Source organism: Corynebacterium sp. J010B-136 (genome assembly GCF_002967075.1).
Taxonomy (GTDB): Bacteria; Actinomycetota; Actinomycetes; order Mycobacteriales; family Mycobacteriaceae; genus Corynebacterium.
On sequence record NZ_PUGE01000011.1, the window covers coordinates 1 to 46,289 of the forward strand.

40 protein-coding genes, 1 other RNA gene and 1 pseudogene are annotated in these 46,289 nt (G+C 54.6%); 21 read left to right on the plus strand and 21 right to left on the minus strand.

From position 1 onward, the window contains the following. Positions 1-62 precede the first annotated feature (62 nt). Both C5Y44_RS13525 and C5Y44_RS13530 read right to left on the minus strand, forming a co-directional pair. Positions 63-218 carry a hypothetical protein gene (locus C5Y44_RS13525; RefSeq protein ID WP_233189989.1) on the minus strand — a complete coding sequence of 52 codons (156 nt, stop codon included), beginning with the start codon at positions 216-218 and terminating at the stop codon, positions 63-65. Between the two features lie 86 nt (positions 219-304). Then, a pseudogene (locus tag C5Y44_RS13530) lies at positions 305-466 on the minus strand (hypothetical protein); the annotation flags it as partial. A gap of 268 nt (positions 467-734) precedes the next feature. On the opposite strand from C5Y44_RS13530, the gene C5Y44_RS12780 reads away from it, so the two are divergent. Together C5Y44_RS12780 and C5Y44_RS12785 are read left to right on the plus strand one after the other, a co-directional pair. Further along, complete coding sequence (locus C5Y44_RS12780) at positions 735-1,544, plus strand: PTS sugar transporter subunit IIA (RefSeq protein ID WP_105325282.1); 810 nt, start codon at positions 735-737, stop codon at positions 1,542-1,544. Positions 1,545-1,567: 23 nt separating this feature from the next. Beyond that, positions 1,568-3,169 carry a PTS ascorbate transporter subunit IIC gene (locus C5Y44_RS12785; protein ID WP_105325283.1) on the plus strand — a complete coding sequence of 534 codons (1,602 nt, stop codon included), beginning with the start codon at positions 1,568-1,570 and terminating at the stop codon, positions 3,167-3,169. Between the two features lie 79 nt (positions 3,170-3,248). On the opposite strand, the gene C5Y44_RS12790 is transcribed toward C5Y44_RS12785, so the two are convergent. The 3 genes from C5Y44_RS12790 to C5Y44_RS12800 form a co-directional block, all read right to left on the minus strand. Continuing rightward, positions 3,249-3,968: a DUF4352 domain-containing protein gene (locus tag C5Y44_RS12790; RefSeq protein ID WP_105325284.1), complete on the minus strand. Its 720-nt coding sequence runs from the start codon at positions 3,966-3,968 to the stop codon at positions 3,249-3,251. A 455-nt stretch (positions 3,969-4,423) separates the two neighbouring features. Continuing rightward, complete coding sequence (locus C5Y44_RS12795) at positions 4,424-5,470, minus strand: SURF1 family protein (RefSeq protein WP_105325285.1); 1,047 nt, start codon at positions 5,468-5,470, stop codon at positions 4,424-4,426. 12 nt (positions 5,471-5,482) lie between these two features. Then, positions 5,483-5,995 carry a low molecular weight protein-tyrosine-phosphatase gene (locus C5Y44_RS12800; RefSeq protein WP_105325286.1) on the minus strand — a complete coding sequence of 171 codons (513 nt, stop codon included), beginning with the start codon at positions 5,993-5,995 and terminating at the stop codon, positions 5,483-5,485. Between the two features lie 65 nt (positions 5,996-6,060). On the opposite strand from C5Y44_RS12800, the gene C5Y44_RS12805 reads away from it, so the two are divergent. The 5 genes from C5Y44_RS12805 to C5Y44_RS12825 all read left to right on the plus strand — a co-directional run bounded on the left by C5Y44_RS12805 (position 6,061) and on the right by C5Y44_RS12825 (position 11,217). Beyond that, positions 6,061-7,218 carry a Nif3-like dinuclear metal center hexameric protein gene (locus tag C5Y44_RS12805; RefSeq protein ID WP_105325287.1) on the plus strand — a complete coding sequence of 386 codons (1,158 nt, stop codon included), beginning with the start codon at positions 6,061-6,063 and terminating at the stop codon, positions 7,216-7,218. Positions 7,219-7,308: 90 nt separating this feature from the next. After that, positions 7,309-8,034, plus strand: a complete 726-nt coding sequence (locus C5Y44_RS12810; RefSeq protein WP_105325288.1) for a zinc ribbon domain-containing protein — start codon at positions 7,309-7,311, stop codon at positions 8,032-8,034. 65 nt (positions 8,035-8,099) lie between these two features. Then, a complete protein-coding gene (locus C5Y44_RS12815; protein WP_105325289.1) occupies positions 8,100-9,326 on the plus strand; it encodes a bifunctional RNase H/acid phosphatase in 1,227 nt (408 codons plus the stop codon). Between the two features lie 9 nt (positions 9,327-9,335). Continuing rightward, positions 9,336-9,750: RNase P RNA component class A (gene rnpB / locus C5Y44_RS12820), an RNA gene on the plus strand. Positions 9,751-9,816: 66 nt separating this feature from the next. Further along, positions 9,817-11,217, plus strand: coding sequence for an RNB domain-containing ribonuclease (locus C5Y44_RS12825; protein WP_105325290.1), 1,401 nt, complete (start codon positions 9,817-9,819; stop codon positions 11,215-11,217). 26 nt (positions 11,218-11,243) lie between these two features. On the opposite strand, the gene C5Y44_RS12830 is transcribed toward C5Y44_RS12825, so the two are convergent. Next, complete coding sequence (locus tag C5Y44_RS12830) at positions 11,244-12,527, minus strand: galactokinase family protein (RefSeq protein WP_105325291.1); 1,284 nt, start codon at positions 12,525-12,527, stop codon at positions 11,244-11,246. Positions 12,528-12,698: 171 nt separating this feature from the next. Between C5Y44_RS12830 and C5Y44_RS12835 the strand changes: the two genes are divergently transcribed. Next, positions 12,699-12,911, plus strand: coding sequence for a hypothetical protein (locus C5Y44_RS12835; RefSeq protein ID WP_105325292.1), 213 nt, complete (start codon positions 12,699-12,701; stop codon positions 12,909-12,911). Between the two features lie 8 nt (positions 12,912-12,919). Here C5Y44_RS12835 and C5Y44_RS12840 read toward each other — a convergent pair whose 3' ends face one another. Both C5Y44_RS12840 and C5Y44_RS12845 read right to left on the minus strand, forming a co-directional pair. Then, complete coding sequence (locus C5Y44_RS12840; protein ID WP_105325293.1) at positions 12,920-14,773, minus strand: CYTH and CHAD domain-containing protein; 1,854 nt, start codon at positions 14,771-14,773, stop codon at positions 12,920-12,922. Positions 14,774-14,881: 108 nt separating this feature from the next. Next, on the minus strand, positions 14,882-15,991 hold the full coding sequence (locus C5Y44_RS12845; RefSeq protein WP_105325294.1) for a DUF2786 domain-containing protein: 1,110 nt from the start codon (positions 15,989-15,991) through the stop codon (positions 14,882-14,884). 129 nt (positions 15,992-16,120) lie between these two features. Between C5Y44_RS12845 and C5Y44_RS12850 the strand changes: the two genes are divergently transcribed. The 5 genes from C5Y44_RS12850 (at position 16,121) to C5Y44_RS12870 (ending at position 23,773) form a co-directional block, all read left to right on the plus strand. Next, positions 16,121-17,458, plus strand: a complete 1,338-nt coding sequence (locus C5Y44_RS12850; RefSeq protein ID WP_105325295.1) for a glutamine synthetase family protein — start codon at positions 16,121-16,123, stop codon at positions 17,456-17,458. Between the two features lie 15 nt (positions 17,459-17,473). Continuing rightward, a complete protein-coding gene (locus C5Y44_RS12855; protein ID WP_105325296.1) occupies positions 17,474-20,629 on the plus strand; it encodes a bifunctional [glutamine synthetase] adenylyltransferase/[glutamine synthetase]-adenylyl-L-tyrosine phosphorylase in 3,156 nt (1,051 codons plus the stop codon). A 314-nt stretch (positions 20,630-20,943) separates the two neighbouring features. Then, positions 20,944-22,050 carry a hypothetical protein gene (locus C5Y44_RS13535; RefSeq protein ID WP_233189987.1) on the plus strand — a complete coding sequence of 369 codons (1,107 nt, stop codon included), beginning with the start codon at positions 20,944-20,946 and terminating at the stop codon, positions 22,048-22,050. A 152-nt stretch (positions 22,051-22,202) separates the two neighbouring features. Further along, positions 22,203-22,769: a hypothetical protein gene (locus C5Y44_RS12865; RefSeq protein ID WP_105325297.1), complete on the plus strand. Its 567-nt coding sequence runs from the start codon at positions 22,203-22,205 to the stop codon at positions 22,767-22,769. A 26-nt stretch (positions 22,770-22,795) separates the two neighbouring features. Continuing rightward, the gene (locus C5Y44_RS12870; RefSeq protein ID WP_105325298.1) at positions 22,796-23,773 is read left to right on the plus strand and encodes an AAA family ATPase; all 978 of its coding nucleotides are present in this window, start codon (positions 22,796-22,798) and stop codon (positions 23,771-23,773) included. Here the strand turns inward: C5Y44_RS12870 and C5Y44_RS12875 are convergent. Beyond that, entirely contained in the window at positions 23,669-24,991 is a 1,323-nt protein-coding gene (locus C5Y44_RS12875) for a nitrate/nitrite transporter (RefSeq protein ID WP_105325299.1), read from the minus strand. The two genes, C5Y44_RS12870 and C5Y44_RS12875, sit on opposite strands and share 105 nt — an antisense overlap. Before the next feature lie 38 nt (positions 24,992-25,029). Between C5Y44_RS12875 and thrC the strand changes: the two genes are divergently transcribed. From thrC to C5Y44_RS12900, 5 genes are read left to right on the plus strand one after another with little or no spacing between them, the layout of a single operon-like run. Next, complete coding sequence (thrC, locus tag C5Y44_RS12880; RefSeq protein ID WP_105325300.1) at positions 25,030-26,484, plus strand: threonine synthase; 1,455 nt, start codon at positions 25,030-25,032, stop codon at positions 26,482-26,484. 9 nt (positions 26,485-26,493) lie between these two features. Continuing rightward, positions 26,494-26,628 carry a cell division protein gene (locus C5Y44_RS12885; RefSeq protein WP_066838079.1) on the plus strand — a complete coding sequence of 45 codons (135 nt, stop codon included), beginning with the start codon at positions 26,494-26,496 and terminating at the stop codon, positions 26,626-26,628. Positions 26,629-26,673: 45 nt separating this feature from the next. Beyond that, positions 26,674-27,627 (plus strand): trypsin-like serine protease, encoded by a 954-nt coding sequence (locus C5Y44_RS12890; protein WP_233189988.1) that lies wholly within the window; start codon positions 26,674-26,676, stop codon positions 27,625-27,627. A gap of 3 nt (positions 27,628-27,630) precedes the next feature. Further along, entirely contained in the window at positions 27,631-28,164 is a 534-nt protein-coding gene (locus C5Y44_RS12895; RefSeq protein WP_105325302.1) for an NUDIX domain-containing protein, read from the plus strand. Between the two features lie 51 nt (positions 28,165-28,215). Then, entirely contained in the window at positions 28,216-29,124 is a 909-nt protein-coding gene (locus C5Y44_RS12900) for a cation diffusion facilitator family transporter (RefSeq protein WP_105325303.1), read from the plus strand. 26 nt (positions 29,125-29,150) lie between these two features. Here the strand turns inward: C5Y44_RS12900 and C5Y44_RS12905 are convergent, their stop codons facing one another. Next, positions 29,151-30,659: an MFS transporter gene (locus tag C5Y44_RS12905; RefSeq protein ID WP_105325304.1), complete on the minus strand. Its 1,509-nt coding sequence runs from the start codon at positions 30,657-30,659 to the stop codon at positions 29,151-29,153. 90 nt (positions 30,660-30,749) lie between these two features. Between C5Y44_RS12905 and C5Y44_RS13635 the strand changes: the two genes are divergently transcribed. Both C5Y44_RS13635 and C5Y44_RS13640 read left to right on the plus strand, forming a co-directional pair. Beyond that, on the plus strand, positions 30,750-31,013 hold the full coding sequence (locus C5Y44_RS13635; protein ID WP_369831099.1) for a LysR family transcriptional regulator: 264 nt from the start codon (positions 30,750-30,752) through the stop codon (positions 31,011-31,013). A 92-nt stretch (positions 31,014-31,105) separates the two neighbouring features. Then, positions 31,106-31,678, plus strand: coding sequence for a LysR family transcriptional regulator substrate-binding protein (locus C5Y44_RS13640; protein ID WP_369831098.1), 573 nt, complete (start codon positions 31,106-31,108; stop codon positions 31,676-31,678). Here C5Y44_RS13640 and C5Y44_RS12920 read toward each other — a convergent pair. Both C5Y44_RS12920 and glnA read right to left on the minus strand, forming a co-directional pair. Continuing rightward, complete coding sequence (locus C5Y44_RS12920) at positions 31,566-32,702, minus strand: 2-keto-3-deoxygluconate permease (RefSeq protein ID WP_105325307.1); 1,137 nt, start codon at positions 32,700-32,702, stop codon at positions 31,566-31,568. The genes C5Y44_RS13640 and C5Y44_RS12920 overlap by 113 nt on opposite strands. Before the next feature lie 244 nt (positions 32,703-32,946). Continuing rightward, complete coding sequence (glnA, locus tag C5Y44_RS12925; protein WP_105325308.1) at positions 32,947-34,383, minus strand: type I glutamate--ammonia ligase; 1,437 nt, start codon at positions 34,381-34,383, stop codon at positions 32,947-32,949. 271 nt (positions 34,384-34,654) lie between these two features. Between glnA and C5Y44_RS12930 the strand changes: the two genes are divergently transcribed. After that, positions 34,655-35,125: an RDD family protein gene (locus C5Y44_RS12930; protein ID WP_105325309.1), complete on the plus strand. Its 471-nt coding sequence runs from the start codon at positions 34,655-34,657 to the stop codon at positions 35,123-35,125. A 154-nt stretch (positions 35,126-35,279) separates the two neighbouring features. Here C5Y44_RS12930 and C5Y44_RS12935 read toward each other — a convergent pair whose 3' ends face one another. The 9 genes from C5Y44_RS12935 to sucB all read right to left on the minus strand — a co-directional run. Next, on the minus strand, positions 35,280-36,065 hold the full coding sequence (locus C5Y44_RS12935; RefSeq protein WP_105325310.1) for a DUF4191 domain-containing protein: 786 nt from the start codon (positions 36,063-36,065) through the stop codon (positions 35,280-35,282). A 104-nt stretch (positions 36,066-36,169) separates the two neighbouring features. Continuing rightward, entirely contained in the window at positions 36,170-37,231 is a 1,062-nt protein-coding gene (gene lipA / locus C5Y44_RS12940) for a lipoyl synthase (protein ID WP_105325317.1), read from the minus strand. A 191-nt stretch (positions 37,232-37,422) separates the two neighbouring features. Further along, positions 37,423-38,244 carry a lipoyl(octanoyl) transferase LipB gene (gene lipB / locus C5Y44_RS12945; protein WP_105325311.1) on the minus strand — a complete coding sequence of 274 codons (822 nt, stop codon included), beginning with the start codon at positions 38,242-38,244 and terminating at the stop codon, positions 37,423-37,425. Positions 38,245-38,308: 64 nt separating this feature from the next. Continuing rightward, a complete protein-coding gene (gene gcvH / locus C5Y44_RS12950; RefSeq protein ID WP_105325312.1) occupies positions 38,309-38,698 on the minus strand; it encodes a glycine cleavage system protein GcvH in 390 nt (129 codons plus the stop codon). A 174-nt stretch (positions 38,699-38,872) separates the two neighbouring features. Further along, complete coding sequence (locus tag C5Y44_RS12955; protein WP_105325313.1) at positions 38,873-40,015, minus strand: FAD-dependent oxidoreductase; 1,143 nt, start codon at positions 40,013-40,015, stop codon at positions 38,873-38,875. Positions 40,016-40,104: 89 nt separating this feature from the next. Then, complete coding sequence (locus C5Y44_RS12960) at positions 40,105-40,425, minus strand: antibiotic biosynthesis monooxygenase (protein ID WP_066838107.1); 321 nt, start codon at positions 40,423-40,425, stop codon at positions 40,105-40,107. 194 nt (positions 40,426-40,619) lie between these two features. Beyond that, entirely contained in the window at positions 40,620-41,723 is a 1,104-nt protein-coding gene (gene gcvT, locus C5Y44_RS12965) for a glycine cleavage system aminomethyltransferase GcvT (RefSeq protein WP_105325314.1), read from the minus strand. A gap of 4 nt (positions 41,724-41,727) precedes the next feature. Further along, positions 41,728-44,586 carry an aminomethyl-transferring glycine dehydrogenase gene (gene gcvP / locus C5Y44_RS12970; RefSeq protein ID WP_105325315.1) on the minus strand — a complete coding sequence of 953 codons (2,859 nt, stop codon included), beginning with the start codon at positions 44,584-44,586 and terminating at the stop codon, positions 41,728-41,730. A gap of 353 nt (positions 44,587-44,939) precedes the next feature. Then, on the minus strand, positions 44,940-46,289 hold a 1,350-nt coding region (gene sucB / locus C5Y44_RS12975; protein ID WP_105325318.1), incomplete at its 5' end, for a 2-oxoglutarate dehydrogenase, E2 component, dihydrolipoamide succinyltransferase.

Sequence of the window (46,289 nt, forward strand, 5' to 3'; positions counted from 1 at the left end):
CTTCGAAGCGCAATCCGATACACTATCTAAGGCAGCATAACCGCCCCCAACCTGTCTACTTTTCAGGGGTCACGCCCGGCATCGGAAAGCGCGGAATGCGGACGGAAATTAATGATGCCGGCAGCGTCTAAAGCTTCCTGAAACTTGGACTTGCCCAAAACCTGCGTGCTGAGTTCTTGGGTATCAATAATCCAATCGCCATATGCCGGCCAGACCACCCCAAGGCGCGCGAATTCCTGGCGTAAAAACGCTGCTCAAAAGAAGCATCGTGCGCCACCATCGTCCGACCTGCCAAAAGCGACGCAACCGTGTTGGCGATATCTGCAAAAGTAGGAGCTTGCGCAACATCCGCATCCGTGAGCTTGTGGACGAAAGAATTGGCAATAGCGCACTCAGGATTAACAAGGGTGTCCCACGTCTTTTCCACCTGGAACTTATGATCTAAAAGCACCACACCGATTTCCACGACGCGGTCGGAGGAGCTTAAGCCCGTGGTCTCAAAATCGATGACCGCGTAACTTGTATGGGCTGACGTTTAAACCTCCGAGGCGGGGACAGTCGGACAGGGGACGGCTATTTACTATCAGCCTAGTCTGATGATGCGTCACCGAAGCGGCGAGATTTATAACGATTGCTTAACCTATCAATCGTGAAGGGGATTAATCACATTACATAGGGCTGCGGAAAGCGTAAGTTTATGCTGGGAGTAACTGTATTTATAGGAAGGACTGTTCATGTCACAGTTAAATGCTCTACTGGGTGATGAATCGATTGATTTACACGCCCGCGCGGCTAATTGGCGTGACGCCATCACCATAGCCGGAAATCTTCTAGAAAGCAGCGGGGCGATTAACCCTGCCTACACTCAGGACATGATCGAGTCCCTCGAAGTCAACGGCCCATACATCGTGGTAGCCCCTGGCTTTGCCTTTGCGCATGCTCGTCCGTCGGAGGCTGTGAAGCGCACTGCCATTTCCTGGGTGCGCTTGGAAACCCCGGTCGCTTTTGGCCACGGCACTAATGACCCAGTCAACCTTGTCGTCGCACTCGCTGCGCAAGACGATAAGGCGCACACCCAATCCATGAAAGAGCTAGCGAAGCTTTTGGGCAAGAAAGATACCCGCGCCAAGCTAGACACTGTCGCTACTGCCGATGAACTCCGGGAGGTACTAGAAGGAACGGGAGCAGCGTCGAAACCGACTGCATCGGCAAGCAGTGCATCTCTGAGCGATGCACCGCAGATCGCAACTGTCGAATCAAAAGGCAAAGTGCTCACCGTATGCGGCAATGGGCTGGGCACCTCGCTGTTTTTGAAAAACTCCCTGGACGAAGTCTTAAACGATTGGGGCTGGGCGAAACTCATCAACGTCGAAGCCACCGACACCATCTCGGCGAAAGGCCGCGCGAAAGAAGCCGACTTCATCTTGACCTCCGGGGAAATCGCCGCCACCTTGGGCGATGTCGGCGTTCCGGTATGGGTGATTAAAGACTTCACCTCTTTAAGCGAAATCGACGCCGCTCTGCGCGAGCTGTATGCGGTTTAAGTAACTAACAGAAAGAAACGACAATGGATGTAGTTCTTGCCATCGCGCAATTTCTGGTCAATGAAATCCTCGCCGTGCCTGCCTTCCTCATCGGTATTATTACCGCAATTGGTATGGCCGCCATGGGCAAAGGCATTGGCCAAGTACTCGGCAGCGCGATCAAAGCCACCCTGGGCTTTTTACTTATCGGCGCCGGTGCCGGGCTTGTCACCGCGTCTTTGGAACCTTTAGGCGTCATGATTGAAGGCGCCACCGGCATGCGTGGCGTGGTTCCGACCAACGAAGCCATCGCCGGTATCGCCCAAGCTGAATACGGCAGCCAGGTTGCTTGGCTGATGATTTTGGGCTTCGCGGTCTCATTGCTGCTCGCACGCTTTACCCCGCTCAGCTATGTATTCCTCACCGGTCACCACGTGCTATTTATGGCTACGATGTTGACCATCATTTTGGCCACCACGGGCTATAGCACTTGGGTGGTTATCATCGTCGGTGCCATTTTGCTGGGCATTTTAATGGTTGCACTTCCGGCCATCGCACACCCCTGGACCCGCCGAATTACCGGCAATGATTCCATTGCCATTGGCCACTTTGGCACCCTGGGCTACGTCGCCGCTGCCGCCACCGGCAAGGTCGTCGGCGGCAAAGACAAAGCGAAGCAAAGCCCCTCGACCGAAGACCTGAAACTGCCTGAGGGCCTGCGCTTTTTGCGTGACTCGATGGTTTCTACCGCGCTATCGATGGCGATTATGTACATCATTTTGGCGCTGCTATTTTTGGCCCGCGCAGGCAAAGAAGAAGCCTTCCAAGCTTTTGAGGGCGGTGCCACAAACGTGGGCAACTTCATCATGCAGTCCGTTACCCAGGGTCTGCAGTTTGGTGTGGCCGTTGCCGTTATCCTCTTTGGTGTGCGCACCATCCTGGGTGAGCTAGTCCCAGCATTCCAGGGCATTGCCGCCAAGGTTGTGCCCGGTGCTATTCCTGCTCTCGATGCCCCAATCGTGTTCCCATACGCTCAGAACGCAGTGCTTATCGGCTTTATTTCTTCGTTCATTGGTGGTCTTACCGGCCTGGCTCTTTTGGCCGTGTGGCTCAATCCGATGTTCGGAGTTGCGCTTATTCTGCCTGGCCTTGTTCCGCACTTCTTCACCGGTGGTGCAGCAGGTGTCTACGGCAACTCCACCGGCGGTCGCCGCGGCGCGATGTTGGGCGCTTTTGCCAACGGACTTATCATCACCATCTTGCCGGCCTTCCTACTTGGGGTACTCGGCACCTTCGGCGATGCGAATACCACCTTCGGTGACGCCGACTTCGGCTGGTTCGGCATCCTCATCGGCTGGTCCGCGCAGCTTACCGGCGCATTAGGTCTTATTCTGTGCGCCATCGTAGGTCTTGCAGTACTCGCTTTGGGCTGGTGGACGCAGCGCAAGCTTGTCGATGGCGACTGGGACCCCACCCCCTGGCGCGATGACCCAGCGGGCGCTGCCGAAGCGGCAGGGGATCCGACAGCTGCATCCGACGGCCAAGCATCAAAGGCAGTATCTGCCGGTCTGACAGCTGCCTCAGTGAAATACCCAAAGATCGCGCCGCCACAAGGAGCACCGATCCCACCGGCGCCGCAGTACTAATTCGACCCAAAGACAAATGAGAAGAACGTGCGCTCCCTGAATAAATCAGGAAGCGCACGTTCTTTGCGTTAGACATTACTTAGATATTGGCAATCCAAGTCGCAGTATCGCTGCTGAAGGAGAACATTGGCTCCCACACGATGCGGTATTCACCTGGATCAGTTCCCTCGAAGAACACCGTACCGGTTACGGTACCGCCTGGTGTCAGTTTTCCACTGTCCAGTTGACCGTCAATTCCGGCCCAAGAGGCGTCGGAGACTACGCCAGCTGGGGTCTGGATGGTCCAGTCAGTAGTACCGAATGACGCCTCATCATCGCCATTGTTGAGGTAGGTGACCTCTGCAGCAACGTAGCTGGTGCCGAATACATCGGAAGTAGTGGTAACACTGTTGATGGTGATGTCGAGACCCTTGGAAGTGGTGTAGGTCTGGCCCGGAGCTAGCTCAGGCGACTGAGCTTCGCCTTCTTCAGCGTCTGCTTCTTCAGTGTCTGCTTCTGCTGCAGCATCTTCGTTAGTGTCTGCATCGGCTGCTGCTACACCAGCACCTTCGGAGTTGCTGGAAGAAGAAGCAGAATCTGCGTCTTCAGAGTCGCCGCCAGCGATATTGATGATGATTCCCAGTACAACGAGCACACCAACGATGATGGCGCCCCACTTCATGCATCCACCCTTTTTCTTCTGAGGCTGCTGTGGGGCGGCAAAGCCGTTTGGTTGTTGCTGTTGATACTGATTTTGCTGAAATTGACCGTTTCCAGGCTGACTTGCGTCGCCTTGGTAAGGGGAATTAGGGAAGGTCATGCGACTCTTTTCTTAATTCTCGTAGGGATAGGTGGATTCAAGAGAATAATGTAAATGACGTGTCATGTTTCTACAACTTGTTATAAAGCCTCTCCCACCCGCCTGCATCGCTTCTAAAAACTGAATAAGATGCAAGCTGTCGCAAAAAGTGTGTAGTTGCTGGCAATATGCTGGCCGTTTCTTGATTGCTTCCTTAAGGTTATGTGTTTTATCCGGTTTTAGCGGGGGTAAAAAATGGAGAGTGGGTAAGGCAGCAAGATTATGTTTGGGACGCTAAATTCTGAGAACTTAAACCGCAAACCTAATACTGAATATGCTTGATGAGACGAGCTAATCCCACCGGCGCCGCAGTACTAGAAGTACTCCATGGTTAGGGATAAATAACAAAGAACGTGCAGCCAGGATTTCCTAGGCTGCACGTTCTTTCGTGTAACTCCCGCAGCGAAGCGAGGACGTTACGCGCGGTCTTGGGAACGCTTGTTGAACTTGGCGTAGTGGTCGGGGTGCGCGTCACCATAACGTGCGCGCCGGCGCCGCGAGGCGGCAGTGGTGTGGTTTTCTACCACTGGTTCCTCGGACGTACGTTCCGGTTCTTCCTCTTCAACAACAACTTGGGAGACAGCGCCGGCTGTGCTTTCAGTGGTTTCGTCGGAGGAATCCTCAGTGGCGACATCGGTGGCATCGGGTTCGGGGGAGTCCGATGTGCCGAGGGCTTCGAGCTCTGCTTGTTCTTTCTCGGCGCGGCGACGCTCGCGGATTTCAGAATAGACAAACCAGCCCAAGCCAATGGGGGCGAGGATGCCAAAGGCAATCCATTGATAGCCATAAGACAGGTGGTTTCCGCGATCCATTGACGGCAGTGGAATGGTATTCAGTCCGCCTGGTTGGTCATCGGAAAGCTGCACAAATGCCGAGCTCAAGTCTTCGACGCCAGTGACATCCATGATGGTCTCGGCATTGATGGAATAGACCTGGGTGTAGCCATCGCGCTCAATGGGCGCGTTCGTGTGGACTGCCTCGCCTATGCGGGCAAAGCCATTGAGCTGAACTTCGCCGGTGGGAGCAGACTCCAGATCCTTTGGTACTGCGTTGGCTTCACCAGCGGGAATCCACCCGCGGTTGATTAAAATAATGTCGCCGTCAGTGGTCTCAAAAGGCACCAAGGATTGATAAGACGGGCCAGAGCTGACAGGGCGCATGCGCAACAAGGTCTCATAGTCATTGAGGTACTGACCAGTAAGAACTACGCGCGTCCACTCTTTGTCAGCGTCGAGCGAACCATCGGGGTTAATAGCTTCTTTGTAATCCACCGGGTCTGCTTCAAAGGCAGCTTCTAGTTGGTGGTTGCGCTCGACGATGTCATCGTCTTTATGCAGCTGCCACGGCGAGAGAATCGTAATCGAGACATAAGTAAAGGCAATGACAAAAAGAGTTAGAAGAATCCAACTCGGCCGAAACGCACCGAGCCACCCAGAGTTCTTCTTTTTTACCTGTTCGCGCATAATGCCCCTAGTCTAGCTGTTGAGGTGGTCTTTAACCCACTCGATAAGACCGGGAACGGCCTCTTCGATTTCCTGTCGCGTACGGGCAAAATCTGCCTGTGATCCGTAATACGGATCGTCTACATTTGCTCCTTCTGGCGACTGCGGATCAAAAGAGCGCATCATGCGAATACGCTCTGGGGAAATGCCTTCGGCCAATAGTCCATCGACGTGGCCATCATCCATCGCGATGAAGATATCCGCAGTGCGGTGCACTGGGCCTAATTTCTCGGCGCGGTGGCGGTCGCCGTCGTGGCCGGACTGGCGCAATTCAGCAATGGTGCGCTCATCTGCTTTTTCGCCAACATGCCATCCGCCCAATCCGCAGGAAGAAGTGTGGGCGGCTTGTGCAAGACCCGCGGCCTCTAGTGCGTCATGCACGATGACTTCTGCCATAGGAGAGCGGCAGATATTGCCGGTGCAGACAAAACAAATATGCAAAGGATTTGAAGGCTGAGAGGATGATGATTTAAAAGCAGGGGACATAAGGCTGTGTTTACCAGCATTGCTGCGAAAGAAGCAATTGGAAGTGACATATAGGATAGGAGACTATGAGCTCACTTACCTCCAATGCGATTACCGTGGCAGATATTCGTCAGATCCTTGAAACCGCCTACCCGCCATATCTGGCAGAAAAATGGGATGCGGTGGGCTTGATTTGTGGTGATCCCGCAGCCGAGGTGCGCAAAGTTGCCTTTGCACTAGATTGCACCCAGGCTGTCGCGGAGCGCGCGGTGGAAATCGGCGCCGACATGTTGGTTATCCACCACCCACTATTGCTGCGTGGGGTGGAATCAGTTGCCGCGGATACGCCCAAGGGCAAAGTGATTCATACACTTATTCGCGGTGGGGTCGCATTATTTGCAGCGCACACTAATGCCGATTCGGCACGCCCTGGCGTCAATGACAAGTTAGCCGAACTCGTTGGCATCACTCCGGGTCGTCCAATCGTGCCAAAAGATCCGAAGATCATCGATAAGTGGGGCATGCACGTACCAGTCGACGCACTCGAGGACGTCAAGGCCGCCGTCTTTGCTGCTGGGGCCGGTGCTATCGGCGATTACTCTGAGTGTGCGTTCCAGTGGGAAGGCCAAGGTCAATTCACACCAGGTGAAGGCGCGGATCCACACACCGGCTCGGTCGGTGAGACCCACATCGGAAGTGAGATGCGCGTGGAATTTGTGGCGCCGTCGAGTGTGCGGGCGCGGATCATCGACAAGCTGCGAAGCGCACACCCTTATGAAGAACCAGCTTTTGATGTCGTGGAGATGGCTCCGACCGCTGACCTGGACACGGCATTTGGGCTGGGACGGATTGGCGAGCTAGAGGAGCCAATGACGCTGCGTGAATTTACCCAACAAGTAGCCAATGCTCTTCCTGAAACCGCCTGGGGAGTGCGCGCTGCCGGTGACCCAGAGCGCATGGTCAAACGCGTGGCCGTGTCTTCAGGCTCGGGGGATAGCTTCCTAGACAACGCGCGGGCTTTGGGCGTGGACGTGTATGTCACTTCGGATTTACGCCACCATCCGGTTGATGAACACCTGCGAGCGGGCGGTCCAGCGGTTATTGATACCGCGCACTGGGCGAGCGAATTTCCTTGGACGCAGCAGGCTTCGGAAGTAGTTGCCGCAGGCGCTAAAGTGGAATGCGAGATTATTTCACTGCGAACTGACCCCTGGACTATTTCAGCGCACCCGGACGGCGCGTAGTTCTCGTACGTGCGATAACGCAGTGTGCCGTACTTACTGCGCAGGCACAGAGCCGGATATTAACTAAACAAGGATTTGAAGGAGACCATGATGAAACTGGAACCGAAAAAGCAGCAGGTGCTGTTAGATCTCTCACGCACGATGCGTCTTAACGCCGTTGGCGCGCAGGCACCCGAATTGGCGGAAAAGGCTGATTTAGAAAAGGCTGAAACTGAGCACAAGCGTGCACTTGATGCTGCTGCGGCGGCACAGATGGCTGTCGATGATGTGGAAAATGACATCCTGCGCATCCAGTCTGATGAGCGCAAGCTGCGTAAGCGCGAACGCGACGACAAAGCACAGCTGTCTGCTGCTACCGATCCTGATGTGCGCCGCGAATTAGAACATGACCGTTATGCAGCTAAGTCCCGCATCGCGGATTTGATGAGCGAACTACAAGAAGCTCACAACGAAATCCACGCCCTGCGCAATAACCGCGACGTGCATGGCGCACGCGTGGATGAAGCTGCCCGCAAGGTAGAAACCGCGCGCCGTGCCTTGGAAGCGGCACAGGAAGCTGTCCCTGCTGAACCTGAGCGCGATATTGATGGCGAAATCGCCGAGTTGCGCGCGCAGCTAGATGACGATGTCTTGGCTGAGTTTGAACGCCAGCGCCTGGAAAATGGCGTTGGTGTTGAAACGTTCAAGGCGGAAAAGACCTGTGGTTCCTGCTCGATGGTGCTGCCACCAGCTGAGCGCGCTGCCATTTTGAATGCGCCTAAAAATGAGATGCCGCAGTGCTCTGACTGTGGTTCCTATTTGGTACGACCTGCCTAAAGGCACCTCGTCGCACTTTTGGTGCGGCATGCGGCGCCAGTAAAAATATTAAAGGATTGAATTTAGTGAAGGTCATTATCTACGCCGACGGCGGCTCCCGCGGCAACCCCGGCGTTGCCGGTTCCGGCACCGTTATCTATGCAGCTGACGGTTCGACGATCCTCGATGAGATCGTTTACGTCGTGGGCAAAAAGTCCACCAATAATGTTGCCGAGTACTACGGTCTACTGCGCGGGGTTGAACGCGCAGCAGAACTGGGAGCCACCGAAGTGGAGTTTTACATGGACTCCAAACTCGTGGTGGAACAAATCAATGGCCGCTGGAAAATTAAACATCCCGATATGCAAAAGCTGGCGCTTGAGGCGAAGAAGGTCATCAACTCGTTTGATTCCTTCTCCCTTGCCTGGGTAGCGCGTGCCAAAAACTCTGTCGCCGATAAGTTGTCCAATGACGCCATGGATGCCTGCGCTGCTGGCCACCCCGTCGGTATCGTGCGCGCGGAGACAGAGTCGGCGCCTGACACGGAGCCTGCGGCGGAGGTTGCTGAGTCTGCTGCCGAGGGGACTTCGGTAGAGAATGGTGTGAAATCGGCTGCGGAGGGGGTCTCGGAAGAGACCCCGACAAAGCCCTCGACGCTGGATCCGAATGATTGGATGGGGGACCGCGGAGATATCACCCGCTTTGTGCTGTTGCGCCATGGGCAAACGCAGATGAGCGTCAACAAGCAATACTCCGGTCACACGGATGTGGAATTGACCGAACACGGGCAAAAGCAAGCCCTTGCTGCAGCACAAGCACTGGCTAATCGGGGCATCAAATTCGATGCCATCGTCGCATCCCCACTGGCGCGTTGCCAGCAGACTGCTAAGGCAGCGGCGCAAGCATTGGGTATTGATGAGATTGAAACTATCGATGACCTCATTGAGCTGGACTTTGGGCAGTGGGAAGGTGAATCATTCCACGCGGTGGATAAGCACGACGGGCGTCGGTTGCAAGAATGGATGAACGATAGTTCCGTTGAGTGCCCTGATGGCGAATCCTTGCAGCAGCTGCACCGGCGGGTGCGCCAAGTGCGCAAGCAATTACAAAAGCGCTATCCCGGTAAGACCGTGCTGGTGGTTACCCACGTCAATCCGATTAAATCCTTTATCCGCCAGGCTCTCGACGGCAACGCGGCGGTGTTTGAGAAGGTGTTTTTGGGGTTGGCATCGATTAGCGATGTGGAATTTTGGCCCGAGGGATCCCTTGTACGCTGCGTAAATGATATTGGGCACTTGGGTGCGCTAGAATAATTTCTCGAATGAGTCGGCCGGGTGAACGCGGCAATCGAACCGTCCTGCAGGCCAGGACAGGCGAGCGCCGAGGAAAGTCCGGACTTTATAGAGCACGGTGATTGCTAACAGCAACCCAGGGTGACCTGCGGGCAAGTGCAACAGAAAGTAGACCGCCACGCGCAAGCGCGGTAAGGGTGAAACGGTGCGGTAAGAGCGCACCAGCGTCCCAAGTGATTGGGGCGGCTGGGTAAACCCCACTGAAAGCAAGGCATCATGGCCCGTTATTGGCGGGCCTGATCAGGTGTTTGAGAGCTGCTCGCTCGAACCTGAAGGTAGCCGCTTGAGGCGCATTGGCAACGATGCGTCCAGATGGATGTTCACCGCTGTCTGAGGCTTTGAGCTTGAGACAGTACAGAATCCGGCTTATAGGCTGGCTCATTCTTTTTCTTCTCTTTCCCTTTTTACTTTTGCCCCGCGAAAGTAGAAAATTCTGGAACAATGGGACAGCATGAAGTTATATGCTGCGCACCTCGATTTAAGCTCCATCGCCCATGAGTTTAAAATCCCTCTGGCCTTTGACAACAGTGTTACTGATGCAGCGGCGCATGCGCACGATAGGTTCTCTGCGCTGCGTAAAGATATGCGCGATATACCGCTGGTGACCATTGATCCAAAAGGTTCGATGGACCTAGACCAGGCCGTCTTTATTGATAAACCAGCGAGTGGGGCAGGCTATATCGTCTACTACGCCATCGCGGATGTTGCCGCGTTCGTGGAACCGGGCGGAGTCATTGAGCGTGAGTCTTTACAGCGTGGCCAAACGATTTATCTGCCCGGGGAGCCAGCACGCCTGCATCCACCAGAGCTTTCAGAAGGGGAAGCGTCATTGCTTCCTGGTGTTGACCGTCCCGCAGTGATGTGGACTTTTCACCTCGATGCAGCCGGTGAAGTAGAAACTTTTCATGCAGAACGCGCGCTGGTGCGCTCGCGTGCGCGCCTAGATTATGAGCAGGCCCACCAAGATTTAATGGAAGGTCAGCTGCATTCGTCGATTGCCTTGCTGCCGGAGGTGGGCAAATTACGCCAGGCATCCTCACTGCGCAGGCACGCGATTTCCTTGCGGTTGCCATCGCAAAGCGTTGAGCTTAACGATGATGGCCAATACGAATTAATCATTGAGCCTCGCCATGAAATCATGGACTATAACTCTGAGATCTCACTGCTTACGGGCATGTGCGCGGGCCAGCTCATGGCTGAACATGGTGTTGGTTTCTTGCGTACCCTGCCTGCGGCTACACCGGAAGCGGAGGAGGAGTTTCGCCGCGGTATTGCAGCATTAGGCTACGACATTGGCGAGCACAGCATCACGGAATTTTTGCTCTCGATTAATGCCGACGAACCCCGCGGTATGGCGGCGATGCGCCTTGCACAAAGGTTGCTGCGCGGGGCTGATTATGTGTGGCTTGGCGATGGGGAAGCGGAAATCCATGCGGGCATCGGCGGCTACTACGCCCACGTCACCGCGCCACTGCGCCGATTGGTAGACCGCTTCGGCTCTGAGGTGTGTCTCGCGCTATGCGCTGGTGAAGAGATTCCACAGTGGGCAGAAGACAAAGCCGACGAAGTTATTTCCTCGATGCGGCGAAGCTCGCAGCTAGCATCGCAGGTAGAAAAGGCCGTGCTGAACTGGCTGGAAGCCCGCGTCCTGCAACCCTGGGTCGGGCACAACTTCGAAGCCGTGGTGCTTAGCGCGGATAAGGAAAAGAACAAGGCGTCCGTGTTTCTCACCCAGCCGCCAGTGCTTGCCGATGTCGTGGGCGCCCCGCCCGAGGGCCACAGCGTCCACGTGTCACTGATTACCGCCGACCCCGATGCCCGCGAGGTGAAATTCGCGTGGCCTGCGGATTAGGCGCAGCTAGCCTATGCCTAATCCTATTATTTAGAAAGGAATTCAACAAGGGCTTCGGTGCCGTGGACAACGGGAACCACGATAAGCCCATCGGCAGCAAAATCAGCGGCGAAATTCTCCGCGCGCTCACTTGGGACAAAAGTTAATACGGCATTGGAGGTGCCAGCTGACCCGGCGCGTGCTGAGAGCGCGCGCCGGGCAATGGCTAATTCACTCAGTGCATCGGCGTTATCGAGACCATAGTAGGTGCGCAGATCCTGCTGCGAGAGCGCCAAGATAGTGCCGAGCTCACTCCACGCACCTGAGCGCAACGCACGTGCGACCTGGTGGGTGCGGGTGGTTTCTGCTTCATAAAAGCGCAGCCATCCGGATGCTTCGGCAATAGTGGGCTGGCCTTTGGACCCATGAACCTTGTGCACAGCGTTAAGCCAGTCCAATACCCGCTCTGGGGCATCGGGCAACAGACGCAAAGATTCGGTACCAAAAGCGTGGCTGGCATCATCGACAAACTGGCGGCGCTGCGCAATGCCTGCGGCCTGGTCAGGAACATCCGCACCCGCTGGGAAAAGCACAAAAGCACGCTGGGCCCCAGAGATAGGTGCAGCAGCTTTAGTGACCGAATGATCGGCGTAATCAATGATGCTGACCGAACCTTCTTCGGTGCGCAATGCTGCGGTATGACGCGCTGGCAAGGAAGGCAATGAGGAGAAAGTATCAACAGCCTGCGTGCAGACTTCCGCGATCCGCGCACGCGTAGGCGGATCCAGCTCGGTGTTGTCTGGAAGCATTGCTAAGGCGACTGCGACATCGGCAGCTGAGAGTGCACCCATGCCGGCATCACGCGGAATATCGCTGACAATCGTCACATCAGCGCCAGCGGTTTCACGCGAGAGCAACTGACGGTTAATCATGGTCCAAATAACCCCGCCGATGCGCGCGGCCAATCCACCCTGGGGCAGTGGCGGAACCGTCGGGCGGCCTTGCTCATCGATACCTGGCTGTTGTTGGGCAAAGCGCTTGGCCAGCTCATCTAGCTCGATAGCGTCATCGGTGTGCTTTTCACCTTCTGGAGTGGTCTCAATGAGACGCACTTGAACTTTGCCATCGGTGCGAGGGGACACCGCGGCTGCGGCGCGCAGCTCTGAGATTCCCATGACGACGATGCCACCGAAGTGCCCCGCGTGCTCACCTGCAATTGACCATGTGCCCGGGGCGCTAGCAACCGCCTGCGCAGTATGTCCTGCGTGTGCGGTGTGTGCTTCCTGCGCGCGCGTGGAAGCTAAAGAAGTGGGTGCGGGCCACATCGGCATGCTGATCGAGCTCCTTGCATGTGGGGTAGAAAAATTACTGGGTCGAGCTAATTACCTTAATAGTTTAGCGGGCGCGATAAATACCGCGGCGGTAGTGTGGGAAAGCATAAGCCATCTGGTGGCTTTTCCAACAAAGATAACGACCGATAGTTAATTGAGAAGGAGATGCTCATGGCCGCAGAAGTTAGCCAATGGTACTTTGACCCATCCACCGGTGAGGTCTCTCAAGGCAAGCAAGCCGGATGGGAAAACCGCATGGGCCCTTATGATTCTGAATCAGAAGCCCGCTCCGCGCTCGAAATTGCAGCTGCCCGCAATAAGGCAGCTGATAATGAAGACGACGAAGATGATGACTGGGGCGAAGCCCCATCCTGGAAGAAGTAGCGAAGAGTTTACTTTTCCATCTGCTTCTTTAGAGGTTTGAAGGCTTGCTTGATGTCTTTGATGCAAGCCTCATAATCTTCTAAGGCTTCCAAGCCAATTGCGCGCTCACGCTGATACAACAGGCCGTAGCCAAAGGTATCCTCGCCGCGACGACGTGCGGCTTGCGCCAGATGCAGTAGTTTGTCACGCGAAGTTACAGAATCCTGGAAATCTCCAAGCACTGACTGCATCTTCTTACAGGCAGCATAAAGCCCCTTGGTTTTCAGCTTCGTGGCTGCACCTGCTGCCTCTGCGGCATAACGCAGTTTCTTCGCGGCCTTGCGCATGTCGTGGTAGTACTCTTCGCGCTCATGCAGCGACAGCTCATCATTATGCCAATTCTTAGCTGCCTTCTTATGGCGCTTGAGCAGTTTCTGGTACGCCTCATCCAAGTGCGCAGCTAAGACCCGCTCCATCTCCTTGGCAGCCTTTTTAGCCGCTGCTTTGGCCTCAGCCTTTTCTTCCTTCTCAGACTTCTGCGGCTGTTCGCTTAGCTCTTCAGCTGCCTTATCCTCGTCACCTTCGAGCGCACCATCGGCCTCGAGGTTCTCGAGGGCCTCGGAACTCTCGGGGGCCTCGGGAGTTGAAAGAACCACTGCGTCGGTGTCTTCGGAGGCGGCATCAGCCAAGGAAGAATCCGAACCTTGTTCAGATTCAGGCGCAGCCGTTTCAAGAGGAGGGTGCGCTAAAAGATCATCGAGGGAGTCGAGCAATTCCAAGTAGCGCTCGGAATCAAGGGCGGCTACTGCCTTGCGGTGTGCGCGGGTGTACTCGCGGCCCATATCGTTGGCGATGTGGTTGCGGGTGTTTTCATCTAAAGTATCGGAATCTTCAGCGGCAAGAAGCGACTGCCAGCGCTGGTCAACAACTTCCGCATCACGTGCAAGACCAAGGATGCTAGCGAGTAACTTCAATTCGGCTTCAATGTGCGCAATCTTTTCGCCGCTAATGACACCGTGGAAAGTTTCCATGTGGCTGCGCAGCTCCCGAGTGGCCACGCGCATTTGGTGGATGGAATCCCACTCATCGGCGCGCACCTTCGGGTCATAGGCCACCAGCTTGTCACGATTTGCAGCAAGTGCTTTGACTACTGCTGCAGCCGGGGACTTTTTATCCACGTCGGGTTTCAAAAGCGATGGGGGCAGGGGAGCGTTATTAACAGAATCGCCCAAAGCCGAGGCGAGTTTGGAAGGTGATGCGGAGACCCGTGCGCCGGCGGCAATAAATTGCTTGGTCGCAGTGCGGATGAAAGAGGTACCTTCCTCTGAACCAGGAAGATCGCCAGCCAATTCAATTTCCCACTCACGCCAGGAGGTTTGCTGACCACCAGGAAGAAAAGAAAATGCGGTGACATGGTCATCACAAAACTCTGCGCGGGCAACACCAGACGCGTCCACTAAGACCTGTTCGGTGCGTTGGTTATCGACTTGCGCAATAGGCTCGACTGGATGATTGCGGATGATGCTGCGCACATGGGTGAGAAGCTGTGCCGGCACGGTATAAACACCATCAACTGCCTCACCCAGCTCGTGATGAAGTTCCGTGCGACCAGCAGAGCTAGGCAGTTTAATGTGCCAGCCGTCATCATGCCCGCCGGTGCGCCGGCGCAGCGTGATCTTGGCGCGCGTTAAACGCAAGTCCTTGGTGTCGTAGTAAATGGCAGACAAAGACTCCGAGCGCGTGGTGCCGATATCCGCAATACCTGGAAGGTCGGTCAACACTGGGGTGGGTAAGTCCTGCGAGACGGAAAATTTCGCTTCAACTTCTAGAAATTTCGAAACTGACTTAGCTGACTTTTCCGTCTTTCCTGGCTGTGCGGACATTGACCCACCCTCTGCTTTAAATGCGCTGTTGTAATAGACGTGCTTTCTTTTACCAACCTTACCGTGTCTCATCCCAGCTGGCTGGGCGAAGAAAGCTGCAGCGAAAGCTTAGGAAGCAAGCTGATTGCGGCCGGTGCGAATGCCAGATTTATCACCGCCAAGGTGCGAGCGCTCTGCGGCATCGACCCCATCGATAATGCCGCGCATGTGGTTCATCGAGAGATTCATACTTGACAGATTAGGGAAGAGGTCTTGGAGGGCTTCTTCTGCATTGGTTTGGCGGCGCGCCAGCGCAGGAAGTGCCCGTGAGGTGATTTCATATTGGCGCTTATCAGAATTTTCCTGCTCATCCGAAGTGCTGTTATTAGTACTTTCCTGGTGTTGTTGTGCAGCGGCAATGTTGGCCTCATGCAGCAACTCATGAATCTTGCCGGCATAGGCCAACATGAAGCTGCGCCGATAGGAAGCAGTTTGGCCATCTTCGGTGGCAAGCTTGGCGCCTTCAGAGTTGGTCATAAACCAGGCCCGCTGGCGATTAAGCGAAGAGAAAAGATCGACGATGTGCTCAGCATCATCGCGGGTCGCCATGACCGTGCAAATACCTAGATCTGATAGCAGCACGGCTGTTCCGCCATTGGCACAAGCTACTGATGACAGCAGCGACATTTGGTGTTTGACCCACGGCGCAGCAATACGCACGCGCACAGCGACGACTTCTTCGGCGGAATTTTCTAGCTCATCTAATACTTGGTCAATGCGATACTGCTGACGCAGATTCTGCGCCTTCGCAATGAGCGCATCTGCTTCATCTTCAAATTGGGTGGACTCGGCCTTCGCTAATAAGCCCTGAATTTTGTCATGCATTTTCTTTTGCTTCGGGTCGCTAAATTGCGGCTCGGCGGAGGAGACCACCTCAGCATCACGCAGAAAAGGTAGCCGGTAAAGCTTATCGATCCACGCGTGAATCGTGCGTGGTTTTAACGTAGTGGATAAAGATAAGTCATAGTCGCTGGGACGGTAACTAAGCCAGGCATGGCGGATTTTTCCAATTCCAATGCGCGCGGGGATTTGGGGTGCTGCTTTTTCTAACACGGCCGCTGCCGCAGGGCCTAAAACGTGCTGTAAGTCCAGTGGCATCCAGCCACGTTGGGCAACGGTAGTGATGTCGTGGATTAAGGCGCGTACTAAATGCGGGTCTAAATGGTGCAGGCGGTTCATAGTAAAATTCCTTTACTTTTAAAACGTTGGGTCAATCTATTTAGACTGCGCACATTCTTTAAAGGTTCACGAAACGCTTTCGGGGTTTTACGTCACCTCGGGTGGGTAGTTTCTACTAAGGTCAAAACCATGAGTAGCCAACACGAATTCGTCCTGCGCACCGTTGAAGAACGCGATATTCGCTTCGTTCGATTGTGGTTTACAGATCTCATGGGCGGATTGAAATCAGTGGTAATGAGCCCATCTGAGCTGGAATCAGCTTTCGATGAAGGCGTGGGCTTTGACGGCTCGTCCATTGAGGGCTTCTCGCGGATTTCGGAATCGGACAATATCGCGATGCCAGATCCGTCGACTTTCCAGGTCTTGCCCTTTGAACAAGAAGTACCGGATATGCAGGCAGCCCGGATGTTTTGTGATGTGGTCATGCCGGATGGCCAGCCTTCCTTGATTGACCCGCGCCATATTTTGCGCCGGCAAGTCCAGGCCGCGGCAGGCGATGGTTTTACGTGCATGGCATCACCGGAGATTGAGTTCTTCCTTCTCAAGCAGACCATCGACATTGAAGATTTGCAGCCCACTGATAACGGCGGCTACTTTGACCAGGCCACCTATAATGATGTGCCGCTGTTTCGGCGGGAAGCAATCTTGGCACTGGAATCGATGGGGATTGCGACAGAGTTCTCGCACCATGAAACAGCACCCGGGCAACAAGAAATCGACCTGCGCCATGCCGATGTCATGACCATGGCCGACAACATCATGACCTTCCGCTACATCATCAAGCAGGTAGCAGTCCGTCAAGGTGTAAGCGCGACCTTTATGCCCAAGCCTTTTGAACAGTGGTCTGGTTCCGGCATGCACACCCACTTGTCGCTATTTGAAGGTGAATCCAATGCCTTCCACGATCCAGATGATGAATTTTCTTTGTCTGAAACCGCCAAGCAATTTATCGCCGGCATTTTGGAGCACGCCCCGGAATTTACGGCGATTACCAATCAGTGGTCGAATTCCTATAAGCGCCTGCAATTTGGTAACGAAGCCCCGGGTGCTGCGACCTGGGGAGTCTCAAACCGCTCGGCGATGGTACGGGTTCCTACCTACCGCCTGGGCAAAGAAGAATCTCGCCGCGTGGAAATTCGCTCCGTTGACGCGGGCGTCAACCCTTATTTGGGCTACGCAGTGCTGCTGGCAGCCGGGCTCAAAGGCATTCGCGAAGGCTATGAATTAGGCGATCCAGCTGAAGACGATGTGCATTCGCTAACCCGCCGCGAACGCCGCGCGATGGGGTATAAGGATCTGCCTACTTCGTTAGACCACAGTTTGCGCATGCTGGAAGGCTCGGACTTTGTCGCCGAAGTGCTAGGTGAGCATGTCTTTGAATTCTTCCTGCGCACGAAATGGGATGAGTGGCACAACTATCAAAAGCAGATCACCAAATTTGAACTATCTAATAATCTCAATCTTTAAAAGGACAAGCTTTTAATGCGCATCGATTTGCCTTCGCCCGCGACCTTGGGGCTTTCGCGCCCAACTGCCGCACAAGATCTGCAAGATCTGGGATGGGATACAGATGAAGCCTTGCCACTGGTGTGGTGCATTGCCTCCGCCGGGGATCCGGACTTGGCATTAAACACCATGGTGCGCATCTACGCTGCCTTAGAAGACGCAGAGAAAAACCGCTTGACGCAAGCGCTTATCGATGACGAAGCGTTGCGCGTTCGCCTCATCGCGCTCTTAGGCGGCTCTACCGCCTTAGGAGATCACCTCGCAGCGAATCCACACTTGTGGGAGAAACTCGCGTTGCCGCTGCCGGAGCCCACCGAGATGATGCAGGAGCTCTTGGGTGTCATCCAGGCTCAACCCGCTCGCTATCTGGACGTTGACGAGGAGAGCGAAGCAGCTCCAGTCAACGATCCGGCGAGGGAGGATCTCTCGGCCCCGGGGACGTATCGCGCCGGGATGGAAGAGACAGAAGCACGCCCGCTGTTGAAATCCACTTACCGCACGTTAATCATGCGCCTGGCTGCCCATGATCTGGCGGGCAGTTTCTACTCCCGTAAGGGACAAACGGAAGGTCAGCCGACGGTGGAGTTCCGCACGGTCACGGCGCTGACTACCGCGCTTGCTGATGCCGCTTTGACTGCTGCTCTAGCTTTGGCCGTGCGCATGGTGTGTGGCGAGGAGAAATTGCCGATGCAGCTTGCCGTTATCGCCATGGGCAAGTGCGGTGCGAAGGAATTAAATTACATCTCTGATGTCGATGTCATCTTTGTGGCGGAGCCCATTGAGATGGGAGATGACGCCGGACAAAAGGCGATGCGCAAGGCCACGCGCGTGGCGGCGGAATTTAACCGGATTGGTACCAGCTGCTTTTTTGAAGTGGATGCGAATTTGCGCCCCGAAGGAAAATCCGGGGCCCTGGTACGCACCTTGGATTCGCATATTAAGTACTACACACGTTGGGCAGAGACGTGGGAATTCCAGGCCCAGCTCAAAGCTCGCCCGCAGACCGGCTTTATGCCACTGGGTAATGCCTATGCACAGGCTATTGGGCCGATGGTCTGGGAGGCATCGAAACGCGAATCTTTCGTGGAAGATGTCCAAGCTATGCGCCGACGCGTGCTCGAAAGCGTGCCGGATTCGCTCAAGACCCGGGAGCTCAAACTCGGTGTTGGCGGATTGCGCGATGTGGAATTTGCCGTGCAGTTATTGCAATTAGTCCACGGCAGGTCTGATGAATCCTTGCGAACGCTTGCCACCGTCGATGCCCTGGATGCACTTATCGCCGCGGGCTATGTCGGCCGCGATGACGGTAATCAGCTGATTGAGGCCTATGAATTCTTACGCCTTCTAGAACACCGTTTGCAGCTGGAGCGTTTTCGGCGCACGCACACCATGCCGGCCGATGACGATGAAGACACTTTAGAGTGGCTCGCGAGTGTCTCTGGGTTTATGGCCCAAGGCGCGAATTCTGCGGCGACGATGATGAACAAGTACTTGAAAACGGTGCGCCTGCAAATCTCTGAGCTGCACTCGCGCTTGTTCTACCGCCCACTGCTAAATTCTGTGGTCTCGATGAGCCCAGCCGAGCTCAAACTCAGCCCGCAAGCTGCGAAACTACAGCTGGCAGCGCTCGGTTACCAAGCACCAGACCGCGCCTTCGAGCACCTAACAGCACTGGCTGCGGGTACCTCGCGCAAAGCTCGCATCCAGGCTATTTTGCTGCCGACTCTGATGGAATGGCTCGCTGAGACTGCCGACCCCGATGCTGGCCTTTTGAATTACCGCAAGCTGTCTGATGCGGCCTTTGACCGCACCTGGTTCTTGCGCATGTTGCGGGATGAGGGCATCGTCGGCAAGCGGCTGATGAGTATTCTAGGAACTTCGCCTTATACCGCGGATTTGATCATTGCAGCCCCTGAGGTGGTCAAGCAGCTCTCGGATGGCTCCGATGGTCCGAAGCTGTTAGATACTACCCCTGAGCAAGTATCTTCTGCGCTGCTTAATGCGGCAAAACGCCACCGCGATCCGGATAAGGCCGTGCATGTGGCGCGCTCTTTGCGGCGCGTGGAATTAGGGCGCATTGCGTCCGGCGATCTGCTGGGCTACCTGGACGTTCAGCAAGTCTGCCGGGAGCTTTCCACCATTTGGGCCGCGGTGCTAGAGGCTGCCTTGCGCGCGGAAATCCGCGGTTGGATGCATGAAGAAACCCGCCGGCTGGAAGCCAAAGGTGAGGAGAGAAAGCCCCGCCCGCTCGCGCGTATTGCCGTAATCGGCATGGGGCGTCTTGGCGGCATGGAACTTGGTTTTGGCTCCGATGCTGATGTCATGGTCGCAGCCGAGCCTGCCCCTGGCATTGAAGAAACAGAAGCGTTGAAATGGGCGATAGGGATCATCGATAAGATGCGAACCCGTCTTGCCAAGCCTTCCGGTGACCCACCCTTGGAGGTCGATTTGGGCTTGCGTCCGGAAGGTCGCTCCGGTGCGATTGTGCGCACCATTGAAAGCTTTGACCGCTACTACCGCAAGTGGGGCGAGCCCTGGGAGATGCAGGCGCTATTGCGCGCCGCATTTTTTGCCGGTGATGAGGAAGTAGGGCAGCGGTTTATGGAAGTCATCGATAAGTACCGCTACCCAGAAGACGGTGTGTCCGCCTCCACCATTCGTGAAATCCGCCGCATGAAAGCCCGTGTGGATAATGAGCGGCTGCCGCGCGGTGCTGACCGCAATACCCACACCAAGCTGGGGCGCGGCGGCTTAAGCGATGTGGAATGGACCGTGCAATTGCTCACCATGATGCATGCTCACGAGCACCCCGAATTACACAACCCGTCGACCCTGGGCACCTTGGACGCCCTTGAAGAAACCCAGGTGCTGCCGGCGGAACAGGTTGAAAGCCTGCGCGAGGCCTGGCTGATGGCGACTGATGCGCGCAATGCGCTGGTGCTTGTGCGCGGCAAACGCGTCGACCAGCTGCCCACCCCTGGGCGTCAACTCGCGCAAGTAGCTGGTGCTGCTGGCTGGAACCCCGATGAAAACCAATACTTCCTCGATGCCTACCTCAAAGCCACCCGCCATGCGCGCCGGGTTGTAGACGAGGTCTTTTGGGGCGAAGCGGAATCCCTCGAGCACGGGTAGTTGTCCTCGGACCTTCGGTCCTGCGGGCAACTACCCAAGAATTGAGGTCTTGCGGGCAACTATCTATAGGTTTAGCTTCGGCAGGTGGTTAACCTCGGCGCAGAGTCTGTGGGACTATGCGCCCCTGAGAAATACCCGGATTTAACCCTGATCTTTGCCTTGTGCCCTTTCGGGTTGTCGCGGGAGTGCTTAAGCTGGGCAGTGAAGACAAAGACACAACGGCACTGACCCAACGGCACTGACCCAACGGCACTGCAATTTTGAGCAGCCGTTTCATTTACGGAGAAATCCCAGCGGAAGGATTACCGAACACCATGGCACTAATCATTTCCATCGAGTTAAACAACGCCACCTTTGAAGACCTCGCCACCTTGGTATCCACCGCGGGTGCGGCCGGGGCAGATGAATCCACCACCATTGAAATCGATGATGAGCAACAGGTGCTGCGCGTCATCATCGAGGACCCTATTGCACCGGATATTGATACCAGCGACCCAACCTTCTTCGCCTTCTTCGATAATGACACCGACGATGACGACGATGAAGGTTTTGACCTCAGTTTCGACGATTCACGAGGCTTTGAAGGCGTCGGACCAGACTATGGACGTCATTCAGGAGGCCCCAAGCCGTTCGATCTATCAACGGCCATCAATGATTTCATTGACAATCTGAAAGATGAACTGCCGTTTGGACCATCGCGGAGAAGCAACCCCGAACGCTATGAAAGCGATTGGAAGAATCCCAACAAGTTTCCGCCGGCGGACTTTCTTTATGGACTAGCTGAGGACTACTTCCGTGATTTTGGTTATCGCGGCAAAAACCGTGGTGACTTTCGTGGCAATTTCCGTGGGGAAGACCGTGGCGCGCAGCACCGCGATGATCCAATTCAGGATGATTTTTACACCGACGAGCCTCGGTTTGAAGATTTCTGGGGCAAGAAGAATCCCTTTGGTTCCGCAGCAGGAGGAGACTTTAGCGAGCTGCGTAATGCCGGCGAAGGCTTCTTTAGGGGGCTTTCAGATTTCATCAACGAACAAGTTGATCGCCGCACGGAAAATGGCGGAGGTCGCGGCGGCAGGCGCGGACGCGGGCCGGTAAATGGCTACGGCAGCTTTACAAATCCTGGTGCTGATGACGATCATCCAGAAGGTACCGCGCGCGATGATCATGACACCGAAGAAAAGCTCAAGGGCTTCCGTGATTTTCCAGGTCAAGGTTTCTCTGATGAGGAATTCTCAGGCTTTAACTACCTTGATGAAGACGATATCGAAGACCAGGCGCGCAGAGCCGATGATGGAGAGTACAACCCAGGGGATAGCAACCCCGGCGATAGCAATCCGGGTGATGACAACCCAGGTGACGACAACCCAGGTGACGAAAAACCTGGCGATGGCAAGACCAATGATGAGAATGAAAGCTAAGTCGGCGTTGGCGTAGAGGCAGCTGAGAGTATCACGCAGGCCTAGAACAAGCTGGTGGCGCGGGAGTATACTTACCCTCGCGCCACCAGTGGCGTTTTGTACATCTTGTCTTTAGGGACAAAATTTCTAGGAAAAGGACGACGGCACCGAGGATGGCTTTTTCTTCCGCAGCCCCATCAAGACGCCCGCGAAATGACGGCGGGCAAAGCGGCCGCACTAACCGTCACATGGTTACGCAGGCGGTATGGCTGTGGCTGGGTGGAGTTATTGTAATTTCCGTAATTCTCTTTGCCATGATGTCTTATTACGCGTCGAACCATCCGGAAGAAGGCACAGTGACGGTCGGCGAGGCAATCGCGGGGACGCAGTCGGCTGCCGATGCTGATTCGGGCGAGACTGAGCAAGAAAACTCCCAACAGTATCCGGGCTACCGTTTGGTCGAACTTGCAGCAGCACTGGGCCTGCCTAATGGTGCCACTCCGGAAGGTGCCCTTGAGATGGGGATGAGCCATGACCAAGCACGGATCTATCTGATGGAATTGGTCAACCAGGCTGTAACCAAAGGAGTCTTAACCCCGACTGAGGCCGATGGCGTGATGACGGCATTTGAAGCGGGGATAGTCAGCGCACCGGTTAATATCACCGGCGATGATGAAGAAGATGACGCTGAGGACATAGACGATGCCATGTCCTCAAGTAGTGTCGGCAGTAGCCAGTAAGTTCGCAATAGAAAAGAGTTAGGTTGATGATCCTGCGGAGTCTGAAATTTTTATCTTCACCCCAGTCGCCGCAGGAGGTGTGGGAGCAGTCTCCCTATTTTGATGCCGCAGCAACTATCCCCGGTGTGCGGCGTGCCCTAGAACGTGAGCAAAGACGCGGGGCGCAGCATCTGCAGTGGAAATTAGATCAGGTAGTTCCGGCTGATGCTTCTGGTCAACGTGTGGATTCGCCATGGGCGTGGAAACTGCCTCTGATTAAGCATATTAAAAGCCGCGGTGGCATGCGCTTTACCCAGCCAGTGACCTTGATTGCCGGCGATAATGGTTCGGGAAAATCAACCTTTTTAGAATCAGTAGCTCTTAATCTGGGCTTTAGCGTCATCGGCGGGCGCTTTGGAAATCCCGATGCACCGAAGACTACGGGTACAGAAGTAGCATTGAGTTGGTATCTGCGCTGCGAGCTGAATGAGCCTATTTTGCGTGGGTACTACCTGCGCTCAGAAACACACCAGCAGATGCTCGCAATTGATAGCAAGCCAGAGGAAGCCGCAGGCCGTAACCACTTGGATCCAGCGATGGATCTAAGTTCGCGCTCGCATGGTGAGTCCATCTTTGATGTACTTGGCGAGCACGTCGATGGAAAAGGCATGTATATTTTCGATGAGCCTGAAGCGGGTCTTTCTGCCGTTCGCCAGATGGCGTTGCTCGCAGAGATTGAGCAAGCAGCAGCCCGCGGTGGACAATTTATTATTGCCACCCATTCACCGATCTTGCTGGGAGCGCGCCAGGCTCAAATCATTGAAATCGGGGAGGACCACGTCGGCTATCCCACGTGGGAAGAAACTGAAGCAGTGCGCGCGACGAAGGAATTTTTCACCAACCCGCGCGCAGCGTTGGACTTAGTCTTCGGTGACAGTCTCCATCCGGATCTTCCGGGGGCGAGTGCCGCCGCGCGTTACCAAGATACCGAGGAGACCGATCGTCCACACAACAAGCACAGCTAGCGCGGCGTAGCGGAAATCCCCCCACACAAAAGCAGTGCCGCCGGAGTGCTTATCCAGCATGATGCCGAAGATCTGCGCGGCAATCATGCCGGCGGTAAACCCACCCATATTGGCAAGACCGGTGGCTGTTGCCACGACATTGCGGTCCAAGGTTTCGCGAATCTGGTCGAAACCATAGTTCGAGGATGGCGACGACAGTGCCATCAGAATCATCATCGCGATGATAACGGCGAGCCCGCGTGGGCTTGGCGAGGAAAAGAACCACAGCCATGCCAGAAGATGCAGCAAGGAAAGCACAAACGCGGAGATATCGCGGTGCCGGCCAGTGAGCGAAGACAAACGGCCGTGGAATGGGCTGACGATGATCATCGCAATAGAGTTAATGGTTAAGACCATGCCGGCTTGGGCGGACGAAAAGCCCATGGCTTCGGTCATCATCGGCACGCCCCACATCATGATGAAGACGAGGTTGGCGTGCAGGCCGGCGTAGTGAATGAAAAAGCCTTGCCACGTCGCGCGTGAGCTTAAAGCCAGCTTCATGCGCTGGCCGATGGACAGTGCAGGCTCGTCCTTTTCTACAGCTGGTTCGGAATATACGCCGGCAGATTCAGGCGAGTCTGCCACCGAAATTGCAGCCACGATGGCAATAAGAATGACCACAGAACCCAAAGAAACAAAGGCAATGGTCCAGCCGGTAGCGTGCAGTAGCCACAAAAATGGCACGGCAGATAAGAATTGGCCCAGCTGGCCAAAGGCTGCTGTTACGGCCGTAAACATCGGGGTACGGTGCAGCGGGAACCAAAATGGCAACAGCCGCATAACCGACAGGAAGGCAGTTGCGTCACCGGCACCGATGAGCACACGCGCGCCGATGGCAACACCATAAGAGGTAGTCAGACCGAGGATAAGCTGGCCCATGCCCATGATGACGGCGCCGATAACTAGCAGCCTGCGCGGGCCGAAGCGGTCGATTAATATTCCTGTCGGAACTTGGGCGAGCGCATAAGTACCAATCTGAATTGAGGCAAAGACTGCGATGCGGGAGGCGTCGACATCGAAACGCTCAATAGCTTCAACACCTGCAACACCGAAGGATGTACGGCCAAAAATAGCGCCAACATACACAGTTAGCGCGGCAATCCAAACGGTTAAAGCTTTAGTGGTTACTACTTCACGAGGGTTGGGGCGGGGATCTTTCTCAAATTCAGGGGTAGACACGTGTGGTAAGTGTACTCCGAGTAAGTAAGGTAAGGAACGTGGACTACATTTCAACGCGCGATAATACAGCGACCCCAGCGAAGTTTACTGATATCCTGCTCGGCGGATTGGCCCCTGACGGAGGCCTGTACCTACCCACCGAGTACCCGCAACTTGATGCCAAGACCCTGAAATCTTGGCGCGAGTTGGTTACAAGCGATGATGAAGCTGGCTACGGCAAGCTAGCTGCTGAGGTACTGAAGCTTTTCATTGATGATATTCCGGCAAAGGACATCGAAGCGATTGCTGCTCGGGCTTATACACACCCGAAATTTAGCTCGCAGGAGATTGTTCCTGTTACCGATCTCGGTGATTCCTTGCTGATTGGTCACCTTTCGGAAGGGCCTACCGCAGCGTTTAAAGATATGGCGATGCAGCTTCTCGGTGAGCTGTTTGAATATGAGCTCGCACGCCGTGAAGCTACTTTGAATATCTTGGGCGCAACCTCTGGTGATACCGGTTCTTCGGCGGAGTACGCCATGCGTGGACGCAAGGGGATTCGCGTATTCATGTTGACCCCAGCCGGGCGCATGACTGCTTTCCAGCAGGCGCAGATGTTTGGTCTGGATGACCCTAATATTTTCAACATTGCTCTCGACGGTGTCTTTGATGACTGCCAGGACGTGGTCAAGGCCGTATCTTCCGATGCGCAGTTTAAGGCTGAGCACCGCATTGGTGCGGTCAACTCCATTAACTGGGCACGTTTGATGGCGCAGATCGTCTACTACATCAACTGCTGGCTAAAGGTCACCGAGTCTAATGAGCAGAAGGTGTCCTTCTCCGTTCCAACCGGTAACTTCGGCGATATCTGCGCAGGCCACATTGCACGCCAGATGGGGCTGCCTATTGACCGTCTGATTGTGGCAACCAATGAAAACAACGTGCTCGATGAATTCTTCCGCACGGGCAACTACCGCCCACGCCCAGCAGAAGAAACCTTGGCGACGTCTTCGCCATCGATGGATATCTCCCGTGCCTCGAACTTTGAGCGTTTCGTATTCGACCTCGTCGGCCGCGACGCGGAGAAGGTCGCAGATCTCTTTGGCACCAAGGTCAAAGAAGGCGGATTCGTGCTTGATGCCGATCTGATTGAAAAAGCACGCGAGGAATTCGGCTTCGTGTCTGCTACCTCTGTGCACGCGGATCGTTTGTCCACCATCAAGGACGTGCAGGAGCGCTACAACTACCTGGTGGATCCACACACCGCGGATGGTGTGAAAGCAGCCCTCGATACCCAGGCAGAGCACAATATTGAAACGCCAATCATTGTTCTGGAAACTGCACTGCCGGTGAAGTTTGCAGAAACCATCGAAGAAGCCATCGGTGAGGTGCCGCAGACACCAGAGCGTTTTGCGCACATCATGGACGCCGACCGCTTTGTTACCGACTTGCCTAATGATGTTGGTGCGGTCAAAGACTTCATCACCAGTTCCATTGAGTCCACCGAGGTATAGGAGTATCCCATGGGCCAAGAGCAATCATTGCCGGAGGACTACAACACCGAGTTCGATCCGGAAGCTTTTCTGCAAAAGCTCAAAGAGCAAGCAGCAGCAGAAAAGGCTGGCGAGCAAGAACCAGATAGCGATGAGGGCAAATAAAGCACAAGGTGCCCAAGGGGATAAGCCCCGAGTACTATGAGTTGTGTGATATGGCGCCGAGCATTAAAAGCACTGCAAATCTTCGCAGTTGCTCTCACTAGCCTGCTCATAGCAGCAGGGCTGGTGGCATGCTCGGCGCCGTTTGCTGATCCCATCCAACCGCCCGCTGATGTTGCCACCAATGACACAGGTGAAGAGATCGCGGAAGATTCACCGGTTGCAGACGCTGCCAGCGAAGAAGAGCTGCAGGTGCCAAGGGAGCCAATAGAGCTTGCCGATGCCACCCTGACCCCTGAATATTCCCCACTTGCCCCAGGAACCGCGATTGATATTTCCGCGGGCTATCCACAGCCGGGGCAGTATTTTAACTTCAGCTATTGCACCGTGGCTTATTCTTTTAGCACCGAGGACGGCCGTTCCTTTGCGGTTACTGCCTCACACTGTGGCCAAGAAGGAAACTTGGTGTGGGCAGGAACTCCAGATAACACCTTTGGCTACCCAGCGGAACCCATCGGGACTTTTATCTACTCCAGCTTGTATTCAGATGGCGCGAAGAACCTTGATATTGGGCTTATTGAACTTAACGGCAATCTTGCCAATGTCTACGCACCCCAAGACATGGATACCCATATCGCAGGCAGGTTAGAAGCGCTTCCGGACTACGTGTGCAAGATGGGGCGGATGACCTATCAAACCTGTGGGGATTTAACCCATCAATCCGCGTCGTCAATTTTGCGCTATGGCGAAGAAGAGATTTCTTCCACCGCCGCACGTGCTGCAGTATGCGCGCGCAATGGGGATTCCGGCGGACCGGTTTACGCGATGGTGGAGGGCCAAGACATCATCGTTGGCCTTGTCTCTGGAACCACGGTGCACATGGAAGAGGGGCAAACCTGTGCGGATGTAGGGGAGATGGAGCTGTCTTTTGTCTCTATTCTGGATATCCACGCAGTGCTTGACCAACTACTCGATTCCCCCATGCAGCTGGCTACACTGTAGGACATGTCTACTCCTGAATACATCGTCAATCTGCGCAAGCACATTGGCCACCAACAGCTCTTCTTGCCGTCCTGCACCATGATTATCCTGCGCCCGGCTCCCGCCGGCGCTTCCATCTGGGAAGTACCTAAGGCACTGCTCGCGCGCCGGGCTGATAATGGCAATTGGGCTCCGGTAACAGGCATTTGCGAACCCGGTGAAGAGGTCGCGATTACGGCTGTGCGCGAGGTCAAGGAAGAAGTCGGCTTAGACGCCAAGGTCGAAGCACTCTTAGGCGTCGGCCTGGTGGGGCCTACGACTTTTGATAATGGCGATGAGTGCTTGTTCATGGACACTTCCATGCGCCTTTCGGTTCCTGATGATGCCGAGCCTTTCCTAGCCGATGATGAAAATACTGAAGTTGATTGGTTCTCCGTCGCGCACCTGCCCGATAGCGTTAACCGCCAGCACCGCCTCTTGATTGCGGATGCAGTCGCGCAGATGAAACACCCCGCTGGTTTCCGTCCGCGCATGGGTTATCGCAAGCGCAACGCTTAAAAGTCCTGCTAGCTATCGACTTGTTTTCAATAACGGGATACTATTGAAAATATGTCTACTGGGCACTCTTCTTCTCACGACCACGGTCATGACCATAGTTTTGTTAACACGCCGCTGAAAGCTTTGACCATCGCATCGGTGGTCACAGGCGTGATTTTCTTCGCGGAATTAATCGGTGGTTTGATATCAGGCTCGCTGGCCTTGCTATCTGACGCCATGCATATGCTTTCCGATGCCGCCGGGCTCATCATCGCGCTAATAGCCGCGCTGATTGGAAGCAAGGAAGCATCGTCACGCGCAACCTATGGCTATCGGCGCGTGGAGGTGCTCGCGGCGCTCTTTAATGCCATCGCCGTGACTCTCGTGGTCATTTTCATCATCGTCCAAGCAATTCGCCGCCTGGGCAGTGATTATGAAATTGACACCGGCATGATGCTGGTCGTGGCTTTTATTGGCCTTATAGCCAATGCGATTTCCGCCTGGGTGCTGTCATCGCAGCAAGAGCACAGCCTGAATGTTAAAGGTGCATTCTTACACGTGCTGGCAGACCTTTTAGGTTCAGTGGCAGTGATTATCGCCGGTCTGATTATCCGCTTTACTGGCTTTACTTTTGCTGACACTATTGCTTCTTTGGCTATCGTCGCGTTTGTTCTGCCGCGCGCTTTGGGGCTGTTGTGGAAGACCATCGAGGTCTTACTAGAGCGCGTACCGCGCGACTTGGACCTGCATGACATTGAAGCTGCTCTGCAGAAACTGCCCAGCGTGATGATGGTGCATGACTTGCATGTGTGGACCACCGATGGGGTAGAGGCCATTGCCACCGCGCACCTAGTGGTGGCCGAACACGACTATCAAATCCTCGACCAGGCGCAAGCTACGCTGCGAGAATTCGGCATTGAACATTCCACCATCCAACTAGAACCAGAAGACCACATTCAGCACGAAGACTTCTGCGATTAGCGCGGAGCTAATTAAACGCGGACTAATTAGGCGGTGGCCTTCGTCTTGGACTGGTGCAGGTCGAGAAAGCCAAATGCCAGTGAAATAACGCAGACGGTGGTAATCATGGCAAAGCCGACCATGATGGCGTGTGGCCACTCTGCTGAGGTCCCGCGCAGCGTGGCAAAGGCCGCTGCAGTGACCACAGCTAGGCCAATCGCGGTACCGATGCGCTGACCGGTTTGCAGCACAGCTCCGGATGAGCCGGCATATTCCTGCGGCACGCTTGCCAGCGACAGCGTTTGGTTAGGGGAGATGACCGAGCCTTGCCCCGCACCGGCGAAGGACAAAGTAAGGACCAGCCACCATTCGGAGATATCCCACTGGGTAGTCGCCCAGATGAGGATGATTGAAGAGATGAGGCCGAAAATAGCAATGAACATGCCGCCGATAACCACCTTGCGCCCATGTTTAGATACCAAGCGGCCAGCCACCGTGGATGAGACGGAGTTCAACAACGCTGAAGGAATGCCCACGCAGCCGGCGATGAGTGCCGAATAGCCCAGCCCGTTTTGGAAGTACATGGCCACCAGCACCCAAATACTGGTTGCGCCCATAAACCACAGCGTCGCGATAATAGTGCCGTTGCGAAAGCTTGAAGCACGGAAGATCTTCAGATCCACCATCGGTTGATTACCCCGTGCGCGATGGCGACGTTCCCACGCAACCCAGAAGGCAGTAAAGAGTACTCCCAGCGGCAACAGTGCCCAACTCCAGTTGGAACCGGTGGATTCTACGAAGGGGAAGAGCACCATGAATACCGCAAGACCCAAAAGCAATGCGCCAATCGGGTCGAGGGACTTCAGCGCGTTCCACGTGCCGACCTTCTTTCCCGTGCGCATGTCACGCACGCGTGAGAGCAGCGGCCGCGGGAACCACATAAACGCCAAGGCGATGGCCAACATACCGATGGGGACATTGACCAGCATGGTCAGACGCCAACCCAGATCAGCCCCGCCTAGTTGGATGAGAAAACCACCAAAGACTGGACCAATTGCCACGGCAACGCCTACGGTGGCACCGAAATAGCCGAAGGCACGGCCGCGTTCTGGGCCTAAGAAGTACTGCTGGATCATGCCCACACCCTGTGGGTTTAATAGACCCGCGCCAACGCCCTGAACAAAGCGAGCAACGTTGAGTGCTTCAGCCGAAGGCGCAAACCCCGCCATCACTGAGGCGAGGGTGTAAATGGTCACGCCGATGACGAACATGCCACCGCGCCCCACTAGGTCGCCAGCACGTCCAGCGGCCACCAGCACCACGCCGAAGGTCAGCGCATAGCCAGAAAGCACCCACTGCACATCGGAATCAGAAGCATCAAGCCCCGCCTGGATAGAAGGCAGGGCAACGTTAACGATAGAAACGCTAATCAACGACATGAATACCGCGACGAGCAGGATGAGCAGGATACGCCAGCGAGCCGGATCTTTACCGGCCGGATATTCAGTGGTGTTTGCTTCCGATGTCGAGGTATGTGGGGGTCGTGCTTGCGTCATTCTTTACACCCTACTCCAAAATTTTCTTCAAAGGGAAGTAAGGAAAAGTGGCATATTCTGCGCTTTTGCGCAGTGCAATCGAATTGCTCGATGCTACACCTAGAGCATGTTGAATACTTCGATTGTTGGTTCGGTAACAAGTCAATATGGGCGAAGTTTATTTGGGATTTCCATGCAGCCACTGAGGTGAAGTGTGAAAATAGCCAAGTGGAACTTCGAAACTTAGAGTATTTTTTAGCTGCCTCTTCCGCCGCAAGCTTAAGCGAAGCAGCGGTCAAATTATCAATTACCCAGCCGACCCTTTCCCGGCAGGTGAGCATCTCCGACACCTCGCGGCTGCAATACTGGGGCTAGCAAGCCAGATAGAAAAAGACTTCCGGTCCTTTTCGCGCGGTAGTTCTGGTGTTCTAAGTATTGGGTTTGTCGGTACAGCGACCCATAGAATTATGCCCGATGTCGTCTCAGGCTTAAGGAAAATTGTGCCGGATTTAGAGGTACAAGTAGCTGGAGAACTAACCACTCCGGAGTTAGAGAAAAAGCTGATTGAAAACCAACTCAATCTTGCAATTCTGCGCCCACCAATTCGCTCTAAGCACGTACATCTAGAACGGTTCTCGACAGAAACCTTTGCCCTATATGTTCCAGATGAAAAATCCTGGAGCATACTACCGACAACGATGTCCTTTTCGGAGGCGCTCGCTCTGGACTTGGTAGCTTTTCCTCAAGGCTCAGCTGCTGAACAAGTGATAGCGCAGCATGCACTTGCACGAGGCCTACAGGTAAATCCGGTGCAGAGGTCTTCTGGCACCGGCACCATCTTAGCGATGGTACGCGGTGGGATCGGGGCGGCTATCTTACCTGTTATGGGAGCACCGGAGCACTTGTGGGGATTGCGAAAAATAACTCTTAGTGATGCCCCGACGATAGATTTGGCACTGGCGTGGCATCCGCAGCATACAACTCCTGTGATGAACGCGGTTCGGAATCACTTGCGTTCGTTGATTCCTGCTCTGGCTTAGCAGAAATTTCATCAACAGGGGTTCCTTCAAAGTAGGCATCTTCATTTTCTGGGCTGATACCCTTGGCCAGCTGGCGCTTGTGGATGTATGCAGTGAGAAACGGCGAGATGAAAGCAGTGACTACGACAGCTGCTGCAATCTGCGCTGTTGCTGCAGCCTGAATTGCTTCTAAGGAAGGATCAATTGCAGCAAGTGCTGCAGGGGTAGCGATCGCATTTCCGGCAACGGCAGACTCGGCTGCACCAGAGACTAAGTTACGTGCGCCCTTAGGTGTCCGGCGAATTTTGTGCCACAGGTAGACACCTCCAATACATGCGATTGCTGACATCGCCACTGATACCAAGCCAAGGAAGATGCCAACCGCGCCGGAGGACAACAGAACGCGGAAGTCGATGCCGGCACCGATAGAAAAGGCAACGAATGGAATGATCAGGCGTTCACCAGGAGCGAGAAATTCGCGAGCTTTATCGGAGAGGTTGCCAAAGACAAATCCCAAAATCATTGGCAAGATAGCGGCGACTAAAGCCCAGATTGGGAATTGCGCTAGCCCAGCAGCGCCGAGCGCGACCATGGTCAAAAAGGGCCCATCGTTAATTGATAACACGGCGATCGAACCGCGGTCAGAACGTGAGCCGAACTGTTGTGTGAGAGCGACAAAGAGCGAGCCATTTGAATTGGACATCGCAGCAATAATGGCCAGTGGCAGCAATCCCCATAGGCTGCCATTAGGGGTGAGGAAAGCTACGGCTAGGCCAATAACAACCGCAATGCCGAACTTCGCGACGAGAATGACCGCGCCCTTTTCTAAGGAAGGCACGGCAGTCTTAAAGCTAATTTGTGAGCCGACGGAAAAGAAGAAGAGTCCGATCAATACCGCAGTGCCATCACGAAACAGGGCGGTGGTGAAGCTACCGATGTCCAAAACTTCGGGGATGAAGGTGTTGACGAATGCTCCAAGGAACAGTGGGAGGATCATCAATGCCCCGGGGACTTTATCTAGGGTGCTTAAAATTCTATCCAACATTATTAACTACCTTTCAATAAGTGCTGCCTATTGTGTAGCTCACACTGTAAAAGGTAGTTTTCTCATCGCAATCAACTTTGGGCATAGGGGCTATGCATAAAGGACATACTCCCAGCGACAGAGGTTGGTAGATTCTCCGCGTTATAGGCGTGCGCATCGACAAGCTATGCCCACGCACCTGTACTCAGGCACGTGGGCATTAGTTGGTTACGGAGGCAGAAGTTGGATAGCTGCCTCGGCGGTATTAGCAGTCGAAGTACATCTCGAATTCCAGTGGGGTTGGACGCAGACGAGTTGGCTCAATCTCGTTTTCGTACTTGAACTTGATGTAGGTATCAATCAAGTCCTCGGTAAAGACATCGCCTTCGGTGAGGAAGTCATTGTCTTCAGAAAGTGCCTTTAGGGATGCTTCCAAAGAGGTTGGTGCCTGTGGGATGGAAGCTGCCTCTTCTGGTGGCAACTCGTACAGGTCCTTATCGACTGGAGCATGTGGTTCGATGCGGTTCTTGATGCCGTCGATACCAGCCATCATCATGGCAGCAAAGCCCAAGTATGGGTTGCCTGATGGGTCCGGAGCACGGAACTCAATGCGCTTAGCCTTTGGGTTAGAGCCAGTAATTGGGATACGTACCGCAGCGGAACGGTTGCGCTGAGAGTAGACCAAGTTGATTGGTGCCTCGAAGCCCTTGACTAGGCGGTGGTAAGAGTTCAGGGTTGGGTTGGAGAATGCCAAGACCGCCCCGGCGTGGTGCAACAGGCCGCCGATGTAGTAGCGCGCGATATCGGACAGTCCTGCGTAGCCGGCCTCGTCGTGGAAGAGTGGCTTGCCGTCCTTCCACAAAGACTGGTGTGCGTGCATACCGGAGCCATTATCGCCCGCGAGTGGCTTGGGCATGAAGGTTGCGGTCTTGTTGAAAGCTACCGCGGTGTTTTTGATGACGTACTTGAAAGTCTGAATGTCATCGGCCGCATGCAGCATGGTGTTGAAGCGGTAGTTGATTTCTTGCTGTCCGCCGGAGCCGACCTCGCGGTGGAAGCGCTCAATCTGGAAACCGACTTCTTGCAAAGCACCGACCATGGCATCGCGAACTTCAACGGTCTGGTCATAAGGAGGGGTAGGGAAGTAGCCGCCTTTTTCGCGGTTCTTGTAACCGAAGTTCGGGGTGCCATCAAGGTTGGTGTCCTTACCGCGGTTCCACCAGCCCTCGTTGGAATCAACGTGGTAGAAAGCCTGGTGCGCATCAGCCTGGTACTTGACGGAGTCAAAGAGGTAGAACTCTGCTTCCGCACCGAACTGACAGGTATCTGCGATACCAGTGGAGATCAAGTACTCCTCAGCCTTGCGCGCAACATTGCGAGGGTCGCGGGAGAAAGGCTCATGGGTGAAAGGATCATGTACAAAGCACTTAATGTTCAGGGTCTTTTCCGTACGGAAAGGATCGATGTGTGCCGAGTTAGGATCCGGGAACAAGGTCATGTCAGATTCATCGATGGTGGTAAAGCCATCAATGGAAGAGCCATCAAAAGCCATTCCTTCTTCAGCGGCGTCCTCATCAAACTCGGACGCAGGGATGCTGAAGTGATGTTCTTTGCCCGGGACGTCGGTAAAGCGGATGTCAACAAATTTTACGTCTTCATCAGCGATAAACTTCACAATCTCCGAGACGCTGGAAAATGCCATGGTTGCTCCTAAAAGGGTTATTTGTGCGGTATTTTCTACCTCACAAGTCTACGCGCGTCACCGAGTAGACCGTGATAAAACGTGCGCGTTATTGCTTAAGTACAATGTCTATGGGTCATTTTAGCGGATTATCTATCACACACTAGAATTTAGCCCTGTCGGCGGCAGAAAATTTCGGGATTTTTTGGCGCTGCCCTGCCAAAAGTGGTCTACATCATGTCTTACCTGATCAGACTTTCAACTCTAAGCCTAGCCACGTAGATTAGTGGCTATGGCGAATAAGAAGACGTGGTTGGATGGGCCTAATATCCCAGGTGAGAATGACTTTGACACAGTAGGGCGCTACCCAGGTGAAAACTTGGGGCTGCCAGAATCCGGCTCGGGTGCGTTAGCTTCGGTGTCCCGACGTGCAGGTGGAGTATTCATTGACTGGATTTTGTGTCTTCTCATCGCCGGTATTTTTACTAAATTCACCCATATTTTTGGCGGCGTATCCACCGCGACCTTCATTTTGTGGATCTTGATGGGCATCATCTGCGGCATCCTCTTTGCCCGTACCCCCGGCATGGCAATGCTGGGCATGGGTGTTGCGCGTATCGATGTTCCAGGAAGCACCGTCGGCATCTGGCGCGGCGTTGTGCGCACCCTGCTGACCGCATGCCTATTCCCAGCAGCCATGGTGGACTCTGATGGCCGCGGGATTCACGACCGTGCGACTGGCACCGTCGTTATTCGGGATTAAGAGATAAAAAGCATCCCGCTTCACACACTGTGTCTAAGAAACTTCCTTGCGGAAGTTTTGCACAAGGTCATTAGTGTGAAGCGGGATGCTTTTTAATGTTTTATCTGCAGCTACCTGCTGGTTAGCTAACTAACCAGCATTACTCTAACCGGTATTACTTGCCTTTGCGCTCTTGAGCGCGACGCATACGACGGTTCATGCCAGCCATATTCTGCGCCTGGCGGGGCATTGGGCCCTTCGGCATACCTGCGACCTGGCCCGGGGTAGCGTCCATAGCCTCAATCTTGCGGGCTACAGCGTAAACCTCATTTTTGTTGTAGTTACGAGGAAGACGAATCAAGTGGTTGCGTAGCTTGCCTACTGGAACTTCATCCTCGCCATCGCCAACGTAGACCTCATAGATAGGAACGCCGCCAGCGAGCTTATCAACACGGCGCTTGAGCTGAGTCATCGTAGGCTTCAGACGGTTCTTGTTGCCCTCGGCTACAAAGACCACGCCAGGGTTACCGATAACGCGGTGGATGATGTCCTGCTGGCGGGTCATAGCAATACCTTGCTCGACCTTCCATGCCATACCCACGGAATTCTTCAGCTGATTATCCAAAGCCCAACCGGCAACGCCAGGTTGATCTTCGACGCGCTTGTACATATCGCGTTCGAGGCGGCGAGTAAAAATAATCATGGCGATAAGGAAGCCAACGCCCAGGCCCAAAATCAACATGAACCATTGGCCGTTGAATAACAGACCAATGAGGAAAAACAGCAAGCCCATGCCCAAGATGGACAGCAACATCAGTGGGATAAGTGCCTTATCCTGCTTGCGCTGCATCTGGAAGGCTTGCCACATTTGACCGCGGGTTTCCTTGCGCTTAGCGCGCTTTGCCACGCGCTCTTCCTTCTTTGCAGCCTTCAACGCTGCTTTATCTTGACCTTGTGCCATAGTTCCTACTTTAGGGTGGTGGAGGGTGGAAAACAAAAAATCTGCGGCGACCAACCACCCATTCTATAAACAGGCGGCGAACACCGCAGATCTTCTTCTATTGCTTAGCGGATGCTAGCAGTAAATTTATCTGCACCCACTGGGGTCTTTGCCAAGCGGGAAGTAACTGGCGTTTCTTCCGAAGGGCCGTACTTCTTCAGCAAGGATGATGCTTCCTGAGCGGTTGCGCCATCAGAAGTTTCTTCTAGGTGCTTGAGGTTTTCTGGCAGCTCCCAGCCACGCGCCTTCATCGCCTGGGTGTAAAGCTTGCCCGCGCGGTAAGAAGAACGCACCAAAGGACCAGACATAACGGTAAAGCCCAATTCCTTGGCGTACTTGGAGTGCGCAATGAACTCCTCTGGGCGAACCCAACGCTCAATTGGGTGGAAACGAGGACCTGGACGCAGGTACTGCGTAATGGTGATGATGTCAGTGCCCACAGAGCGCATATCGCGCAGAGCTTCTTGAATCTCTTCCTCAGTCTCACCCATGCCCAAGATCAGGTTGGACTTGGTGATCAGGCCGAAGTCGTGTGCCTGCTGCAAAACATCCAAAGAACGCTCATAGCGGAATGCTGGGCGGATGCGCTTGAAAATACGAGGAACGGTTTCCAAGTTGTGAGCGAAGACCTCAGGGCGAGCCTCGAAGACTTCCTGCAGCAAGTCTGGCTTGCCGGAGAAGTCAGGGGTGAGGTTTTCTACACCCGTGTGAGGGTTCTTCTCGTGGATCTTGCGAACCACTTCAGCATAAAGCCATGCACCCTCATCTGGAAGGTCATCGCGAGTAACACCGGTGATGGTGGCGTAGTTCAGATTCATCTCTTGGATGTTTTCTGCAACGCGACGTGGCTCATCGGTGTCCAATGCCTGTGGCTTACCAGTGGCAATGTCGCAGAAGTCACAACGGCGAGTGCAACGGTCACCGCCGATGAGGAAGGTAGCTTCTCGGGACTCCCAGCATTCGTGGATATTAGGACAGCCTGCCTCCTGGCAGACAGTGTGCAGGCCAGCGCCAGCAACACGCTTTTTCATGTCCTCATAACCAGGGCCGGTGCGGACCTGGTTACGGATCCACCTCGGCTTCTGCTCAATGGGTGACTCCGCATTCTTCTTTTCAATGCGGAGCATCTTGCGTCCTTCAGGCTTAATAGTCACAAATTCCACCCTACGTGTTGTGCGATTTTAAATTCAACTAATTACGATACTGACCTTGTATTTTTGACCCCGTTGATGGGTGCGCTTAAGGCCTTAATTCCTTCAATCCCACCGGTTGCTGAAATATTCCGAAAACGGACATCGCTACCCGAATAGGGGCAGACTTAAGAACCAGCGTGATCAGCCAAGGAAGACTGCGCGCGTGCTTGGCGCGCTTTCTCATTAGCTAATTTGATGGGGTCTGGGGCAGAGGCGAAAGTGTGGTCGGCGACAACCATGCGGCCGGCCAAGGTATCGTCAAGCGCAATGAGCAAGGGCTCAACCGCATCATCTACGGTGACATCGCGGCCCAGCTCTAGCGCCAGGGTGGTGATATCGGCATCATCAATACCGCAGGCAATAATGTGCTCGTAGTAGTCCAAGATATTGTCGCAATTGAGCGCCAGGCCATGCATGGTGACCCCACGCGTAATGCGAATGCCTAAGGCCGCAATCTTGCGGTCGCGGTGTGATGCTGCGGGGTCTTTTGCAGTGGTAGTCGATGGCACCCATACACCCGAGCGGCCATCGATACGCCCAGCTGTTGTTACCCCCATTTCTCGAACGGTATGAATAACAGCTTCTTCTAGGCGGCGGACATAATCGACGACATCGACAGGCTCTGCCAACTTGATAATCGGGTAGACCACCAACTGGCCCTCTCCATGCCAGGTAATCCGGCCGCCACGATCAACATTGATAACCGGAAGACCGTTGGTGGGCATATCTTCGGGCTGCGTGCGCTTGCCCGCCGTATACACAGCGGGGTGCTCAACGACCAGCAACGTGTCTGCAACTTCATCACGTGCGCGCTGTGCTGCTACTTCTGCTTGATAGTCCCAGGCTTCTTGATAATCCATACGGCCTAAACGTCTCACCTCTACCGGGGCAGTAGAAGCGCGAATAGATCGATCAGCGGGGAAAAACGGGTCACGCGGAGCAGTCATGTTTTCCCAGTGTAGTACTTGGGGCAAACTGCTCCGCGCTTAAAGGTGCGAAATGTAAAAAGGCTTAGATGCCGTTTTCTGCTGCGTATTCATCAGCGGTCATAACCTCGCCGAGTTCTTCAACCTCGACCTCAAATAGCCAACCTTCACCGAAAGGATCGTTGTTGATGATTTCATAATCATCATGCACTGCCTCGTTCACAGCGGTCACGGTGCCGGTGACAGGGCTGTATAGGTCAGAAACGGACTTGGTGGATTCAACCTCACCACAGGTCTCACCTGCAGTGACGCTATCGCCAACTGCTGGAAGCTCAGCGAAGACAACCTCGCCAAGACGGTCTGCGGCAACAGAGGTAATGCCGATGCGAACAGTATTGCCAACGATTGCGTCCTGAGCGGCGTTAATCCACTCGTGGTCTTCGGAGTAAGTAAATTCTGCAGGTAGGTTAGCCATAGGAACTATCCTTTCATTGACGTGCCTGATCCGCCGGGAATGCAGCGAATAGGTGCATGGGTTGAAGTATCGCTTTTACTTTAGCGCAGCGAAGCACTTTTCATGCCACTATCGCACGTTGGTATTGCCCCTTCGGGGGTTAAAAATTTGCCCCCATCGGACATTGAGCAGTGCCTAGGTGCCAGATTTCAGATCGCGGGTAATGCTAATGACGGCATCGCGACCTGCCCGGTTAGCTCCTACTGTGGATTGGGAAGGGCCATAGCCAATGAGGTGAAGATTCTTCTTTCCCTTTACCTGCGTGCCCTCAATGTTGATCCCGCCCTTCTCGTTATAAAGGTTCAGCGGGTCCAAGTGCGCCAAGCTGGGACGAAAGCCAATCGCCCAAATGATGGTGTCTACTTCAACTTTGGTGCCATCTGCTTCGATAATGCCGTTTTCGTACAAGCCCTGGAATATCGGCCGGCGATTCAATGCGCCGTTAGCGTGTGCTCTTTTCGCATCTTGGTTAAAGATTAAGCCGGTATAAGAAACAATGGAGCGCGGTGCGTTTCCTGCCTCGGTGTGCTTGGTTACCTTGTCGATGGTCTGTCTTCCGCCTTCCTCAGCGGTAAACGATGCCCGGAAGAAAGGCTTGGTGCGGGTGTACCAATAAGTTTGTTTCGCGACATCGGAGATTTCAGCTAGTTGCTGCACCGCGGAGATTCCACCGCCGACTACTGCCACGCGCTGGCCGGTGAAATCTTCCATGCGGACATAGTCCTTGGAATGTAATTGGCGGCCTTGGAATTTCTCAATGCCCGGGTACTGCGGCTGATTCGGGTTATTCCACGTTCCCGTCGCGTTGATGACAGCGTCAACCTGCCATGTGGAGCCAGCATAAGGAGAATTTGTACCAGCGCCGGGGGATTGTTCCGCTAGTTTGATGCGATAGCCACTCCCAGCCTCATTAACGCTAGCGACCGAAACTGGGCGAATGATGGGCAAGTCCATCTTGGCTTCATAGTCCGAGAAGTAGTTCGGGACTGCCTCACGCGCGGGCGTAGTTTTCTTGATATCGGATTGTTCCATGCCGGGTAAATCAAAAATCCCATTGACGGTTGCCATGGTCAGTGATTCTTGCCGGTGGCGCCAGGCGCCGCCGGCGGATTCTTCTGCATCGAAGACGATAAAGGTGCCCAGGGAGGACTCTTGACTGCCTTGGAAGGCGGAAGGATTATCGAGCGCGCTGATAAAACCACGGCGGGCTAGGTGATATGCGGCTGAAAGACCGGCCTGACCGGCGCCAATCACGGCGACAGTTGCATGGAAATTCATAGCTCCCAGCTTACCCGAATTAGAGTTGACGTGTCACCTATGTGGGGTGGGTGGGTTGGGAGCTTAACATGCCAAGGCTTAGTGAAGCCCTACTGGACTGGTGGTGCTGGCTCGACCTCATCGAGGTTAACGATTTCGAATTCCAGCAAAGTTGCACCGGTTGCTACTGGCTGACGTCCGGTAGAGACGTGGGAAGGCTGGCGCTGAGAGCTCCACTGCTGAAAGTCTTCTTCGGTTTCCCATTCGGTGACGATGAAGTAGCGATCTTCACCTTTGGTAGGGCGTAGCATCTGGAAACCCTTAAAACCTGGTGCGTTATCTACCGAGTGCTTGCGCGCAGCAAAGCGGGCTTCGAGTTCTGGGCCTTGTCCTTCAGGGACTTCAATGGCGTTAATTTTGATTACAGACATAGACGCGCTCCTTAGTGCGACTTTTCGACGTCCTAGAAACTTCTAAACCTCAACTAAGGTTTGATGTCCAGCCTAGCGAAAGTTTGATGCCCTGTGGGTGCTTTGAGGTGTGAAAACAAACGCACTCCACAAACATGGCCGCAATCGGTGATGAAAGCGGGACGCTCGTGGAGTGCGAAAGCTAGCTGCGGGTATTACTTCTCGCGGCTATAGAAAGGCGTCTTGGTAACGGTGAAGGGGTAACGCTTGCCGCGAATATCCACTTCTACTTCTGCGCCTTCTTCGAGGTTTGCGGCAGTATCTACCAGTGCCAGGGCAATAGGGTGTCCCAGCGTCGGCGATGGCTGACCCGAAGTTACGGTGCCTACCAACTGCTCGCCGGCATAGATTTCTGCACCAGTGCGCGCTGCACGGCGCTCAGAGGAGGTCAAAGCCGTGATAACTTGCTTAGGGCCTTCTTCCAAGCGCTGGCGTAGAACCTCTGCGCCGACGAAGTCAGCGGTCTTCTTCTTAAACGCCACGCCCATGCCTGCTTCGACAGGAGTGATATCGCGGGAGAGCTCATTGCCGTACAAAGGCATGCCAGCTTCCAAGCGCAAGGAATCGCGTGAAGCCAAACCACATGGTGTAACACCATCTTGGTCGATGAAAAGCTGCCAGAGCTTGGTCGCATCGGCGTTGTAGATCATCAGCTCGAAGCCGTCTTCGCCGGTGTAGCCGGTGCGCGCGACGATGGTGTCAACGTCTGCGACTTTGGCCATGGTTGCGGCATAGTAAGGAAGGTTTTCTACTTCTTCCTTCGATTCTTCAGCAACCTGTTCGACTAGAACCTTGGCTGCATTAGGACCCTGCAGGGCAATCATCGCAACATCCAAGGACTCATTGTTGAGTTCTACGTCGAAGCCTTTAGTGCGCTGATTAAAAGCTTCCCAGACCACATCAGTGTTGCCAGCGTTTGGCACTACCAAGAACTTGGTATCGGAGAAACGGTAGGAAATAAGGTCATCGATGATGCCGCCGTCTTCAGCGACAATCATGGAGTACTTCGCCTTGCCATTTTTCACGGTCTCCATGTTGGAGATCAGAGCATAGGACAAAAATGCTGCTGCGTCTGGACCGTTAACCCAAATCTCACCCATGTGCGAGAGGTCAAACATACCGACTGCATTGCGTACAGCGTGGTGCTCATCGAGCTCTTTGCCGTACTTCAAGGGCATATTCCAAGGACCAAAAGCGGTAAAGGATGCGCCGAGCTTTTCGTGCTCTGCGTACAGTGGGGACTGGCGTAGTTCTGACATTGGTTTAAGCCTCCTCGGTGGAATCGGTGTCGGCATCGAAGTCGAATGCCTCTGGCGGTGGGCAGGAGCACACCAAGTTGCGGTCGCCGTATGCTTCATCCAGGCGGCGAACCGGTGGGAAGTACTTGTTCAAACGCAGTGAAGGAACTGGCCATGCAGCCTTTTCACGGCTAAAGGAGTACTCCCAATCATCGCTTGAGACTGACAGTGCGGTGTAAGGCGCGTGGTGGATGACCGAATCTTCATATGCGATCTTGCCATCGATGATTTCCTGAATCTCCGCACGGATGGTGCGCATTGCTTCAATGAAGCGATCCAGTTCAGCAATATCCTCGGATTCAGTAGGCTCCACCATCAAGGTGCCAGCCACTGGGAATGCCAGGGTAGGAGCGTGGAAACCAAAGTCGATCAAACGCTTGGCAACGTCTGCTGCAGTAACGCCTGAGGCATCGGTAAGCGCGCGCAGATCCAAAATGCACTCGTGTGCAACAAGACCTTCATTACCGGTGAACAGAATCGGGAAGGAATCGGAGAGCTCACGTGCCAGGTAGTTAGCACCCAAGATGGCGTGTGCAGTAGCGGAGGTTAGACCCTCGCCACCGGTCATGGCGATGTATGCCCAGGTAATTGGCAGAACACCGGCCGAACCAAACTGCGAAGCAGTAATTGGAACGCCTTGCTCTACTGGCGTTGGATTAGCAGGATCCAGCTCATCAGCTGCAGCATCCGTTGGCAGGAATGGAATGAGGTGTTCAGCGACACCAATTGGTCCAACACCTGGACCGCCACCGCCGTGAGGAATGGTGAAAGTCTTGTGCAGGTTCAGGTGCGAGACATCGCCGCCGAACTTGCCCGGCTGAGCCCAACCAGTCAAAGCATTCATGTTTGCGCCATCAATGTAGACCTGGCCGCCAGCGGCATGGATCTTGTCGCAGACTTCGCGCACCTCCGGGTCAAAGACGCCGTGAGTGGATGGGTAGGTGATCATGATGCCGGCCATGTTCTCACCATGCTTGGCGATCTTGGCATCGAGATCTTCTAGATCGATGGAGCCGTCTTCCGCAGTCTTGACCACAACGACGCGCAGGTTAGCCAGCGTCGCGGAAGCAGCGTTGGTGCCGTGCGCGGACGCAGGAATCAACACGATATCGCGGTTGGTGTCACCATTTGCGACGTGGTAGCGGCGGATAGCCAAAAGGCCAGCTAGCTCGCCCTGGGAACCAGCGTTTGGTTGGATAGAAACCTTGGCGTAGCCGGTCAGCTCAGCCAACCAGCCTTCTAACTCTTCAATGAGCTCACGCCAGCCCTGGGTTGCGTATTCAGGGGAGTAAGGGTGAACATTGGCGAACTCTGGCCAGGTGATGGGCTCCATGGCCGCGGTTGGGTTGAGCTTCATCGTGCATGAGCCCAAAGGAATCATGGTGCGATCTAGCGCCAGATCCTTATCACCGAGCTTGCGCAGGTAGCGCATCATCTGGGTTTCGGAGTGGATGGAGTTAAAGATTTCGTGGGTGAGCACCTCGGTGGTGCGGGTGAGTGCCTCAGGTAGTGGGAAATCTGCATTATCTACTGCAGCGGCACCAAAGGCATCCGCCAAGACAGCAACATCGCCCTGGGTTGCGGACTCACCGAAGGAGACAGAAACCTTATCCTCGCCAATGGTGCGCACCAGGTATCCGGCCTTTTCCAAGCTGGACTTAACGGATGCGGCATCAACGCCTGCAACGGTAACGGTGTCGAAGAACTCCGAGGAAGTAATCTTCAGACCCTGAGCGGTAACTGCAGCGGCAAAGGAAGCAGCCAAGGAGTGCACGTGATTAGCAATCTCCTTCAAGCCTTCTGGACCGTGGTAGACGGCGTACATGGCAGCCACGTTGGCCAGAAGCGCCTGGGCGGTACAAATATTTGACGTCGCGCGTTCACGGCGGATGTGCTGTTCACGAGTCTGCAGCGCCAAGCGGTAAGCAGGACGGCCTTCAGAATCAACCGATACGCCAACCAAACGGCCTGGCATCTGACGCTTTAGCTTGTCAGTTACCGCCATGAAAGCAGCGTGTGGGCCGCCGAAGAAGAGCGGTACGCCAAAGCGCTGGGAGGAACCAATGACAATGTCTGCGCCGAATGTACCCGGGCCTTCCAGAAGCAGCAAGGACAACAGGTCAGCCGCGACGGAAACTAGTCCGCCGCGGCCATGGATTTCTTCGATGACAGCACGTGGGTCAAAAATATCGCCCTCGGTACCGGTGTAAGCAACAACTGCGCCGACGAGGTCTTCGCCAACCACACCGTTGCTCAAGTCAGCAATTTCCACCTCAAGGTCGATTGCACGGGCGCGCTCTGCCGCCACGGTGAGAACCTGTGGGTGTAAACGGGCGTCCAGCAGTACGCGGCGGCCCTTCTTGACCGCACGAGACATCAACCCCACGGCCTCCGCGACTGCCGATGCCTCATCCAGCAAAGAAGCATTAGCAATAGGCAAGCCGGTGAGGTCTTGAACCATGGTCTGGAAGTTCAGTAGTGACTCAAGGCGACCCTGGGAAATTTCTGGCTGGTAAGGGGTATAAGCGGTGTACCAACCAGCGTCTTCTACCAAACCGCGGCGAATAACAGCAGGGGTGATGGTGTCTGAGTAGCCCTGGCCGTAGAAAGACTTCAGCACGACATTTTTATCAGCGTAAGCGCGAAGCTTGGCTTGTGCGTCGGTCTCACTCAATGCCTGCGGCATATTAAGCGCATCCGTAATGCTAATGGACTGGGGGATTGCTGAGGTGACAAGCGCTTCTACGCTGTCATAACCCACACGCGCCAGCATGTCCTTAGATTCTGTGGCATCTGGCCCAAGGTGGCGGGCAATGAAATCCATAAGTGTCAAACTCCTTTGGAGGAACGATACATTTGTCCAGGCTTGCTAAAGCGACCGCACGAAGGCAGTCAACATTCCTCATTATATGGCTAGCCCCGGCTTTTCATTGCTTTTCTACCCACGCCTAGCCACCGCTTGTAATGCCTCCTGTGAAAGCGCTGTTATAACCAGCATGAACGCCAGCTTTGAAGAAAATGTGAAGACTGCAATGCGGATTTGTTAGTTTTTGATACCCCCGAAAATGAGAACCTGGGGAGGAGAAAACCACAAAGCCACCATGTAGAAATTTCTACATGGTGGCTTTTGCTTCTAACTCAAACGGCTAGAAGCTACCGTACATTCTGAAACTGGACTTAGAGAGCCAAGTCAGATTCGAAGTTACCGGTTTCAAGACGGTCCTTGATGGTGGTGATGAAGCGGCCTGCATCTGCACCATCTACAACCTGGTGGTCGTAGGTAAATGGCAGGTAGCACATCTGACGGATGGCAATTGCATCCTGGCCATCTTCGGTGATGACCACTGGGCGCTTTTCAATCACAGCGGTGCCCAAGATACCAGCCTGTGGTGGTACCAGAACTGGGGTATCTAGCAGGGCGCCTTCGGATCCAATGTTGGTCACGGTGAAGGTTGCACCGGTGAGGTCATTTGGCTTCAGCTTGTTGTTGCGTGCGCGGTCAGCCAAGTCAGCGATAGCCTGAGCAATCTCCGGCAAGGAAAGATCCTGAGCCTTGTGGATGACTGGGGTGAGCAGACCACGTGGGGTGTCAACTGCGATAGCGACGTTGACATCAGAGTGGTAGGTCATTTCCTTAGTCTCAGGGTTGTAAGACGCGTTGACGTTCGGGTGGGAAACCAAAGCCTCAACGGTTGCCTTAACAATGATTGGCAGGAAGGACAGGTTAGCACCGTACTTATCAACGAATGCTGGCTTCGCCTTCTTACGCAGCGCTGCCACAGTCGTCATATCTACTTCCTGGACGTGGGTCAGCTGCGCGGTGATGTGCAGCGATTCCACCATCTTGGAAGCGGTGATTTCACGGATGCGGTTGACCTTGGCGGTGGTGCCAATCAGTTCCTGCTTAGCAGGGTCAACGGACTTGGTGGACCAGTTAGCGCGCTCACCAGCTGGTGCAGCAGAACCGGACTCGGCGCCGCCTTCAGCAGCAGCCAATACGTCCTGCTTACGGATACGTCCACCAACACCGGTTCCTTCAACGGTGTTGAGGTCGATGCCGTGCTTGTCAGCCAACTTGCGTACCAGTGGGGTGACATAAGGAATGTTGTCGCCGGAGTTGACCTTAGCGGAAGCCTTCGGAGCAGCTTCTTCCTTCTTAGGTTCAGCCTTAGGTGCCTCTTGCTTTGGCTCCTCCTTCTTAGGCTCTTCCTTAGGAGCTTCTTCCTTGGCCGGTGCTTCTTCCTTTGGCTCTTCCTTCTTTTCGGAAGCAGCTGGCTTGGCGTTGCCGTCGCCGATGCGTGCGATGACTGCTCCGACGTCGATGGTGTCATCTTCGTCAGCGAGGATTTCTACCAGGGTGCCTGCGACTGGGGATGGGATCTCGGTATCGACCTTGTCGGTGGAGACCTCAAGCAGTGGCTCATCTACTTCGACGGTGTCGCCGACGGACTTCAGCCACTGGGTGATGGTGCCTTCAGTGACAGACTCACCGAGTTCTGGCATCTCCACATCGGTAGCGTCGCCAGA

Excerpts from the sequence above, each read along its gene's own strand:
- C5Y44_RS12960 (WP_066838107.1), bottom strand. The coding sequence starts at position 40,425 with ATGTCTGTAATCAAAATTAACGCCATTGAAGTCCCTGAAGGACAAGGC.
- C5Y44_RS12865 (WP_105325297.1), top strand. The coding sequence starts at position 22,203 with ATGGCTTTTTCTTCCGCAGCCCCATCAAGACGCCCGCGAAATGACGGC.
- C5Y44_RS12855 (WP_105325296.1), top strand. The coding sequence starts at position 17,474 with ATGCGCATCGATTTGCCTTCGCCCGCGACCTTGGGGCTTTCGCGCCCA.
- C5Y44_RS12920 (WP_105325307.1), bottom strand. The coding sequence starts at position 32,702 with ATGTTGGATAGAATTTTAAGCACCCTAGATAAAGTCCCCGGGGCATTG.
- C5Y44_RS12845 (WP_105325294.1), bottom strand. The coding sequence starts at position 15,991 with ATGAACCGCCTGCACCATTTAGACCCGCATTTAGTACGCGCCTTAATC.
- C5Y44_RS12830 (WP_105325291.1), bottom strand. The coding sequence starts at position 12,527 with ATGCCGATGTGGCCCGCACCCACTTCTTTAGCTTCCACGCGCGCGCAG.
- C5Y44_RS13535 (WP_233189987.1), top strand. The coding sequence starts at position 20,944 with ATGGCACTAATCATTTCCATCGAGTTAAACAACGCCACCTTTGAAGAC.
- glnA (WP_105325308.1), bottom strand. The coding sequence starts at position 34,383 with ATGGCATTTTCCAGCGTCTCGGAGATTGTGAAGTTTATCGCTGATGAA.
- C5Y44_RS12870 (WP_105325298.1), top strand. The coding sequence starts at position 22,796 with ATGATCCTGCGGAGTCTGAAATTTTTATCTTCACCCCAGTCGCCGCAG.
- gcvT (WP_105325314.1), bottom strand. The coding sequence starts at position 41,723 with ATGTCAGAACTACGCCAGTCCCCACTGTACGCAGAGCACGAAAAGCTC.
- C5Y44_RS12850 (WP_105325295.1), top strand. The coding sequence starts at position 16,121 with ATGAGTAGCCAACACGAATTCGTCCTGCGCACCGTTGAAGAACGCGAT.
- C5Y44_RS12840 (WP_105325293.1), bottom strand. The coding sequence starts at position 14,773 with ATGTCCGCACAGCCAGGAAAGACGGAAAAGTCAGCTAAGTCAGTTTCG.
- C5Y44_RS12810 (WP_105325288.1), top strand. The coding sequence starts at position 7,309 with ATGAAACTGGAACCGAAAAAGCAGCAGGTGCTGTTAGATCTCTCACGC.
- C5Y44_RS12885 (WP_066838079.1), top strand. The coding sequence starts at position 26,494 with ATGGGCCAAGAGCAATCATTGCCGGAGGACTACAACACCGAGTTCGAT.
- C5Y44_RS12780 (WP_105325282.1), top strand. The coding sequence starts at position 735 with ATGTCACAGTTAAATGCTCTACTGGGTGATGAATCGATTGATTTACAC.
- C5Y44_RS12930 (WP_105325309.1), top strand. The coding sequence starts at position 34,655 with ATGGCGAATAAGAAGACGTGGTTGGATGGGCCTAATATCCCAGGTGAG.
- C5Y44_RS12785 (WP_105325283.1), top strand. The coding sequence starts at position 1,568 with ATGGATGTAGTTCTTGCCATCGCGCAATTTCTGGTCAATGAAATCCTC.
- C5Y44_RS12800 (WP_105325286.1), bottom strand. The coding sequence starts at position 5,995 with ATGTCCCCTGCTTTTAAATCATCATCCTCTCAGCCTTCAAATCCTTTG.
- C5Y44_RS12835 (WP_105325292.1), top strand. The coding sequence starts at position 12,699 with ATGGCCGCAGAAGTTAGCCAATGGTACTTTGACCCATCCACCGGTGAG.
- C5Y44_RS12935 (WP_105325310.1), bottom strand. The coding sequence starts at position 36,065 with ATGGCACAAGGTCAAGATAAAGCAGCGTTGAAGGCTGCAAAGAAGGAA.
- gcvH (WP_105325312.1), bottom strand. The coding sequence starts at position 38,698 with ATGGCTAACCTACCTGCAGAATTTACTTACTCCGAAGACCACGAGTGG.
- C5Y44_RS12900 (WP_105325303.1), top strand. The coding sequence starts at position 28,216 with ATGTCTACTGGGCACTCTTCTTCTCACGACCACGGTCATGACCATAGT.
- lipA (WP_105325317.1), bottom strand. The coding sequence starts at position 37,231 with ATGCTCCGCATTGAAAAGAAGAATGCGGAGTCACCCATTGAGCAGAAG.
- lipB (WP_105325311.1), bottom strand. The coding sequence starts at position 38,244 with ATGACTGCTCCGCGTGACCCGTTTTTCCCCGCTGATCGATCTATTCGC.
- C5Y44_RS12955 (WP_105325313.1), bottom strand. The coding sequence starts at position 40,015 with ATGAATTTCCATGCAACTGTCGCCGTGATTGGCGCCGGTCAGGCCGGT.
- C5Y44_RS13640 (WP_369831098.1), top strand. The coding sequence starts at position 31,106 with ATGCCCGATGTCGTCTCAGGCTTAAGGAAAATTGTGCCGGATTTAGAG.
- C5Y44_RS12825 (WP_105325290.1), top strand. The coding sequence starts at position 9,817 with ATGAAGTTATATGCTGCGCACCTCGATTTAAGCTCCATCGCCCATGAG.
- C5Y44_RS12790 (WP_105325284.1), bottom strand. The coding sequence starts at position 3,968 with ATGACCTTCCCTAATTCCCCTTACCAAGGCGACGCAAGTCAGCCTGGA.
- C5Y44_RS12895 (WP_105325302.1), top strand. The coding sequence starts at position 27,631 with ATGTCTACTCCTGAATACATCGTCAATCTGCGCAAGCACATTGGCCAC.
- C5Y44_RS12795 (WP_105325285.1), bottom strand. The coding sequence starts at position 5,470 with ATGCGCGAACAGGTAAAAAAGAAGAACTCTGGGTGGCTCGGTGCGTTT.
- C5Y44_RS12905 (WP_105325304.1), bottom strand. The coding sequence starts at position 30,659 with ATGACGCAAGCACGACCCCCACATACCTCGACATCGGAAGCAAACACC.
- C5Y44_RS12805 (WP_105325287.1), top strand. The coding sequence starts at position 6,061 with ATGAGCTCACTTACCTCCAATGCGATTACCGTGGCAGATATTCGTCAG.
- gcvP (WP_105325315.1), bottom strand. The coding sequence starts at position 44,586 with ATGGATTTCATTGCCCGCCACCTTGGGCCAGATGCCACAGAATCTAAG.
- C5Y44_RS13635 (WP_369831099.1), top strand. The coding sequence starts at position 30,750 with ATGCTACACCTAGAGCATGTTGAATACTTCGATTGTTGGTTCGGTAAC.